Consider the following 57,671-nt stretch of genomic DNA (forward strand, 5'->3'; position numbering starts at 1 on the left):
CCAGATTTAGAAGCGCTAGCAGTAGACCCAAGAAACCCAAATGTGTTGTACACAGTGACGGAAGACGCCACACGTACAGGGACTTTTTCCAGTCGATGTGAGAAAAAGTATGAAGACACAGGGTCCACCGATTACCCTACCTTGTTAGTTAGACTTGAGCGAGACGATAGCGGTAAAGTAGAAATGACCCATGTACGCCCATTGCAATATGCCTTATCAATGGAAGTGGGTAATTTCCCCAACGATGGTATTGAAGGCATGGCAATGGATGATAGCGGTACCTTGTATCTGGCGTTAGAAAAAGACAAGGCAGGTCAACCACGCATTTTTAGCCTTGTTATTGATGATGAGTTTTGGACGCACACTGGCTTTGCCGCACTAGAAGAGCCCAGCCTGACCTTACCTAGTTTTGCATCAGGCGCTCATCCGATTAATGGCTTAACTCTTTATACTCCGCCTCAAAGCACTGACACATTTTTGTTAGCGGCAGCGAGAAATGATGATGAACTGTGGATTATCGATACCGACAATAATATTGACACTAAACGGGTGCCGCTTTCATTTGTGGTAGACACCACAAATGCCTGTGAACCCTACACCATGGACAACGCATCTATTGAAGGCCTTGCGGTAATAGATAATACCCTATGGCTTGTTAACGACCCGTGGAAAAAGAACTACTTGAAGAATATTACTTGTGATGGAGAAAGTGCGGCTTATCAGGCTTATGCGCCTTTATTATTTTCTTTGCCTTTAAAAGACGCGTGGTTTCATTAATGAGTTGTCAGGCTGCTTACCTAAAGGGTAATGCAGCCTGCAGCACAGCGCGCTAGGTATGGGACAGTTAGTCTTTACGTAGACGGCTTGCAAACGTCTTTTTAAACTTGGCGAGCTTAGGTGCAACCACCATTGAGCAGTATTGGTTTTGCGGATTATTTTTAAAATAATCTTGATGGTAAGTTTCAGCTTCGTAGTAGTTATTAATTTCCGTTACCTTAGTAACCACGGGGTTTGGCCAAATCTCTTCGTTAACGATTTCATCAATAATGGCCAAGGCTTCTGCTTTTTGCGCCTCGTCATGATAAAACACTTCGCTACGGTATTGGGTGCCAATATCGTTACCTTGGCGGTTTAACTGCGTAGGGTCATGCAGTGCAAAAAATATTTCTAATATTTCTCTGTAACTGATGATGTCAGCATCAAAAGTCACCTGTACCACTTCCGCGTGCCCAGTATTTCCTGAACAAACCTCTTCGTAAGTAGGATCATTTTTTTCGCCACCGGCATAACCCGATAAAGCCTTTACTACACCTTCAACGGTATTAAATGCAGATTCTATACACCAGAAACAACCGCCCGCAAGGGTAGCGACTTGTAAATTTGCCATTAGGGAAACCTCATATTATTTATAGCCTTCAGTGTGGGTGTGGAAAGTGAGGATCTCAAGTCATCCAAGCAAGTTTTTTTCACGTATAACCCTTTTAAACACCTAAAAGCCGTTACCCACGCTGCTTTATTAAGAACAACACATCTCACCAGAGGTTGACGCAGTTGATAATTTTTTACGATGGATATTGCCCATTATGTCACGCTGAAATGCGTCATTTACGTAAACGTGATAAGCACAACAAACTGACCTTAGTCGACATTCAATCTCCGTCTTTTGCGCAGACTTACCCACACTTAGACTGGCACGCACTGAATGCAAGGATTCATGGGCAACTTCCTGATGGACGAATCATTACCGGTCTTGATGTTACACATCAGGCTTGGAAGGCTGTTGGCATGGGGTGGGTGTATGCACCGCTGCGTTGGCCTGGTGTCAAAGTGATTGCGGATTGGTGTTATATCAAGTTCGCGAAACATCGCTATACCATTTCTTATCTTCTAACCGGCAAAAAGCGACAGTGTGCTAGATGTATTCCCGGAGAGCCAAATGAAAAATAGTCTATTGGTTGTTGGTGCATCCGGCGGCATTGGCGGTGCGTTAGTGTCTGCGCTGTCACAGGCCGGAGAACATGTGATTGCCGTCTCTCGGCAAACCATTGACTCACCCCCATGGGGGAGCTCAGTGGAGGTGCATACCCTTGCGGAATATTCTGAAGCGCAGATATCTTCTTTTGTAAACACTTTGAACGCTCGTGGTGTGACCATCAAAATGGCTATTGTTGCTACTGGCGTTTTACATGATGAATCGAACAACCTACATCCTGAAAAGCGATTAGAAGATGTCTCTCATGAGGCGTTAGGTCAGTATTTTACGGTGAACAGTATTATTCCTGCCTTGTGGTTAAAATACCTTGTGAATGTGCTGGCTAAAGAACAACCTAGCGTTGTCGCGCTTAGCGCTCGAGTAGGCAGCATTGCCGATAATCAGCTCGGAGGCTGGTATGGTTACCGGGCATCTAAAGCGGCCCTTAATATGTTGCTTAAAACCGCATCGGTAGAATATGCTCGGCGGCTAAAACAACCTCTACTTGTGAGTTATCATCCAGGCACAGTCGACACGGCACTGTCACAGCCTTTCCAACGAAACGTTAAAGCGAATAAACTTTTTACTGCAGAATTCACAGCGCGCCAGTTGCTGCTGCACCTATCGCGTTTAGACAGAACCCAACCTTGTCACTTTATCGCTTGGGACGGCACGCCTGTACCTTGGTAGTGACGGGTTTAGTGCCTTCAATTCCTCTCAGACTCAAGACTTTTTGTGACACTGCTGTTACCATGCGCTAATGGGAATGGTGTTGAGCTTTCAAGTGACTGCAAAACGTTAAGCCGTCATTAAGCCGTGTAGTCAACGCCACAAACGTAGACATGTTTAAATCGCCATCCCGGTAATATAACAATAACTCAACAAGAGGAAGGGATATGAGCGGGGCCAGAGAACAGTTCGGATCGCGCATAGGTTTTATTTTAGCCGCAGCAGGCTCTGCTGTGGGTATTGGTAATTTAGTGGGTTTCCCAGTAGGTGCAGCAAAAAATGGGGGGGGCGCATTTTTACTTATGTATGCCATCTTTGTTTTTGCTATTTGCTTACCCGTTATGCTTGCCGAAATGTCGGTCGGGCGGCACGCGAAAAAAGACCCTTTAGGTGCATACAGTGCCATTAGTCAACAATCATCAAAATGGAAAGTCGCTGGGTGGTTAGCCATTGCCACGCCTTTCATGATAGCTGTGTTCTATATGGTTATTACGGTGTGGATTTTCGGTTATTTGTTTGAAACAGTGACCGGTAATTTAGCAACACTTGCCAACCCCGATACCTTTGGACTATTCATTAATTCTGAAGCTATATTTGCCTATATGGCAGTGGTCGTTGGGGTGGTGTATCTCATTTTGCAAGGCGGCGTGAAAGAAGGCATTGAAAAAGCGGCTAAGCTATTGATGCCCGCGTTATTCGTTATGCTGCTAGGGTTGGTGGTTTTTGTGCTTACCCGTGAGAATGCCATGGCGGGGGTCGAGTTTTATATTGTACCTGACTTTTCTAAGCTTACTGCGTCTGTGGTGAATGGTGCTTTGTCACAAGCCTTCTTCTCACTATCGCTGGGCATGGGTATCTTAATTACCTATGGAAGCTATATTGATAAACGAGCGGATGTACCTACTTCGGCTAAATTGGTTGCGCTTACCGATACGGCCGTGGCGTTTACCGCAGGGTTAATGATTCTTCCTGCTATTTTCTCGTTTAACCCAGAAACTAACCCAGAAGAATTAAGTGAGTCTTCTGTAGGTATGATTTTCACTTATCTACCTAATATCTTTTTGGCGTTACAAGAATCTGTCGGCTACGTAGGCGCATCTATTGTTGCTAGCTTGTTCTTTTTACTTGTATTTTTCGCGGCTATAACGTCGTTGGTTTCCATTTTTGAAGTGCCTGTTGCTGCCTTAATGGACGAAAAAGGCGTCAGTAGAAAATGGGCATTGGCGTCTTTAGGTAGCATTATGATTGCTTTAGCTGTGCTAGCTTCCTTGTCGTTTGGCAAGGTAGACGCGTTAACCGCTTTTACCCATTATGCTGGCGCAGATAAGTCGTTTTTTGATGTCATCATTGATGTATTCTACGAAACCATACTGCCGTTAAATGGCTTACTGATTTGTATTTTTGTTATCTATCGTTGGAAAAGTGCAAACTTCAATGCCTCTCTGGCAGAGGGCAGCAATGGCTATAAAGGGGGCTGGTTTGAGAAGTACGTGGATATTTCCTTAAAAACCTTTATCCCCGCTATTCTGTTGGTTATTTTCATCAATACGGTAGCAGTAAAATATTTTGACGTGAGTCTATTTGGATAACGCTTAACCTTATCCAGTAGTGAAACAACGCCCTCAGGTGTCTCACCTGAGGGCGTTTTTGTTTAAATCATTTGATTTGGATGGGCGTATTCAGGTGTTATGCCCAGGGCTTGCCAGCTTTGACTTGCATCAATTTGTTTGCCGTGCAACGGAAGCTCAGTGTCAGAAAACTCGGGTGCCTCCACATTACGCTGGTGAGCCGCGTGAGTATAATATTCCCCACGTTTTGGATGAGAGAGGCTACATAAATGAAACACCTTTTGCGTGGGGACTTGCGCAATCATGGAGGTAAGGGCGGCAACCACATCATGAACATGCACTAAGTTTACGGGCTTATTCCCTGCCTGTAAGGTTTTGCCACGTAAACTATTTATAGGATGACGATCTGGGCCAGTAAGGCCAGCCAACCTAACAATATTTACCTTACAGTGATTGTGGGTGGCGTGAAAGAGAAGATGTTGTTCAATGGCCACATGTGCTACAGCGGACGCTGTCTCTGGCTGGGGTGTGGAAGTTTCATCAATGACGCCATTATTGGCATCGCCGTACACTGACGTAGTACTGATAAAGACAATATGAGTAATTTGCGCTTTAACAGCCTTATCAATAAGGGCTTTCATCTGCTGCGTGAATTCTGATAGCTCTGGCTTTTTTCGCCCAGGCGGAATGTTGAGTACTAAGGTGGCGCGGTGAAAATGTGAGGCGAGGGCTGCACTGTCATCACCCAAGGTATACAACACTGGGGTTATCCCGTTGTCCTGTATGGTACGCGCTTTAGTTTTATCTCGCGTTGTTGCTATTAGCGACCTAGTTTCCAACGCATTAGCCAGATAGCCTCCAAGCCAACCATAACCACAAATTATCACCTTATTCGACATACTGTCCCCCTTTTCTACAAGGACAGTAACATAGCATTGATGTCGAATAAGGGATATGCGTTAGGACACTTTTCACATTTTCATAGAATGACTATCCATATCCAACAGGTTTAATTCGCTAAGCCCAGGTATAGATTTTTGCATTTTTGTCTCTGCATAGTCGGCTTCTTCAAGAACGTCACAAAGGGCATCTGCTTTTTCTTCAAGTGCATCCGCTTGTGCTTCCATACGATGCTCTAATGACTCGCCAAAGCGTTCCATTTTAGCTTCAAATTCACTCATATCGCCGCCGTCCCACAACATTTGCGTACCAATGGCGATGAGTAGGCGTCCCATCGATTCAGAGACCAACGATTCGATTTGCGATTCAAATTCTGCTTCCCAACTCTCATCAAACCAACCTGGCTCATCGAATTTAGTAGAGTCGATATAAATGGTGCCGTTCTCGTCGTAAAACGAGTGCGCTAGCTTTTCCTCTAGAGAGGTAAATAGCTCGCCAAAATCTTGCGTTAATCCATTATCTTCACCAAGTAATTCTCCAAACACTTCAGTAACGGCAACGTTAGCAAGGTCGAGACCTTCTGAAGCAATAGACAAGGTCATAGGGATGGCCATATCAATATTGTCGTAGTATTGGCCAACCCACTTTTGCTGTTCGCCATTCAAGGAGATTGGCTCATGGTTAATCGTGAGCGTATGTGCGGCATCAATGGTTAGGGTTCCGCCGTCTTCCATTTCCACGGTAAGAAAACCGGGTTGATATTGAATATGGCCACTTAATTCAATATCGCACTCGTTATTGTGGGCAAGCGCAGGGGACATAACCATCACGCTTAATAGAGAAAGAGAGGCTAGTGCAGAGGTTTTCATTTGAATTGTCCTTGTGTCATTTAAGCTGGTGGCGCCGTTAAAGCGCTTTACGGTTAGATAGCAACCTCAATGCCATTATTTAAAGTCATTAATTATCAGTAGCTTAGTTTTTGTTTTCAATTTCTCATTAAGGTGAAAATACAAACAGTTAGTGACAATGCGGAGTTTTTAGTTAATTTGACCACGATCAAAGTAAGCCCAAAACCTTTGTCTGATAGATAAAATATTCCTTGATGAAGCATGTTCAAGTTATTGGAATTCGTGCATAATAACGCCAGAAGAATTAAGGGGTAAAGTAATGACCGATTGGATTAACGCAGTGTTATTTGGTATTGCCGTTATGGCCTTCGCTCTGGGGCTTAGCAGTATCATCATGAGTTTTATGACAACTGAAACTGGCGCAAACGCGATGAAAGAAAAAATCGAATACGGTTTTTTCGGTGTTTCAGGTTTAATTGTGTGTTTAGTGATGGGTTACGCACTCGCGTAATGCCAGCCTAAAACGAAAAAAACCGGCATGATGCCGGTTTTTTTGTGCCGCTTATTCAGCGTCACTGGAGTTTGGTGCAGCGTTAGGGTTTGAGGAAGCAAGCGCGAGATGCGCAAGGTGTCCATCCCTTTGGTACGCTTTAAGATCGAAAATATCCAACATCGCCATCACGTGATCAAATATGTCGGCCTGAATTTTTTCATACTCCACCCACTCTTTGCGATTGCTAAAACAATACAATTCTAGGGGCAAACCTAATTCATTAGGGGGAAGCTGCCTTACCATAAGGGTGAGCTCTTGATTCACTCTTGGGTGCTTACGCAAGTAGGCTTCTAAATAGGCGCGAAACGTACCAATGTTTGTCAACCGGCGGCTGTTCAGTAAGTCAGACTCATCAATAGAGTAGTCTCGGTGGTAGGCGCGTAATTCATTGGTTTTGGTCTCAATATACTCACTGATATAGCGTACTTTAGAGAACCTATCTAGCATGTCGCTATCACACAATTTGATTGAGTGAATATCGATATACACTGCCCGCTTTATACGACGGCCGCCAGATTCCTGCATACCTCGCCAGTTTTTTACCGCTTCGGTGGTTAAACTGTAAGTAGGAAGCGTAGAGATTGTCTTATCCCAGTTTTGCACCTTGACGTTAGTTAGCCCTATTTCCTGAATTTCCCCATCGACTTCGTACTTTTGCATGGTGATCCAATCGCCGGTATTAAACATGCGGTTGGCGGCAATCTGAATGCCCGCTACAAAGCCCAAAATGGTGTCGCGAAAAATCAAGAGTAAAACAGCGGCAATGGCGGTTAATCCCGACACGAGCAATAGGGGGCTTCTGTCTACAATGAGTGAAATACTCAGCAAAATGGTGAGGATGGCAAACCCTAGTTTTGTAACTTGGATGAAACCAGTAATAGGGGCGCGTTTCGATAGGGCTGATGCGTTATATACATCTTCTACCGTGCTTAGCAGGGCAAATACTCCCAGCAAACCACTGTATAGCATGTAAAGCTGTGCACTTTTAATCATTAGCCCATGCAATACCGATTCGGAGTCTATCAGTACGGGCGTAATGAGGAATATAAAGAGTGCTGGAACCAAGTGCATAAGGCGGCGAAAGAAGCCGTGCTCTTGAAGCGCATTGTCCCAAAGGTTGTTGGTACGATACACCCAGTTAGCAATTTGCGGCCTCACGACTAATCGAGCCACAATATAAAGTAGAAGCGCAACCGTGAGTATCGCCCCTAGCGCAAGGGCATTATACAGCGGGTCTTGTGTCGTCAATGAGGGAAAGATATCTTTCACCAAATGGACGAATGCGTCGCGCAATGACGAACTAACTTCCATAACTATCGCTCCAGTAATGTGTTAATACGCGTGTCTTTTTCTTGCCAAAGGGTATTGAGCCAATGTTGAAAATAGCTTCTAAATTCAGCTTCACTGCGCGATGAGCTCTGTTGAAGTTCTGGAACAGGGGTCACTTTTACATCAATAATGATTTTAGTCATTTGACCGCTTAGCATGGCCATCATGGGGTGACGCCTGTTTTCTGGGTACAATAGTGATATGTCGAGCACATTGGTAAAAAGTTCACCCATTGCAGCAAGCGTAAAAGAAACACCGCCGGCCTTTGGGGGAAGCAAATGCTGATAAGGACTTTGCTTAAGCTTGTGCTTATCAGGGGTAAAGCGCGTACCCTCAACGAAATTGATCACGGTGGTTGGCATGGTACGAAACTTTTCACAGTACGCTTTGGTGGTGGCTAAGTCTTTACCCTTTCGTTCGGGATACTTAGCCAGATAAGCTTTGGTGTACCTATGCATAAATGGCATGTCCAACGCCCAAGCACCCAAGCCAACGAAAGGTAGCCAAATCAATTCTTTTTTAAGAAAAAACTTCGGGGCTGGAATGCGATAAGTGGCAAATTCAATCAATAAAATGATGTCGAGGTAGCTTAAGTGGTTCGCAATAATGAGATACCAGCTATTTTTGGCTAACTCACCATGTATTTGGTTTACAATCCGTACATTATTAAATAAACGAATCATCAACACGCTAATTCTGCCGAACGCAAACATACACGCATGCATGATCTTATTCCAAAACGTTTTTATCTTTCCGTTTGGCATGACAAGCTTAACCAAGCCCAAAATAATGATGAGCATTCCCCAAAAAGCGAGGTTGGTTATCTGTAGAAAGGTGTGAAAAACAAAAATAAAAGGAGCGAGAACTACACGTATCATAAGGGCTTCTGCGTTGCATTAAGAGATTCAAGTAAAGCATCTTTCTCTGACCACTTACCGTTTAACCAACCTTGGAATCGGCTTCTTACCTGAGGGTCATCGAAATAATCGGCATTAAAATAGCCACCTTCTAAAATATCTTTTATCGGTGTCACTTTAATATTCACTCGAATGTCGTTAACTTTTCCTGAAACAAAATCCCAAAATGAAGGCACGCCACCTGTGTAATCAATCGTCACATCAATCAGTTTGTGTAATTGATCGCCCATGGCAGATAACACAAAGGCGGCCCCGCCGGCTTTGGGCTTCAAAAGATGTTTAAATGGAGAGGCTTGTCTATCGTGCTTGGCTTGAGTAAAACGGGTGCCTTCGACGAAATTCATGATACTTACAGGCTTAGTACGAAACTTTTCACAGGCTTTTCGAGTGGTTTCCATGTCTTTTCCCTTCAGGTGAGGATTTTTAGCCAAGAATGATTTGGAGTATCGGCGCATGAATGGGAAATCCAATGCCCACCACGCTAGACCTAAAATAGGCACGTAAATGAGCTCTTTTTTAAGGAAAAACTTTAAAAACGGAATTCTACGGTTGAAAACACGCTGAAGAACCAAGATATCCACCCATGATTGATGATTGGCAATCACCAGGTACCAATCGTTCTTCGTGAGCTTTTCTAGCCCATCCACGCGCCATGTAGTGCGACTGCTGATCCGTTGATTAACGTTATTTACGCCTATCCAAGCCGTGGCGCAGGCGTCTAATAGGTATGAAATAAAGCGCCGCCAAAAACGAATAGGAATGAGCTTAAATACTGACAGTATTAATATTGGTGTGGCCCATAAAACAGTATTTAAAAAGTAAAAAATAACGGAAATTGTGCCAATTGTGTGATGCATCAGGCTTTTTAACATCGTACTTACCTCAATTATTAGGCGCTTAGTGTAAACGAACTTGATTTAAAATCCGATAGACCCTTTACTGTTTGAGCGGCTTTCGGTGAATTTTTCCCTATTTAATAGATTAAAGGAGCAAAAATGGAGCTAATTAGTGAAAATCGTGCATTTGGTGGACGTCATTTGCGCTACGAACATGAAGCAAGTACGACGCAATGCAAGATGACTTTTGCGGTATATCTCCCTCCGTTTGCATCAGCAGATAAGCCGGTGCCTGTATTGTATTGGCTATCTGGATTAACCTGTACCGATCAAAACTTCATGCAGAAAGCGGGAGCAATGAAATTGGCCTCAGAATTAGGTATGGCCATTGTCGCTCCTGATACCAGTCCACGGGGAGATAATATCCCTGACGACGACAATGGGGCGTATGACTTTGGCCTTGGCGCAGGCTTCTATGTTGATGCGACACAAGCCCCTTGGAATACTCACTACCAAATGTACAGTTATGTCACAGAAGAGCTACCACAGCTTGTGGAGGCCAATTTGCCGGTGACTAAAGAGCGAGCCATTAGTGGCCATTCAATGGGGGGGCATGGTGCGTTAGTGATTGGCCTACGAAACCCAAATCGCTATGTTTCTGTTTCTGCTTTTAGTCCTATTTCTAACCCAAGTGATTGTCCATGGGGACAAAAAGCGTTGGGGAATTATTTAGGCAGTGATGAATCTGAGTGGGAAAAGTACGACACTGCGAAATTATTAGCAGGGGCCACTCATTCGATACCATTGCTTGTAGAGCAGGGCAGTAAAGATGAGTTTCTCGCTGAGCAGCTAAAGCCGCAATCTCTTGTGCATGCCGCCCAGAAAACGAATACACAGCTAACGCTAAATATGCACGAAGGTTACGATCACAGCTATTTCTTTATCGCGTCATTCATTGATGAGCACCTAGCATTTCACGCTGGGCATTTAGGGCTTATTTAAGCGCTCAACGCCTCATAAGTATCAGCATAAGGTGTCACTAACCGATACCTTATGTTTTCGCGGCGTTTCATCGTGAGGTTATTTATTAATTTTATCGATGAAACTCTCAACTGATTGAGGGCGTTCAAAGAGGTAACCTTGTCCGAAGGCACAATTATGCGCCAGTAGGAAATTCTGCTGGGCCGCGTTTTCGATGCCTTCGGCAATAATATTAATATTTAGATTGTCAGCAAGGCCGAGTATTGCCTGAATAATGGCTTGGTCATCAGTATTGTTTTCAAGTTCACTCACAAAAGACCGATCGATTTTTAGCTCATCAATAGGAAGCTTTTTAAGGTATACCAAAGAGCAGAAACCCGTTCCGAAATCGTCAATGGAAATGGTAATTCCCATTGAGCGCAATTCATTCAGTAAAATAGAGACAGTATCCAAACTATCAATAAAAACGCTTTCGGTAAGTTCAATAGAAAGATTGTTAGGATCGATATATCTGTTTTTAAGGGCTGTTTGAATTTGCTTAAGTAACGCCAAATCGGCCACTTGCCTACCAGATATATTGATGGCTAAGCGAATATCGAGGCTAGCCGCTTTGAGTTTTTCAATGGCGCTACAAGCTTCGGCAATAAGCCATTCACCAAAGGGAAAGATTAAATCGGTTCTTTCTGCAAGAGGTATAAAGACTTCAGGGGACACAAAGCTTCCATCCGCTTTCTTCCATCTAGCCAGCGCTTCACATTTAACAATATCACCGGTTTTTAAATCAACAATAGGCTGTACATGCAGAGATAAATGGTTCTTTTCGATGGCTTCCCGAAATTGCTGCTCCATTTCGGACATGTCTTGATGCTGTTTGTGCAGTTCAGCGCTGTATACCAGCACCACATTTTTACCCTGATATTTCGCTATTTGCAGCGCAACATCTGCATGCTGCATGAGGGTTTCAGCGTTATCGCCATGGTCAGGGAAGTTCGCGATACCAATATTGACGCCCAAATTAGACTCTGCACCCTGCAGGGCAGTGTAGGTTTTCACTAGGATAGACTTTATGTGTTTGGCGTAATCCCTGGGGTTTATCCCTTTAAAGGTGTCATCCCTTTTCACCACGGCAAATTCATTACTGCCAATCCGTGCAATGAAGCCACTATTACCCACGGCGCTTTGCAGACGGCCAGCGAAGGCTCTGAGTATTTCATCGCCAGAGTGATAACCTAACTTTTCATTAATCTTTTTAAATTCACGAATGTCGAATAAAAACTGCGTGAAGCTCACATCTTCGCGCACGAGCTTTCGCACATAGCTATTAAAATAATTTCTGTTTGCAATTTTGGTGAGAGAATCCATCCCCGAGGCACTAAGAACACTTTCTTCTTTACTGTGTATATGGCTAATGTCAGTGAGCAAATACACCCAATGCGTCAGCGTTTGGTTATGAATAACAGGGTGAATGGTCACTTGAAGCCAAACTTGATAATCGTCTGAATACTTCCAATACAATTCGCCCTGCCACGCACTTCGCTTTTCCACCAAGGTTGGCAGGAAGCTATCTGGCACTTTTACGTCATCCATTAAGTGCGTCAGCCTTAGCGCGGTATTGTGTTGCGTATTGCATTGAAGAAGTTGACGCGCTGAACGGTTGTCTAACACAGTTTCACCGTGTTGATTAAGGATCACTACGCCGGTATCGAGATGATGTATCGTTTGTTTAATAGGTGGCACGAGCGCTTCGTATTCAGCGTTTTTGTGCAATTCACTGTCGAGACGCTGGCGAATGTATTCATGCCGCCCCACAATTTCATGGTGGCTTAATAAGAGTTCGCGAGCGGCTTGCAGCGTTTTTTGCTTCTCATCAAACTGCTCTGCTACATTCTTGACCACAAGATAATGTTTGCCAGCTCCGTTATTGATGGCCAGCGCTTCTAAACGTAAGGTTTCTCCGTCAATGTCTTCAGTCCAAAAGCCTGAAGACAATGTAAACACACTTTCGCCTTGCCAAATAGTGTCGGCATCTACAAGAAAATCATCGAGAAAAATAGAGTGACTAGAGGAAATATCAAATGCATTTTCTTCGGTAAGAGTGACGATATGGCGCATCCAGCTGACGTCAGGTGTAAGACATGTTAACTGGGATGACTGGCAGCGTTTAAAAATAGCGCAGTCTGTAATACCAAGTGCATTTAGTAAGTGGATATCCATGTGTTACTCCGACCAAAAGGCGATGGTGCTAAACAAATCTTCCACATTCTCACCGGTTTTTGCGCTGGTTTTTGTCATCGACTTAAACTTTGACGCATACGTTGCTACTTCTTCTTCGCTCCAATGCCAGCTTGAAGGTAAGTCTGCTTTATTGACGACAAAGAAGGCGGGAATATCAGGGTAATGTTCCTGCGCCATGGCAAGAATCTCCATACCCTCTAGCAATGATTGCGAGCGCGTTTGGTCAACCACCACAATGTAAGCCGTTGCGCCTCTTAAGTAGCGAGGATTAAATCCGCAGTATCTATCAATGCCCTCTAAATCCCAGATAAGAAGTTGTACGCCAAGCCCATCTTTATTGACTTGCTTTTTATCAATTTTAACGCCAATGGTGGTTTTGTACTTATCAGAAAAAATGCCTTCTACAAACTGCTTAACTAAGCTAGTTTTACCGACACCAGTAGGGCCTAAAATACATACTTTTTTCTGGATCACGGCGTCTCACCTTCATTAGATGAACGTTGGGATACCAATACGTTGATAAAAACAGTCCTTCCCATCGACGCCTCTTGTAAAGAAACTTGCCCTAAACCAATGGGGAAAAGGACATCTTCATTTATACCCATATTTATTAATGCTTCCGATACATTTTTAGCTCTCGCACGACTGAGCTCAAGGTTTCGCGTTGGCGTGCCAGAATTGTCGCTCGCGCCCATGACAAACACGGCAAAAGTTAGATTAAGTTGTTGTGCTACATCCTGCAACTGCTTTAACAAAAGGGTTAAGTCCTCTAATGTTTGCGTTTGTGAAGGAGCAAGTGCTTGTTGATTCGTTGCAAAATCAATCTTCACTGCAGATACTTGCGCCGCTAGCTCTGCCATTAGCGCTTCTTTAAGCGCTTTATTACTCATAGCTTGCCCAGCCGTAATACTTATTCCGCTCAAGTCAGGCTTTAGCTGCAATATGCCAGGGATAGCATTAAGTTCACGGGTAAATTGGGTTAGCGCGCCCAGCGGCAAATTGCCACTAAACTTAAGGTTGTTTTTCTCATCAGTACGAGATGTAACGGCAGGGTAGACTGAAAGAAGCCGGTTTAGCTTCTCTTCAACTACCGATGCTTGCAACGATACAAACGGCTCCTCATACAAGACAACGTCATTTAACGCGATACCCTCATTTTCTAACCACCGTGGCGCGGTTAAAATACTGGGGTCACGCAGCATGCGAACCTGCACTTTTCCGTTTTCAATCGCAGTGTCTGTAATAACAATGCCCGCAGGGGGAGTAAGTGAACGTATTGTATTTTGTAAAATAGAAAGTTCAATTCGCAAAAAGGCTAAGAACATCAATATTATCAGTACAGCACCCAGTACCAATGCGCCGACTAGGTGCTTTTTCTTGCCCCCTTCGCTCTCTTTCTTTTGACTGATTAAACAGTCATTTAGTAAGGTTTCACACCCTTCGAATGCGGAATTGTCGCCTTCATATTCCAGTAACGGCTTTTGATAGAATTGGTGAAATTCTTCTAAAGTTTGTTGTAACTTGCTGCGAATTTCAGGCGGCACACTTCCTACAACCGCGGCGACCAAAATGGCCTGAGGACCAATTTTTATCAGCAGTGTAAAATCACCGGTTTTAATTTCGCCCAATTCATTTTCGGCTTCATTCCCGGTAGGTTGAAAAGCATCGGCAACAAAGTCGTTAATCGCCACAAGCATAGAAGAAATAAGGTCTGCATCTTTGCTTCTGTCTGGGTCTGTAGACATTGTATGAAGCAATGTGCCGGTTTCCCGGTGGATAACAAACAGCTGTTGAACTTGGTATTGATAAACCTGAGACGCCACAAAGTCAGCATACTTAACGCCTGACTGCCATGCTTTAAACCGCCAGGACACACTTTTAGGGCTGAAGCTATTCTCGATAAGCGCATTTGTGCGCTCGACAAAGTCGACCAAGAATGATGAGACTGCTTTTCTGACCAGCGTTCCCACTAATGGGTAGAGGGTGCCGACAATTTTTTCACTGTTTGCTTCAATGGAACGGTGTAGGGACTTCTCGACTAGGGGCACGAGTACTTTGTTTACAGAGCCATCAGCGTTTTCCCGTTCATGCAGCGCTTCGGATACCACATCAGTCACAATGACCTTAGCGTCTCGACTCACTACGTCTTTCACGTATTTATCGTCGCGGCCAACAATTAACTGCCTGATTTTATCCAGAGAGTTGTCTTGAGCGTCTGGGTTTTGTTGCTGATTGCTCATTTAAAACTAATGATCACTGGTTAAATTTGTGGCCATTGTTGATAGCAAGTTAGCCAGCGTTTTTCTATCCGTCTTCGTTTCCGATAGCTCACTGGTTACCTGTTGCAAACGTTCTAGTAATTCTTTGTGACGCTGGCTGAACAAGGTATCTAATGCGTCTAGTTCTTTGACAACATGTGCTTCTAGTGCATCGTTGTCATTCTTAGCCGCGGTTTCCGCAATTTCTAATTCTGACTTCAGTTTGTCGGTCGTAGATTGCAATTGGCTTTGTACATTCGCGTGACCATCGTTTGCGCTATCTAGGCGGCTAGACAGTTCAGCGATCTGCGAATCAATAAGCTTCTTCATGTCATTGAATTGCTTGTCGAGTTGATTATTGAGCTTGCTAAAGTTGTCACTTACCTTGGCTTCTAAGTTGGCCAAGTCGGCACGAATTTCTCGGTTAGTCTGTCCAAAAATGATTTCTCGTAACTGGGAAAGTTCGTCCGTTGGGGAAGTGGTTTCTTGGGTATCCTTTGCGCCCTTAGCGGGAGTGTTTGCCATACAATTTCTCCATTTCGTGTACTTATGGCTTCGAAACTCAAAAGTGAGTAATGAGAAAGCGCTTTCTAGTTATTATTTATCGATGCACATTTCAGTATAACTATAACAATAGCCCTATTCGCGCGGTATGGGAATAAGCTATAAGGATAATTCTACGTACTTTTTTCATAACGTGGGCTTTTGGGCGAACTCGACTCATGGCCAGAAGGGCTTAAATGTTCTTGGTGCATGGCTGATCCTCTAGCGGTGTTACGCATTAGAAATGATAGCCCCTTAGGTTAGAGAACCCTCAATGGAATTGAATAGAACGCAACACTTGGCACTTATCGGTGCAGGACCTAGCACGTTATACCTACTGAATAGTTTTACTCAGATGGCGCGGTGCCCGGCACGTATCAGTATTTTTGAGGTAAAAAGTACCGTCGGCGTAGGTAACCCCTACGACACCTCCATGTGTGAACCTAATTTGTTGTCGAACATAGGTTATGACGAAATACCGCCGCTTATATTGGGCTTCGAGCAATGGTATGAAAGCAAATTTTATATGCCTTATCAGGTTCAAGGGCAGGTACTCACTCGCAAAATCATTGGAGAGTACTTTGCTGATGCGTTTGACTACATTCTTGGCGTTTTACGACAGCACGGCGTATTAGTGTACATGTATCGCAATACAGCGGTTACCGGCATTATCGAAGACACCCGTGATGATGACGTAAGAATGACTTTGGTCGGGAAAGGTAAACCTTATCAGGGATTTACACACATTGTTGTGAATGTGGGTTCAAGTTTTTGTGAGCGAAGGCCCTCAAACGGCTATGTAAAGCCGTATCCCATCAAGGCTTACGTAAAGCCGGAATATCAACGATTCGTGATAATGGGCATGTCTTTATCGGCTATTGATACTGCGGTGGGTATAGCACAGTACCGCGGGCATTTTGCGCGTTGCGCTAAAGGGTTAACTTACTCTTGTGAAGCGCCCGTTCAAATGACCATGATGTCAAGAACAGGTCATTTCCCATGGGTGTGGTACCCCTCAAAAAATACAACCTTGTTCTACAACTGGCTAACCTCTCATTCTATCAAAGGATTGCGGGACCTAGATGAATTCAACACGTTTTTGTTTTTACCCTTATTGGCGCGCTACTTCCCTGATATCTTCCATCAGGTGAACGCATTTAACTTTGAAGAGGTGCTGACATTTCTCGCTGGAAGAAGGGGGCAATGTGATGCTTTTGCAAAACTCACGCTAGAGTTATTAGCCAATACTCACAATAACGTGGACTCGCACTGGCCTGCGGCAGTGGTGGCAGCCATCCACGTTATTCAATCTACGCCTGCGCTAGCGCAAGATTATGCAAAGAAAAAGGGAACTTTACATGCACTTTTGGCCGCGTGCACCGCAGCCGTACCGAGAGAGAGTATTGAACGCATATTGGCACTGCATGAAGCCGGTGTGCTGACTGTGACCACCGAGTGTGAGAAACAGGCATCCAGCGCACAAAAAAGTGATCACCATTGTCTTATTGATGCAAGAGGGGCTGAACCGGCAGAAAAGGGAGTGGTACGCTTGGCTCAGTTACTCAAACGCACTTACAACGGCCTTGTGGTAGACACATCCGCTGAATCTCTCAGCGTATCCCCGCATCACAAGCTGTATATTAATGAAAAAGAGACCAACATTTATATCGGTTCTGCCTTTCTCACCCCTTGGTTTTTAAATATTCCGGGGCTAGACACTTGTGCTAAGTTTTCCCGCAATATCGCCAAGAAAATATCTCAAACGGTAGAACAGGAAAACGAGCCGAATGTTGCTGTATAGATGCATTGCCGGAATGCTATGGCGGATGCCGAGACGAAAAATGGTCAATTCTGTGTCGCCCGCAATCAGGTTTATCTCATCGGCTGATATCTGCGTTATCAGTCCACGTGCCCAGTTCAGTACCAATGAACGTGAAGTGAATGTTTTATCCTCCATTTAGCCTATCTTTTATAATCTCTATGAGACTGTCGGCTTCTTCATAACCTGCGACAGTATGCTTTGTTATATCAACCTTCAGGGGCTCTAAGACACCATCGTTGTTTAGCAAAGCCTGCTTTATGTAGGTTATTGTTTTCTGCTTAGCAATGGCCGCGACTTCGTCCGCCAACAACATTGCAGTGGCATTCATAATGTCGTAATCCTGCGCATCCATATAATCTTGTTCGTAAAGCGCATCTACAACCGCAGGAATTTTGCTGTAGTGTTTTATGACATAATAGATATCAATAGCGTCTTTTCCCTGATACTCGCGCCCTCGTTCAGTCCAGGCGATAAGTTTTAGCAATAAGATGCCTGCCGGAGATGCTACTTTTACACTAAGTTCAGGATTTTTTGTCAGGGTAACGTCCCAAGCGTTTTGATAAACTTCATCGAACCCTAGCACGCTCATGACAAAATCTTGTTTTGGCGGCCAAGCGATCTGGTCGTTATCGTCACTGACCCCACCAAACGGAATCAAGTCGATTTCCCAAGGCAAGCCGTCACTGTCAGTCGTGTCTAGTTGATGTGCCTTCTTAGAGTGCGGTGTAAACCCTGCTTCTATCAGTGCAGACCGTAACGCTTCATAGTGCTCCCAGCTCTGCACTTCAATACCAAAGTCCACATCTTTCGTACCGCGCTCGATAGCAGCGTTATAGCCGTGAACTAAGATAATATCCCGTGCAGTAGCCCCTACAATTAGCAACGGAACACTTAGCTCTGCGGCAATACCGTGGATTTGACTATATACCTCGACAAGCCCTTTGGGCAGTTTTTCGGATACATCAAGCGAGGTGGTCATGGTAGATCCTTTTGGCAGTTTCAAGGTTGCGAGGGTCATCGCTGTTGAGTAGTTCAGCATAGACTAGCAATGGCGCGATATAGCCAGGTAACTCACCCCTAATTTTATCGATTCCCACAGGCGGCTCTACAATTTTCAGTACATTAACGTCTGTCTCTTCAGCACGTAGTCGGCGTAGCCTGAAAGTTTTTAATAGGGCTTTATGTGCTTCAGTATCAGCATATATCTGGTATGTTTTGGGGGTAAGGTAATGAGTATAGGCATCAGCGGCGACCTCTCCGCCCCAGAGTGCTCCGTACTTATCTAGCGGTACGTTACGAAGCTGCTCAATATCCTGAGGAACATATAGCCTTTGCTCCAGTTTTGCTTCTATGTTGCGTGGATATGCGTCCAGCCATCGCGTTAGAAGCAGATCTTTTTCGTTGAGGACGAACCCCTTTTTCCCTTTGTCGAGAATAAATGTGAGTTGCTTAAGGTCATCTAAAACTTGTTTTACCGTGCCTAAAGCAATTTCAGCTTGCTCAGCAAGTACCCGCATTGGCTGATTAACAAGCTCAGGCTTCAATAACAGCATCATGACCAGTTTCATGCCTTTAGGTTGAAACGCCTTTCCTGTTAGCTTTCGCGCGTGTTGTACTTGATGCTCTTGAGGTGGCTTCTTGCCTCTAATATCAATATAAAAGGGAGGTATGTTAAGGTGCGCATTACCTGCCATATCGAGATAATCGATTTGCAACTCCCGACAAAGCTCGGCAATGTTTTCATTGATATAGGTGGTGACAATAAGTGTTTTTTTGTCGTTAAAAACTCTTTTTTCTAGTTGAAGCTTGTGTAGTCTGTGGCGAGTAATTCTCTCCTTTTCTTCCACACACCAAATATGTTTTTGGTTTCCATGAATGATCGTCAGTTGTCCGTCCGTTACCTGAGCATTTTGGCCATTGCGATGCGTATAAGTGACATTTAGCTTGGTATTCGCGGCTAACAGTTTCGCAGCTTCCTCTAGTAAGTTATTCATTTGTTCAATTATCTTCTATGTTCACTATTATTGAACGTTACTAAAAAATGAACAGATCTGCAAACATTGTTCATTATTTTTAAGTGTTCACTTTTTGTGAACGTGGCTTTTAATGAACAAGAAGGCATGCATGTCCAACATTGTTAAGGGAGAAAGGGGCCGCCAGAAAGTTTATTGAGGGTTTTCGCTCTTTTTAATCAAACATGTAGACAGCTTCAATGTAATTGAATGCGGCAATATCTTTCTCATCTTGCGTCCATACCGCTTTAAAAAGCGGAAAAGAAGATGTTCATTTTGGTTCATGTAAACCCTTGCAATCATCAATGAGCGTGAGTTCGCTGAGCGAACCATTGAAATTCTCATACTCGACAATCAGCGCACCAAAAGATACTTCTTTATAACTCGCGACTAAACTTGTCTCATCGGCTGATATCTGCGTTATCAGTCCGCGTGCCCAGTTCAGTGCCAATGAACGTGAAGTGAATGTTTCAGACGTGGAGAAACTATCTTGCCTTTGTTTTTCTGCTTTACAGAAGTAGAATATGCGGTTCGTTCTCCGCGAAGCCGCTTGTTGATTGAGTAAAACGCCATATTTTTTGTATTCCCATTGCGTTCCTGAAAAGGAAAAATCGCTGGAATACCACGGAAATGTCACTAATTTTGAAATCGGTAAAAATGCGATGAGATTTACTTTTTTACATATTAATCAAGGTTTTAATGTCTATGTCTGACATCTCTTTCAATAGAAAACTCTCTGTGGCACCTATGCTGGATTGGACAGATCGCCATTGTCGTTACTTCTTACGCTTGTTGTCCAAGCATACGCTTTTGTATACCGAAATGGTGACCACAGGGGCGATTATCTATGGGAAGGGTGATTATTTAGGCTTTAATACAGAAGAGCACCCCGTCGCAGTGCAGCTTGGGGGAAGCGATCCTTCTGATATGGCCAAGTGCGCAGAATTATCTCAAGAGCGCGGTTATGATGAAGTAAACATTAATGTGGGTTGCCCAAGCGACAGAGTTAAGAATGGCAGCTTTGGCGCCTGTTTAATGGCGCAGCCAGACGTGGTAGCAAGCTGCGTTAAAGCCATGCAGTCTGCTGTTGATATTCCTGTAACCGTAAAATGTCGAATTGGTATCGATGACATGGATGAAGATGAAGACTTTGCTCGCTTCATTGATATTGTTGCTGATGCAGGCTGTGATACGTTTATTGTGCATGCAAGAAAAGCGTGGCTTCAAGGGTTAAGCCCCAAGGAAAATCGTGAGGTACCGCCACTAAATTACCCCCGTGTTTATAATTTGAAAAAAACACGCCCCGACTTATCTATTAGCATTAATGGGGGAATTAAAACCCTAGATGATGTGAATACGCATTTATTGAACGTTGATGGTGTCATGATGGGACGTGAAGTTTATGCAAACCCCTATATTCTGGCAAATGTCGATAGCACAATAATGGGGGATGAAAGTGCACATGGCATTTCACGCCGAGAGGTTGTCATGCAGATGCAGCAATACATTGAAAGACAAGAAGATCCTTATTTTAAACCTTGGCATGCAGCGCGTCATATGCTTGGCTTATTCCAAGGCCAAGCGGGCGGGCGTATTTGGCGTCGATACTTAAGTCAGAACGGCACAGGTAAAAACCCAGATCCCAACTTGCTGATGAATGGGTTAGCAGAAGTTGAAAATGCCCAACGGGAGATTGATTTATACAACAAAGCAAAAGCCAATGCCTAGAGGTTGGTGAAAAACGCCAATTGGATGGTGAAATTGACTAAACTTTAATCTAGGCGATTATTTGAACACTTCGGTTTTTCAAATGATCTTTTATTATTTGTCTATTTTTCAATACCTTGCGATTTATTTTTGAAGTGGCACAGCTCTCGCAATAGTTAAATCAAAGCAATAGCAAAGTGCTGTTGCAGTGATTTAAATCGAGGGAAATTATGAAAACTTCACTAGTTACAGCTACTCTATTCGCCGCTACTTTGTTTACTTCAACAGCAAGTGCACAAGAGTCAGTCTTAGAATCGCTACTTACCAATTTGGTGGGACAAGCATTAAGTGCGTCAACCGTAGAAATTCAAAATGGCGTTAGTCAGTCCATTGCCAATGTGACCTATCATTTTGATTTGGATGATGAAGCAAGCACGGGTGGCGATGTTGAAATTATGGACATTGCCTCGGTGAGCCCTCAAGAAAGTAGCGCTCAAGAAAGTAGCGAAAAAGAAATAAACTAAACATACCCCATTGTTCAAGAAACGGCACCCTAAAAGGTGCCGTTTTTTTATGTCTGGTCTTATGGAACCTAGTTTTGCTGACGCTGCTAGCGCACCTTCAAGATTGGTCAAATTAACTAACGCTTTTGTCAAATTCGCCAAATCTGAGTTTTTTCCTAATTGTGCAAGGAGGATTAGACGACCACTTTTTATAAAGTTATTAAAATTCAAAGAGTTGAGGTTTTGGCATGTCTATTGATTGTACTTTATAAACAAGCGCACGTTTCAGTGCTCAAGATGAAAATGACAATCTCTACCATGGTCTTGCAGTGTTATTAGGGCCTAAGTGGACATCACTAACGTAACGGAGAATCACAATGGGTATGTTTTCACGCATAAACGACATCGTTCAAGCAAACTTAAATGCAATGCTAGATAAAGCGGAAGATCCTGAAAAAATTATTCGCATGATTATTCAGGAAATGGAAGAAACACTCGTGGAAGTGAGAAGTGATGCAGCGCGATTCATTGCTGAACAAAAAACCTTAAATCGTCAACTGCTTGCAGTGAACAAAGAGGTGAATAATTGGCAGCGTAAAGCACAACTTGCCATGGACAACGATAAAGAGTCGTTAGCGAAAGCCGCGCTTGTTGAAAAGCATAAATATGTCGATAAAGCGGCAGCGATAAACGAGCAGTTAACGCAGCTGTCAGAGAGTATTGAAAAGCTTCAAATAGATACGGCACGACTTAATGAAAAAATGCGTGAAGCGAAGCAGAAACAAAAAGCACTCATTACGCGCAAGCAAACCGTCTCTGCACGCTTAAAAGTAAAGACGTCGCAAAACAGCACGAAAATCGATGATGCAATGATGAGATTTGAGCACTATGAGCAGCGTATCGATTATTTAGAGGCGCAAGTTGAAGCCTATGACCTACCTGAAAAGACAGTGTCCTTGAACGAAGAGTTTGCCGATTTAGAGCGTGATGAAACAATTGAAAATGAGTTGGCTGAGTTGAAAAAAAGCAAAGTTGCCTAGTTATTAGCAAAAGGCAAAAGCATAACGGCTGCGTGGCAGCAGCCTATATAACCTAGGTAAAAATAGTGGAGAATATAATGAAAATGCCTACTGAAAAACGAATTTACAGAGATTTAGACGCTGCGGTGATATCCGGTGTTTGTGCTGGTGTCGCTCGCTATTTAGATGTAGATACATTATGGGTGCGAGTAGCGGCGGCTGCGGCGTTAATCTTCGTGCCTTTCATTGCGTTAGTTGCATACTTCGCTGCCGTGGTGCTTTTACCTAGGATAGCCTAATGAAAAACTTCTTAATTGCATTGGTTATAGCCATTGTCATTGTTAACTGCTTAGGAAGTGTGATGCATGATTTTCTTGGCATTCACTTAAATATGGCCAACGAGTCATTAGACATGTGGGAAGCAATGGCGTTACTGACAACCGTTGGTGTAGTCATTGTGGTAGTGGGGTTTGTAGTCGCTGTTAGTGTCATCGGCACCTTGTTTTTAACCATAGGCGCTGCGTTCTTAGCGTTACTTGCATTGGGCGTGGGCGCATTCTGGCCTATTATTGTTCTGGCGCTACTCATTTACGCCTTTAAAGACAAAAAACGGCCAAACTCAAGAATTAATCAACCTTTATAGTCACCATAAACTGTTTTAAGTTGTATTCATGAGTGAAAAAATGGTGTTATAGCACCCAGCGTCATAAAGATTTAGTATTTCTGTAGTAACGTAAATTTTAGCATAACGCCGGTTTTCACCGGCTTTATGCATTTTGAAAAGGAAGGTTGGCATAAGCATGAGACAATCAATAAACTCAAAATGGATTGCCCTAATTGTTGTGGCTGTGTTTTTGTTGTTCTGGTTAATTGGATGGTACTGGAGCTTTGCCCCTGCTACTTATGATGTTAATAAACGTGTAGCGCAACAAACATCGGTGGCCAACCCCGCAAATATTGCTGGATATACCCTTACATCAACAATGATTGAAGTGTCTGAAACACTGTTAGATAAACCCGGCGGTTACCTGTCTAACGATGTTATACCTCCCGGTGTGTTCTTAGACAATATGCCTTCGTTTGAGTTTGGTGTATTAGAAATGATCCGCGACCTTGCCCTTTCCATGCGAAAAGATTTCAGCCGCTCCCAATCTCAATCAATTGAAAACCCTTATTTAACGAAAGCCCACCCTAAATTCAATATGGATCACAGAAGTTGGATGTTTCCTTCTTCTGAATCCAGTTATCGCGATGGAATTACGCTTTTAAAACAATACCGCGATGCCTTAGCCGACCCACAAAACGGGGACAGCCAGTTCTATACTCGGGCCGATAACTTACGAGAATGGTTAAAACAAGTGGAAAAACGGTTAGGTAGCTATTCACAGCGCTTAAGTGCAAGCGTAGGTTCTGCTAGACTGAACACCGATTTGGCGGGTGAAGCGAAAGCTAAACAGTCTACCTACAATGGGCAGCAACGTGTGGTGAAAACAAGCTGGTGGAAATTAGACAATAATTTCTATGAAGCGCGCGGTGCCACGTGGGCTTTGCTACACTTTTTAAAAGCAGCTGAAATTGAGTTTGCTGACGTTCTTGAAGATAAGAATGCATTAGTCAGCCTTCAACAAATTATTCGCGAATTGGAAGTCACACAGCAAACCGTGTATAGCCCTATGATTCTAAATGGCAGTGGTTTTGGTATGTTAGCTAATCACTCGTTAGTAATGGCAAACTATATTTCTCGTGCAAATGCCGCTTTAATCGAACTTTCAGAACTATTAAATCAAGGATAATCCATGAAAAAGGGTCTTTTCGCAGCCGCTCTAGGCTGTGCGCTGTTCTCGGTCAATTCGCAAGCTGACACTATCGCGGGTGTTTACGCTGGTGCGCAGGCGTGGCAAACAGATACATCAGGTGGCTTTGCCGACAGTTCATCAACGGCCGACTTTAACTTTAGCGATGAAACAAATACGTCTTTGTATATTGCATTTGAACATCCTCTTCCCCTAGTCCCTAACATTAAAGTGGGCCACACGACTTTAGACAACAACGGTACTACAACATTAGATGCTAACTTCACCTTTGATGGTGAGCTGTATACGGCAAACAGTGAAGTAGATACAGTGATAGAGCTTGATGCCACGGATCTTATTCTTTACTACGAACTTTTCGACAATGACCTCATTAGCTTTGATGTAGGACTAAATGCGAAATACATTGATGGCGCTTTCTTTGTTGAAGATACCGATAGTGATACTCAAAGTTCGGGTGACTTTACGGGCGTAGTGCCTATGGTGTACTCGAAGGTTCAAGTAGGCTTGCCGTTTACTGGGCTAGCGGCGTACGCAGAAGGCAGCTATTTGTCGTTTGATGATCACGAGCTTAGCGATTATCAGGTAGCCGTCACCTATTCTTTTATTGAAAGTATTGCCATTGATATGACAGTGCAAGTGGGTTACCGAAACGTCACTGTGGATATTGAAGATTTAGATGATATCTATGCTGATATGGAGTTTGACGGCGTATTTGCTGGCCTAGAGCTGCATTTTTAGGGCGTCACCTTTCTAAATTTAAGCCTTTTTCTAAAGCACCTTTTGTTATTAAAAGGTGCTTTTTTATTTCTTAATCACTTTAGGTAATAAAAAAGTTTCATTTATTCTTTTCTCTTCTTGAATAAAGTCGTTAGCCTTATGCCATCAAATTAAGGCTAGTGAATTATGTCTCAGAAACCGAATCAACAATCTGTCCCTGGTGCCATCTTAAATGAGCAGCAGTGGAATGCGATAACCCAAGCAATAAGTGGTTTAAATCGCGATCAATTAACCTGGGTGAGTGGATATGCAGCTGGTATGGCTGCGGCGCAAGGTTCAGCCGTTGCGCCTGCGATCACTGCACCAGAAAGCGCTGCGCCAGCGGCGACGTTAACGATTTTGTATGGCTCTCAAACCGGAAATGCTAAAGGGTTAGCGCAGCAGTTTCAGGCGAAAGCTGAAGAAGCTGGCTATAACAGCAAGCTGGTTAGCATGGCAGACTACAAACCCCGCCAGTTGAAATCAGAAACTCACGTGGCGCTTTTTGTGAGCACGCATGGTGAAGGTGATGCGCCAGATGACGCCATCGAACTGCATGAGTTTGTCAGCGGCAAAAAAGCCCCCAAACTGTCTAACACCAAATATGCGGTTCTAGGCTTAGGTGATAGCAGCTACGAATTTTTCTGCCAAACAGGCAAAGATTTTGACGAACGCTTAGGCAAACTTGGTGCAAAGGCGCTGGTTGAACGAGCAGATCTTGACGTTGATTATGAAGCACAAGCCGAAGCTTGGATTTCTAAACTCATTGAAGCGTTAAAAGAGGATTTTACTGCCGCTCCTCCAGCGGCTGTTGCCGCCCAGACTGGCGCTGCCGTTCAAGGAGCTCCAGCACAAACATACTCGAAAAAAGCGCCTTACACAGCTACGCTTCTTGATTCGCAGAAAATAACAGGGCGAGACTCTGTTAAAGATATTCGACATATCGAAATTAGCCTTGAAGGTTCAGGCATTCAATATCAAGCCGGTGATGCACTGGGTGTATGGTTTAAGAATGCACCAAAACTGGTAGACGAATTCATTAGTGTGCTGTCTCTTGATAGTGACGCAGAGGTGACGGTGGGCGATGAAAAAATGCGCTTGCGAGAAGCGTTAACCCACAAGTTGGAATTAACACTGAGTTATCCTACTTTTGTAAAAGCGTACCAAGCGGCCACAGGATCAACGTCGTTAGCCACGTTAATGGAAGATAAAGCGCAGTTACGTACGTATATGGCGCAGCGCCAAATTATCGATATTGTGCGAGAGCACCCTGGAAAAATATCAGAACAAAGCTTAGTAGAGGCCTTACGCCCACTTACGCCAAGATTGTATTCTATTGCTTCTAGTCAAAGCGAAGTTGAAGAAGAGGTTCATCTTACCGTTGCCCATGTGGATTACGAAGCGTTTGGCCATCGCCATCAAGGCGGAGCGTCAGGCTTCTTGTGTGAATATTTAGAAGAAAACGGCGAAGTGGATGTGTTTATTGAACCCAACAATAACTTCCGCCTGCCTGAAGATCCTAATACACCTGTCATTATGGTGGGTCCAGGAACCGGTATTGCCCCTTTCCGTTCATTTATGCAAGAGCGTGATGCTCAAGGCGCGGAAGGTAAAAATTGGTTATTTTTTGGTAACCCCAACTTTACTCAAGACTTCCTGTATCAAGTAGAGTGGCAAGGTTACGTTAAAGACGGTTTGCTTGACAAAATCACCCTCGCATTTTCACGTGATCAAGAAGAAAAGATCTACGTACAGCACCGATTACTTGAGCAGGGTAAAGCGGTATATGAATGGCTTGAACAAGGCGCTCATTTTTATGTGTGTGGTGATGCAACGCATATGGCTAAAGATGTTGAAAATGCGCTTATTAGCATTGTACAAGAGCACGGCAATAAGTCAGAAGCTGACGCGAAAGCCTATATCGTCGAGTTACGCAAAGCAAAACGTTATCAGAAGGACGTCTATTAATGAGCAATGAAAAATCTCCCTTTATCGTTGAGGGCAAACTTGCTGACAACGAACGCTTAAAGCGCGAAAGTAACAATTTACGAGGCACTATTGAGGCAGATCTTAAAGACGATCTCACTGGTGGTTTTACGGCTGATAATTTCCAGCTAATTCGATTCCACGGTATGTATCAACAAGACGACCGCGATATTCGTGCAGAGCGTAGCAAGCAAAAATTAGAGCCACTGCACAATGTGATGCTTCGTGCTCGTTTGCCTGGCGGTATTATTTTGCCCGAGCAATGGCTTGCTATTGATAAATTTGCTGAAGAGCAAACCATTTATGGCAGTATTCGCTTAACTACCCGACAAACTTTTCAGTTTCACGGTGTGCTTAAGCCGAAAATTAAATTAATGCACCAAACACTCAACAAGGTGGGCATTGACTCGATAGCAACCGCCGGCGACGTTAACCGAAATGTGTTGTGTACGTCGAATCCCGTTGAGTCTGAACTGCATGTGGAAGCCTATGAATGGGCGAAAAAAATCAGTGAACATTTACTCCCTAAAACCCGTGCCTACGCAGAGATCTGGCTTGACGGTGAAAAAGTAGAGACCACTGAGAAGCCTGTAGAGCCGATATTGGGTGATAACTATCTACCTCGTAAGTTTAAAACGACGGTGGTTATTCCGCCACAAAACGACGTAGATGTGCATGCAAACGATCTGAACTTTGTGGCCATTGCAGAAGCGGGCAAGTTAATTGGTTTTAATGTATTAGTGGGTGGTGGCTTAGCGATGACCCACGGCGACCAATCTACCTTTCCTCGCAAAGCGTCAGATTTTGGGTTTATTTCACTAAAAGATACCCTTGCGGTAGCTGAAGCCGTAGTGACTACCCAACGAGATTGGGGTAACCGCGTAAACCGTAAGAATGCGAAGACCAAATATACGCTAGAACGTGTGGGCGTAGATAACTTTAAGGCTGAAGTTGAAAAGCGTGCAGGCGTGACGTTTGCTGAGAGCCGCCCTTACGAGTTTACCGAACGTGGAGATCGCTTTGGATGGGTTGAAGGTATTGACGGTAAATTCCATTTAACCGTCTTTATTGAAAATGGGCGTATTCTCGATTATCCAGGCAAGACCTTAAAAACAGGCTGTGCCGAGATTGCTAAAATACACAAAGGTGATTTTCGTTTAACGGCGAATCAAAACCTTATCATTGCTGGTGTCGCGCCAGAAAATAAAGCGCAAATTGAAGCCTTAGCGAAAGAGCACGGTTTAATTGCGCCGGAAATTTCGAATCAACGCCTAGATTCAATGGCTTGTGTTGCATTACCCACATGCCCATTGGCAATGGCCGAAGCTGAGCGCTATTTACCCGATGCGGTGACCGAGCTGGAAGGCATTCTGAATAAGCATGGTTTGGCGCAGGACAGTATCATCTTCAGGGTTACAGGGTGTCCTAACGGCTGTGGTCGCGCCATGTTGGCTGAAGTAGGGCTTGTCGGTAAAGGGCCGGGTAAATACAACTTCCATATTGGTGGAAACCGAGAAGGTACCCGTATTCCAAAAATGTACCGTGAGAATATCAGCGAGCAAGAAATCATGAATGAGCTTGACTCGTTAATTGGACAGTGGGCAAAAGAGCGCAATGAAAACGAGGCATTTGGTGATTTTGTTATTCGCAAAGACATCATCGCGCCTGTTGTAGATTCCGCACGAGACTTTTATGACTAATTCAACACTTAGCGACATTACGCCGTTGACCCTCGATATTAGTAAAGAAGCGCTTGCTGATATTAACGAAGCATTAGAAGCAATGGATGCCCAAGCTCGTGTAGCTTGGGCGCTGGAAAACCTACCGGCTAATCATATTGTTTCTTCCAGCTTTGGTGCACAGTCTGCTGTTATGTTGCATATGTTGACGCAAGCTCAACCCAATATACCTGTGGTGTTAACCGATACGGGCTATTTGTTTCCTGAAACCTATGGCTTTATTGATGAGCTTACCGAGAAATTAGACTTAAATTTACATGTGTACCGTGCCAAGCTATCTGCAGCTTGGCAGGAAGCTCGATTTGGTCGATTGTGGGAAAAAGGTATAGAGGGCATAGAGAAGTACAACCAGATGAACAAGGTTGAACCTATGCAGCGTGCGCTAGGCGAATTGAAAGCTGGAACCTGGTTCGCGGGGTTACGTCGAAGCCAATCCGACACACGAGGCAAGCTTCCGGTACTTCAAAAAGTGGGTAATCAGTTTAAGCTTTATCCCATCATTGATTGGAGTAATAAGGATTTACATTATTACTTAAAAGAGCACAACTTACCGTATCATCCACTTTGGGAACAAGGCTACGTGTCTATTGGCGATTGGCACACAACGCAGTCTTTACAAGAAGGCATGAATGAGCAAGATACCCGCTTTTTTGGATTAAAAAGAGAGTGTGGCTTACATGAATTTGGTGATGGAATTTAGCGGTTTCTTCGCCTTAGTAAGCATACGAGAGCGACGGTTTATTCGGTAACAATAAAGACGTTGCTCAGTCGCTCTTTAAGTGCCGGTAAGTAGGCAGAGTTTTCCTTTCTAGATACAAGCTTCGCAAGTTCACTGCCTACCGCAGTGAACTTATAATACACCAACGCTACCCCAGAACGATTGGCTTCTAAGGTAAAGCTTTCATTGCCACATCGCCAAAATATTTGCTGGCCTTGTTCATATTCCCCGCTTTCTATTTCGCTAGCATACAACAATTTCATATCTTGAAGCGCCAATAGGTCAGGGTAGGAAAGTCCCATTTTTGCGAGATTAATTTGTTGAGGGGCTGAGGGACCAAGAAACGACAATACGCCTCTACGTTTATGATAGCCAACTAAAATACGTGGAACATTGTCGTGCTGACGTCGGCAAGCCATACTCACGGCCTTACTGAATATTTGCGCGTCGCGATGGGTCAGCGATTTCAACAGTTGCAAACTGCGTAACGAAAAGCTTCCGGGCTTACTCACTTCCACGGCAAAAATTCTACCCCATAATTCTTGCATGGGCTGGCTATATATCTCTTCTGCCATAGAACTAAAAGCAAAAAACCAATCAGGGTCAAGACTATCGCTTTGAGATTCGGTAATCGCCACATTTAGTGCTATATTTAAAACGGCCTGTAAATTTGCTGCCTTTTGTATTTCTAATATTTGTTTTCTTCGTTCTAGCGCCTGTTTTTCACGCTTTGGATCGAGCGTAGACATAGATGGTGAAATACCTACGCGAGAGAACCAGGACAAAATTTTACGACGTACAGGGCTGACGTTGGCAGAGTGATGAGTCGGCTTAGCCGTTTTTTCTTTTTCACCCGTTGGCTCAGACGTTTTGCTATTTTCGGGTTTTGTAACCTGTGAGGCATAAGGATCTGGGGTAATTTTCATATTTTACAGTGATAAAGCCTAATAGCGAAAACTAAGGTAGACACTATTGCACCCTAGATATGATTAATCAATGGGTGTGATACAGCGCAGATTCCGCAAAATCGCAGCGGTATTTAATGGTAGTGAGGGTTAGAGCAGTTATGTCGGCAACGGATTACGATAACGACGAATTAATCTTTTTAGATGACGATGACGCCAGTGGCCTAGAGCCTCAGGTTTATAAACAATGGAATATATTGATAGTCGATGATGACGAAGAGATACATACCGTCACGCGGCTCGCATTATCAGATCTCATCGTCAATGATAGAAAGCTAAACTTTCTTCATGCTTATTCTGGTAACGAAGCCAAGCAGTTACTGCAAGACTATGGCAAAAGTATTGCTATTATCCTTCTTGACGTTGTCATGGAAACTGACGACGCCGGCTTTCATGTAGTGAAATACATAAGAGAGGAAATGGAGCTCTTTGAGCCGCGTATTATCTTACGTACCGGCCAGCCCGGGTATGCGCCCGAAGAAGAAGTCATTAAGCTTTACGACATTAACGATTATAAAACAAAAACCGAACTCACTCGCGGCAAGCTTCTCACTACCGTTATCTCATCGTTACGTTCTTACCAACAGATAATGACCATTAATCAAAATCGATTGGGGTTAGAGAAAATTATCTCTTCATCGTCTAACTTGTTTGAAGAGCATTCGGTGAAAGGATTCTGCGAAGGGGTAGTGACGCAAATTAGTTCGCTTATCGGTTTAGAAGCCGATGGCTTACTGTGTGCACGAGCCGGCGCCGTGCTTGATAAAGACGACAATGGCGTTTATGTGTTAGGGGCGGCCGGCGAATATGCGCCATTAATTAATGAACATATCGATAACGTAAAGAATAAAAATATTGTTGAGCAAATCAATCGCTGTTTGCGACTGAAACAGCATATTTTCGAAGCAGACTCATCGGTGCTCTACATCAACCGTGCCGGGTTTGAAGCCGCTGTTTATGTTCACATGGCGCGTCAAATTCATGAGTTAGATAAGAATCTATTAGAAGTGTTTCTATCGAGCATTTCTGTAGGGTATGAAAACGTAAACTTATTTCACGAACTTAGAAATGCGGCTTTTAGAGACTGGTTGACCCGCCTGCCTAACCGAAATGAATTTATTAACATGCTGGATAAACCGCATTTTTATGCCGGAACAGACTACGCCGTGGCGCTTGTTGATGTGAATCATTTTTCTGATATTAATGATGGCTTAGGGCAAGAAGCAGGGAATGATTTGCTAAGGGCCATTAGCGAGCGTTTTCAGGATAACTTTAGCGAAAAGGTGAGACGAGGGCGAATTGGGGCCGATGTGTTTGGGCTGATTGGGCCAGCTAAAGAGGTTAACCCAGACACAATCAAAACCTTGTTTCAATCTTCCTTCAAGGTGAGTGATCATACTTTACCCGTCAGCGTGACCATTGGTTTTTGTCAATTAGATGATAAACCGAATGTGGGCATCGAAATATTAAAACGCACCAATATTGCCCTTAACCGCGCTAAAAAGAACCTTTCTGACAACTACGAATACTACGCTAAAGATATTGAAGACCAAACCACTTGGCGATTAGACATGATTCGTCGCTTGCGTAGTGATTTTATGGAAAGAAAACTTGAGCTATGGTTCCAGCCTCAAGTTGACTTGCTCAGTGAAAAAGTCGTCGGTATGGAAGGTTTGTTGCGTTGGCCTGATGGCAATAATGGCTATATTTCACCTGCCGTCTTTATTCCCTTAGCAGAATATTCGGGTCTCATTGTCGATATTGGCCAGTGGGTACTGGAAGAGTCATGTCGACGATTGAAAAGTTTAAACGAGTCAGGGTTTGACAATTTGCGGGTAGCCGTAAATATCTCTATTCCGCAGTTTCGAGATAGATATTTTGTCGACAAAGTCAAAGATGCGCTAAAGGCATCAAATTGCGATCCTAGTTTCCTTGAACTAGAAATTACAGAAAGTGTCGTGATGGACGAACCGCAAATTGTTATTGATGCGCTTAGTACGCTGAAGGCGCACGGTGTAGCGATTGCCATCGATGATTTCGGTACGGGCTTTTCTTCTATGAGCTACCTGCAAAAGTTACCTTTAGACCGGCTTAAAGTAGATCGTTCGTTTGTGAAGGATATCCAGCCAGGACAAAGTGCTGTTTTGGCGGAGACGATTGTTACCTTAGGAAACAAGCTTGGGCTATTAACCATTGCTGAAGGCGTAGAAACCCGAGAACAGGCCAGCTATATGATTAAGCTGGGCTGTGATGAAGCACAAGGCTATCTGTACGCTAAACCTATGCCTTTTGGCGAGCTACTTGATTTCCTGCAACACGCCAAAAATTAATGCTTGAGCGCGTTGAGGTGCTTGACCACCTTGGGTAGATATTGGCTTTCAAACCACGCATTCTTTGCTAGCCAACGGTTGTTTCGCCCAGATGGGTGGGGGAGGGGAATAATCCCTTCTTCAAAATTAGCGTTATTTAATGCGTCTGTAAGGGTTTTAAATTGAGGGAGATAGTATTGCTGAGCATACCTTCCCACCAACAAAATTGTGCTAGGTTGAATCTCTTCTAATAGGGTTTTGTGCCAGGTAGGAGCACACTCTGGACGAGGAGGGGCATCGGCTCCATTCTTGTATCCTGGAAAGCAAAACCCCATGGGCATAATGGATATCACACTGGGGTTGTAAAATTCTTCTTCTGACATGTTTAACCAGCCTCTTAAACGCTTGCCGCTATTATCGTTAAAGGCTTGGTGAGTATTGTGTGCCATTAGGCCAGGCGCTTGACCAATCAACACAAGCTTGGAGTGTCCTAACGAAAAGATGGGACGTGGCGGGTGAGGCAAATAGGGCTTGCATAAAGTACAGTTTGCTGCTTGCTGAACAAGAGAATCTAAATTTTTTTGAGTCACGTTGAAAAATTACTCCGCTGTCATACTTTTGTCATATTACTATGATCCACATTGACTAATTTATGTATATACATTATAGTAACAATTAACAGTGATGAACTGTAACACAGGAGAAAAACCATGCGTAAAGTAGTACTAGGATTAGCCTTATTATCCACTTTTGGTATTGCGCATGCGGGATCTGATGACAATCAGCTTTTCGATTGTATGGACGCTAAATCGTTCGAAATGAATAACCAATGTATGGCTGACAAAATTAGCAGCAACATTCGTTTCCGTGATGCACAACAAAAAATGGTAAATGTAGCAAGCGAAAGTCTTGGAGACTATGCTATTGCCACTATGACATTTGACCAAGAGAAGATGCACATCGATATCGTAGCTCATAGAGAAGCGCTTTCAGCGCAAAATACATTAGCAGCGAACCGAAACTAATCTCAATAAAAAACCGACACCTAGTGTCGGTTTTTTTCCTCTAAAATTTCTCTTTTTAGAATATCCGATTTAATCCGTTAATCGCAGCCACTCGATATGCTTCAGCCATTGTAGGGTAGTTGAAAGTGGTATTCACAAAGTAATCAATGGTATTTCCTTCCCCGGTTTGTTGCATAATCGCCTGTCCGATATGAACAATTTCGGAAGCACGCTCTCCGAAGCAGTGGATACCCAGCACTTCCTTCGTCTCTCTATGGAAGAGAATTTTTAAACTGCCTACTTGCGTTGAGGCAATTTGCGCTCTTGCCAAGTGCTTAAATTGAGCGCGGCCTACTTCATATGGAATTTTAGCGGCAGTGAGCTCTTGTTCCGTTTTTCCCACAGAACTGATTTCGGGGATGGTATAAATACCGGTAGGGATGTCAGCCACAAGCTCGGCGTGAGTTTTGCCTTCTAACATGGCTTCTGCTGCAAAGCGACCTTGATTATAGGCGGCGGAAGCCAAGCTTGGATAGCCAATGACATCACCAACTGCATACACATTGTCTACTTCAGTTTGGTAGTTTTCATTAACTCTGAGCTGACCACGCCCATCGGCTTTTAAACCTATATTTTGTAATCCCAACGTGTCGGTGTTACCGGTTCTTCCGTTTGCAAACAATAAGCAATCGGCTCGCATACGTTTACCGGATTCTAAATTTAATATTACTGAATCGTCAGTAGCTTCAACCGACTTGTACGTTTCATTGTGACGGATAAGCACACCGTTGTTCCACAAGTGGTAGCTTAGGGCATCAGATATCTCTGTATCAAGGAAAGAAAGTAAGCGATCACGCATGTTCACCAAATCAACCTTCACACCCAGACCTCTAAAAATACTGGCATACTCAGAACCAATGACCCCTGCACCATAAATGATGATGGACTTAGGATCGTGATCTAAGGATAAGATGGTGTCTGAGTTGTATATTCTAGGGTGTGTAAAGTCAATATCGCTAGGCGTATAAGGGCGAGAGCCTGTGGCAATGGCGATCTGCGCCGCTGTAACGGTATCTTTTGAGCCATCTTGACGCGTTATTTCAAGGGTATGAGCATCAACGAAACTTGCTTCACCATGAAATAAGGTTACCCTGTTTCTATCGTAAAACGAGGCGCGCAGTCGAGTCTGACTTTTTACTACACCGCTGGCGTGATGCATGATTTCTGAAAAGGTAAGACTACGGCTAAGGTGGTTGTCAGCAAATAAAGGAGAGCTATTGTATTCGATGAGCCGGCTGACGGAATGACGTAACGCTTTAGAAGGAATAGTACCCCAATGTGTGCACCCGCCGCCAACGGCTTCGTATCGTTCAACCACGGCAACCTTTTTGCCGGCTTTTGCTAGCTGCATTGCTACGCCTTCACCGCCAGGACCTGTTCCTATTACAATGGCATCGTAATGAAATGAAGAGGGGGTTGTCGCCTTTTTCTGCTTTGCCGCCATAGCTGCTTCCTATTCTTAAAATCGTCTAACTAACTGTAAATAAACACTACCTAGTGTGGACTACGTTACCCGCTTTGTAATTTCAACTCTAGTCGCAAATGCCAAATAAACAAAAAAGCCCATATAAAGTGATTTACATGGGCTCCTTAAAAGACGAAGTAATAGAATGATGGGGAAAATAGCTACACGGGTTGCAACGAAAGGCTTTGCAGGTGCAGCCATTTCTGTTTCTGCAACGCGAACGCATGCTTAAGCTCTTTATATTTATAGGTAAGTTCGAGCCCCTCAATACTGCGTTTAATGGTTTTCTGCTTAAGCCGCATTAAACGTTTTTTAGTTGCATAATAGTCTGACATTTTTTGCATCAACAAATCATATTCAGCTTGAATTGTATGCATTACCTCTTCAGCATTTGGTAATAGAGAGGCTTTTTCACTGGCTCGTTGCAATTGCATTGCAGCCCGTGCTTTTTCTATTCTTTCTTCAGGCACCTTACGTAAATTATGGGTAAGCCCTAAGTAAGAAAGTCCTCTAATTAACCACTTTGTAGGATCGAATTGATACCAACGAATACCGTTTCGGTAATCGTACTCAAAAATGTGATGATAGTTGTGATAACCCTCACCAAAGGTGAAGAACGCTAAAACGCCGTTATCACGGGCTGAATTTTTATCCGTATACGGCTGACTTCCCCAGAAATGCGCAAGGGAGTTGATAAAGAAAGTCACGTGATGCACTAATACTAATCGAAGTACACCTGCAATAAGTACCATGCCCAATACATCACCGTTTAACCAACCTAATAAGGCGGTTATGCCGAAGTTTGCGGCTAATACAATAGGCAAATAATAATTGTGCTGCCACATCACGACTTTGTCTTTTTGCAAGTCTTTACAGTTACCATAATCGTCGTAACGTTTGGCTTGATATTCGCGAAGCATCCAACCTATATGTGCAAACCATAGGCCTTTTTTCGCTGAATAAGGGTCATTATCATTGTCATCCACATGACGATGATGCACGCGGTGATCGGAAGACCAATGCAAGATACTATTTTCAAGCGCCATAGCGCCCCCGATTGCTAATATTATTCTAACAACAATATTTGCATCATAGGTTTTGTGAGACCAAAGGCGGTGATATCCCGCGGTAATCGACATTCCTGTGAAATAGAACAAGAAAATAGCAGTACCAATTTCTGCCCAATCAATTCCGTGGTGTGCAATCCATACAGGTACACCAATGCACGCAATTGCACCGGTAATGAGAAATACCAATACATTGGTTAAGATAAGGGGTGGTTTATTCATGATTAACAACTCAGCTTACAACTGTGCGCCAATTTATCGTTTTATTCAATGTCAGGCAAGTAAAACCCTAATAAGTTCTGCTGACATCTGTAAACTCTAAGTGTAGTTTACGCGAAGCGTTAATGGGGCTTAATTTGAGCAAATGCTCATCAGTAGCCTGTTAGATAAGGAAATTTCGCCAATTTAATCGCCTAATTTCGGCTCTACTTAGGCGTTAAGTTGCGTTAAACTATGTCTCTCTAATTAATTGGGGCTTCCGTGAGTCGTCAAGAACAAAAGTTAAAAACTCGCCAAAACATTATTCACGCCGCATTTTCGCTGTTGGATGAAAATCGCAGTTTATCCGCCATTAGTTTGCGTGAAGTGGCGAGAGAAGCAGGTATTGCACCTACCTCATTTTATCGTCATTTTAAGGATATGGATGAGCTGGGTTTAACGCTGGTTGACGAAGCGGGTTTAGCTTTGCGTCAGCTTATGCGTCAGGCTAGGCGACGCATTGCGTCGGGTGGAGGCGTCATTAACACGTCAGTTGAAACCTTTATGGAATTCATTGCCGCTAACAAAAATGTTTTTCGTTTGTTGTTGAGGGAGCATACCGGTACGTCAAGCGCTTATCGGCTGGCGGTGTTTAGAGAGATTCAACATTTCGTGGAAGAGCTCACCGATTATATTATTGAGCGGCAGGGTGTCGAATACCGTATTGCACAATTACAAGCTGACGCCATGGTTAGGCTGGTATTTAGTGCAGGTGCCGAAGCGCTAGAGGCCGACACAAAACTACGATTAGAAATTGGTGAAAGAGTTAAGGCCCAGTTGCGTTTTGTACAAATGGGCGCAACAACTCAGTCGTTTAAATAAAGCGTATTGCTAGTCTATTAGCACCATCAGCGCTATTCACCCCTTCCTGGTTAATAACACGCCAGCCTCAATATGATGCGTAAAAGGAAACTGGTCGAATAACGCTGATTCCGCGATATCGTGTGTTTCGCAAAGGTGGGTTAAATTTTCGGCCAAGGTTTCAGGGTTGCAGGAGATGTAGATAATATTTTCGTAATCTTGGATCATTTTAAGAGAATCTAGATCTAAGCCTGCTCTTGGAGGGTCGACCAACACGGTGGTGAAGTTGTAGGCAGATAGGTCAATCCCTTCAAGGCGGCTAAACGTACGCTCACCTTTCATCGCTTCAGTAAATTCTTCCGCAGCAAGCCTGACTATTTTAACGTTGTCCAAGTTGTTTTTTTCAATGTTGTACTGTGCAGCTTGTACCGAAGGCTTGGCAATTTCTGTTCCAATGACATTATCAAAGTGAAGCGCGAGAGGGATTGAGAAGTTTCCCGCACCACAATACATTTCCAATAAGTCACCTTTCAGAGGAGCCACACAGTTTAATGCCCATTCAATCATTTTACAGTTCACATCTGCATTTGGTTGCGTGAAGCTGTTCTCTATATGCTTAAAGACAAAGGTATGACTATTCACAGGTAAACGTTCTATTACGAAATCGCCGCCTATTACCCTTTTCTGTTTACGGGCACGGCCAATAATATTGACTGCGGGAAATTGTAACTGCAACGCTTCCCGTAGCTTAGTGGCTTCGGCTTCCCACGCATCGTCTAGCTGTCGGTGATACAAAAGACTGATGACTAATTCACCAGAAAGAGCGGAAAGGTAATCTATTTGAAAAAGCTTTTTGCGCAAAACGTCAGACGGCTTTACTTTTTCGAGTAGCGCTATCATGGCGTCGTTGATTGTTTTAGATGCGGGAGCAAATTGGTCAACGCGGTATTTTTCTTTGGTCTCTTGATTAAACATGATGTGATAGAGATCGTCACCTTCATGCCATACGCGAAACTCTGCTCGCATTCTATAATGAACAGGAGCTGATGCGAACACGCTAGGAGCGGGAGCACTAAAAGGAGAAAGCAACTGCGTTAGTCTTGATACCTTTTCATCCAGTTGTGTTTGATATTCTTGATGGCCAGGTACTGTCATTGGGCTCTCCATTTAGTGATTAGCAGATAAAACAAAGTGGGCGAATTGTAGTGACTTCTATTATATGTGCAACGAGTAAAGCACGTGTGAGGAAAGTTTTTTAGTACTAAAATTAAACAAAGTGCATTTGCTGCCGATAACCACTAATGAGGATAGTGAGGATCTAATTATGAACGTCAGTCAAGTTAAGGCTTTTATGGGCGACCAAAAAGCCGATGAAAAGGCAGCTGTTCACCCCAATGATGCTATTAAGCAGCAGCTTCAGAAAGAGGGGTTACAACAAGCCGCTGAATTTGCAAAGCAACAGGCAGCCACAGTGACGGTGAATAGCTCTCAGACCACCATTGGTTTAAAGGTCGTTAGCGGCGCTTTGAACCAAAATGTGAGCATTGATGGAAAGCGCCCACAGGACAGTCAATCGTCAGAAGAGAGTGGGAAAACGAGCCTATTCGATTTTGAAAAAGTGGCAAAGAATGTACTTAATTTTGTTGGTGGTGTTATTCGTGGTGCAGCTGAGGGTGGCGCGAATGATGAAAAGCTTAACAACCTATTTTCGCAAGCGCGAGAAGGGGTGAGTAAAGGCTTTGCGATGGCAGAAAAAGATCTTGCCGGTTTTATGAACGATGAAATTGAAGAAGGCATTACACGCAGCAGAGATCTGATCGATACCGGTATAAATGAGTTAGAGACAGATATCTTTAATCCCGGTGTGAATGCGAGCGAGCTAAATGCATTAAATATGGCCGACGCCAAATCGGGAAGTTTGTTAATTCGCACAAAAGATGGTGACGAAGTTCAACTACGTTTTGAATCCGTAAAGCAATTTAGTGCGTCGTCATTATACAGTGCGAGTGAGAATAACCAGGATGCCGACACCAGCAACGAAGATAACCAAGGTTCATCTTCGCAGCAGGTAGAGCGTTATCAGTACTTCGAAAGTAATGGAATTAGCTTTTCTTTAAAAGGGGAGCTAGACGAAGAAGAGCTTACCGCCATTGCTGACTTGGTGGAGCAAACACAGGATCTCGCTGATACTTTTTACAATGGTGATGTAGACAAAGCATTTGAACAAGCCCTAACCTTGGGGTTCGATGATAAGGAACTCGTCGGTTACGCATTGCAACTTAACCGAACCACACAGGCTGAAGTGGTTAAGGCCTACGAGAATATTCAGCACTACAGTGAAAACGGTGAAGTAGAAAATCAGTACGGAAGCATTGTTAGCCCCATTTCTCAATATCTTGAGAAAATGATGAGTGCATTTGAAAACGCCACAAATACGTTAGAATCAGGCGAAGACTATAATTCATTGATCGCTGGGATCATTAACTAAATGGAAGATGTGCAAGTACCTGATTTAGTGACAGCGATTAACCGGTTCCACTCGTTTAATCAGCAGTTACTTAACGCAGTACCGCAACAAACAGAAGAATAAAAAAACCTGGGCTAGCCCAGGTTTTTTATTTTACGCATGTTCAACTTTATCTTTCGCCGGTCGTACCTTAAGAGTACGTTCCTGAAAAATAGAATCATTGGTTTTATTGATTACTGTCTCAATGTCATCAGTCAGAACCTCAATGAACCCATACCCTTTTCTTTTCCCTGTTTTGCGATCCTTCATTAAACGCACAGATTGAACATCGGTAAAACTTCCGAAGTATTCTTTTACTGCAGATTCATTGGCACGATAGGGTAAGTTACCCACATATAACGTTTCAGTGATTGCACTATTAGAAGATTCCGATGAAGAAGAGGGCGTAGAGTTAAGAAGCGACGCCAGCCAAGGAGTAAGTATTCCACTGAGTAACAGAGAGCCTGACACCGTAAGTGGAATGTGAGTATTAAAACTAGCAGAAGAAAATAACAAATAACCTGCTATTGCAAAAATTGCACTAATTACAGTGCATTGAATAAAGCCTACTTTCATATACCTACCTTTCTAGTGTTTATTATCATATTGGAGGCTGGTCATAGTTTACTCATTTGTAACAATTTGAACAACAGAATGTGAAAAAAGTAGTCTAAAGGCGTATGGAAAGGTAAGGAATGCTGTAAAAATAGACGTTTGAGTGCGTAAATGATCTAAAAAGCAAAAAAATCTCATTTAAGTATTGATCTTTATGTCTAGCTATCTATAATGCGCTCCACGTTCTGAGGGGGCTTCAAGCAAAACGAAGCAATCGAAGAATCAAGTGCGAAACCAAGTTTTCAAGCAATTAAAAAGTTTAAAAACAAGGTTGACATCGAAAATAAGCGATGTAAAATGCGCACCTCACTCGAACAGGGTGAGCCACTAAGAAGCAATAGCTTCTAGTGAATTGCGACGAAGTCGCAACGTTCTTTAACAATTTAGACAAGACAATCTGTGTGGGCACTCGTTAAGAGTGTCACAACGACGATTCATATTTCGATATATTTAATTGAAGAGTTTGATCATGGCTCAGATTGAACGCTGGCGGCAGGCCTAACACATGCAAGTCGAACGGTAACATTTCTAGCTTGCTAGAAGATGACGAGTGGCGGACGGGTGAGTAATGCTTGGGAACTTGCCTTTGCGAGGGGGATAACAGTTGGAAACGACTGCTAATACCGCATAATGTCTACGGACCAAACGGGGCTTTTAGCTCCGGCGCAAAGAGAGGCCCAAGTGAGATTAGCTAGTTGGTAAGGTAATGGCTTACCAAGGCAACGATCTCTAGCTGTTCTGAGAGGAAGATCAGCCACACTGGAACTGAGACACGGTCCAGACTCCTACGGGAGGCAGCAGTGGGGAATATTGCACAATGGGGGAAACCCTGATGCAGCCATGCCGCGTGTGTGAAGAAGGCCTTCGGGTTGTAAAGCACTTTCAGTTGTGAGGAAAAGTTAGTAGTTAATACCTGCTAGCCGTGACGTTAACAACAGAAGAAGCACCGGCTAACTCCGTGCCAGCAGCCGCGGTAATACGGAGGGTGCGAGCGTTAATCGGAATTACTGGGCGTAAAGCGCACGCAGGCGGTTTGTTAAGCTAGATGTGAAAGCCCCGGGCTCAACCTGGGATAGTCATTTAGAACTGGCAGACTAGAGTCTTGGAGAGGGGAGTGGAATTCCAGGTGTAGCGGTGAAATGCGTAGATATCTGGAGGAACATCAGTGGCGAAGGCGACTCCCTGGCCAAAGACTGACGCTCATGTGCGAAAGTGTGGGTAGCGAACAGGATTAGATACCCTGGTAGTCCACACCGTAAACGCTGTCTACTAGCTGTTTGTGACTTTAAGTCGTGAGTAGCGAAGCTAACGCGCTAAGTAGACCGCCTGGGGAGTACGGCCGCAAGGTTAAAACTCAAATGAATTGACGGGGGCCCGCACAAGCGGTGGAGCATGTGGTTTAATTCGATGCAACGCGAAGAACCTTACCTACACTTGACATGCTGAGAACTTTCTAGAGATAGATTGGTGCCTTTGGGAACTCAGACACAGGTGCTGCATGGCTGTCGTCAGCTCGTGTCGTGAGATGTTGGGTTAAGTCCCGCAACGAGCGCAACCCTTGTCCTTAGTTGCCAGCCTTAAGTTGGGCACTCTAAGGAGACTGCCGGTGACAAACCGGAGGAAGGTGGGGACGACGTCAAGTCATCATGGCCCTTACGTGTAGGGCTACACACGTGCTACAATGGCATTTACAGAGGGAAGCGAGACAGTGATGTGGAGCGGACCCCTTAAAGAATGTCGTAGTCCGGATTGGAGTCTGCAACTCGACTCCATGAAGTCGGAATCGCTAGTAATCGCAGGTCAGAATACTGCGGTGAATACGTTCCCGGGCCTTGTACACACCGCCCGTCACACCATGGGAGTGGGATGCAAAAGAAGTAGTTAGTCTAACCTTCGGGAGGACGATTACCACTTTGTGTTTCATGACTGGGGTGAAGTCGTAACAAGGTAACCCTAGGGGAACCTGGGGTTGGATCACCTCCTTACCATTACGTCGAAAGACACACTTGATGCAGTGCCTACACAGATAGTCTTGTTTAAAAAAATAAAGAACGACATAAGCTTATGGGGCTATAGCTCAGCTGGGAGAGCGCCTGCCTTGCACGCAGGAGGTCAGCAGTTCGATCCTGCTTAGCTCCACCATCTGCTTGTTTTGCCCTAGGCTTGTAGCTTGGATGGTTGCAGCCCTGCCCTCGAATAAGAGCGGTGAGGTCACAACGCCGACTGGCTAAGAAAATAGGCTTGTAGCTCAGCTGGTTAGAGCGCACCCCTGATAAGGGTGAGGTCGGCAGTTCAAGTCTGCCCAAGCCTACCAATTCTACTTGCTTGCGTTATTTTGAACGCTGCGATGCTCAGGTGCTAAAGCACATTGCGCTTCTCGCATTCAAACTAACTTTACCAAGCGAATTGGTTGTAGTTTTACGTCACTTGCTTTGCAAGTGGTCGTGAAAAAGCCGCTTAACCGGAAGCAGAGCTTCCTGACGGTTTTTCTACTCGCTAAAGTTGGCGGTAGTGAAAGGCTAAGGTAGAAAGCTGATATTTGTGTCACGTTGGACCCGAAATCCTAATGAATATTTACTGTTTCAGTAAGCATTGATTAGGGTTTTTTACCCTGAGGGAGCATTTACGATACTTTAAAGAGTAATGTAGGTCCTCCTTGCGCAAAAGTCATGACAAAAAGCGTCATGATTTTGCACGATAGTTCTTTAACAATTTGGAAAGCTGATATTAATAGTAATCAATCAAAATTGAGTAACTGAGAAGTCGAAAGACGTACTTTTTACTCTACTTGACTTGAATTGCTTGTTATCAATTTATTGATAGCAAGGCAATTCTTCCGATTAGCTTGTCATGCATACAACATTACCCTTGTCCGAATTCAAAAGGCGGACATGAGGCCGATACTCAAGGCTTTTTAGGGTTGTATGGTTAAGTGACGAAGCGTATACGGTGGATGCCTTGGCAGTTAGAGGCGATGAAGGACGTGTAAGTCTGCGAAAAGCTGTGGTGAGCCGACAAAATGCATTTGAGCCACAGATGTCCGAATGGGGAAACCCACCTGTTTACAGGTATCGTTACATGAATACATAGTGTAACGAGGCGAACGAGGGGAACTGAAACATCTAAGTACCCTTAGGAAAAGAAATCAAACGAGATTCCCCTAGTAGCGGCGAGCGAACGGGGAACAGCCCTTAAGCTGTTTAGTGTGTAGTGGAATCCTTTGGGAAGAGGAGCGATACAGGGTGATAGCCCCGTACACAAAGCGTGCTTTACAGTGAAATCGAGTAGGTCGGGACACGTGTTATCTTGACTGAATATGGGGGGACCATCCTCCAAGGCTAAATACTCCTAACTGACCGATAGTGAACCAGTACCGTGAGGGAAAGGCGAAAAGAACCCCTGTGAGGGGAGTGAAATAGAACCTGAAACCGTATACGTACAAGCAGTGGGAGCCCTTCGGGGTGACTGCGTACCTTTTGTATAATGGGTCAGCGACTTATATTTAGTAGCAAGGTTAAGCGAATAGCGGAGCCGTAGCGAAAGCGAGTGTTAACTGCGCGTTGAGTTGCTAGGTATAGACCCGAAACCCGGTGATCTAGCCATGAGCAGGTTGAAGGTTGAGTAACATCAACTGGAGGACCGAACCCACTAACGTTGAAAAGTTAGGGGATGACTTGTGGCTGGGGGTGAAAGGCCAATCAAACCGGGAGATAGCTGGTTCTCCCCGAAATCTATTTAGGTAGAGCCTCGGACGAATTCCATTGGGGGTAGAGCACTGTTAAGGCTAGGGGGTCATCCCGACTTACCAACCCTTTGCAAACTCCGAATACCAATGAGAACTATCCGGGAGACACACGGCGGGTGCTAACGTCCGTCGTGGAGAGGGAAACAACCCAGACCGCCAGCTAAGGTCCCAAAATATTGCTAAGTGGGAAACGATGTGGGAAGGCACAGACAGCTAGGAGGTTGGCTTAGAAGCAGCCACCCTTTAAAGAAAGCGTAATAGCTCACTAGTCGAGTCGGCCTGCGCGGAAGATGTAACGGGGCTAAGCAATATACCGAAGCTGCGGCAGCACAGTTTACTGTGCTGGGTAGGGGAGCGTTGTGTAAGTGGATGAAGGTGAGTTGTAAAGCTTGCTGGACATATCACAAGTGCGAATGCTGACATGAGTAACGATAATGGGAGTGAAAAACTCCCACGCCGGAAGACCAAGGTTTCCTGTCCCATGCTAATCAGGGCAGGGTAAGTCGGCCCCTAAGGCGAGGCAGAAATGCGTAGTCGATGGGAAACGGATTAATATTTCCGTACTTATATAATCAGTGATGGAGGGACGGAGAAGGCTAGGCAAGCTTGGCGTTGGTTGTCCAAGTGAAAGTGCGTAGACCGAGAACTTAGGTAAATCCGGGTTCTTAAAGTCGAGACACGAGACGAGCCACCAAGGTGGTGAAGTTGTTGATGCCCTGCTTCCAGGAAAAGCTTCTAAACTTATGATTATATGAACCGTACCCCAAACCGACACAGGTGGTCAGGTAGAGAATACTAAGGCGCTTGAGAGAACTCGGGTGAAGGAACTCGGCAAAATTGTACCGTAACTTCGGGAGAAGGTACGCCTCTGTGTGTGAAGACTTCGCGTCGTAAGCACATGGAGGCCGCAGTGACCAGGTGGCTGGGACTGTTTATTAAAAACACAGCACTCTGCAAACTCGTAAGAGGACGTATAGGGTGTGACACCTGCCCGGTGCCGGAAGGTTAATTGATGGGGTTAGTTTTCGGACGAAGCTCTTGATCGAAGCCCCGGTAAACGGCGGCCGTAACTATAACGGTCCTAAGGTAGCGAAATTCCTTGTCGGGTAAGTTCCGACCTGCACGAATGGTGTAACCATGGCCACGCTGTCTCCACCCGAGACTCAGTGAAATTGAAATCGCAGTGAAGATGCTGTGTACCCGCACCTAGACGGAAAGACCCCGTGAACCTTTACTACAGCTTGGCACTGAACATTGAACCTACATGTGTAGGATAGGTGGGAGGCTTTGAAGCATTGTCGCTAGATGATGTGGAGCCGTCCTTGAAATACCACCCTTGTATGTTTGATGTTCTAACATAGTTCCCTTATCGGGAATGTGGACAGTGTCTGGTGGGTAGTTTGACTGGGGCGGTCTCCTCCCAAATAGTAACGGAGGAGCACGAAGGTTAGCTAATCACGGTCGGACATCGTGAGGTTAGTGCAATGGCATAAGCTAGCTTAACTGCGAGACAGACACGTCGAGCAGGTACGAAAGTAGGTCATAGTGATCCGGTGGTTCTGTATGGAAGGGCCATCGCTCAACGGATAAAAGGTACTCCGGGGATAACAGGCTGATACCGCCCAAGAGTTCATATCGACGGCGGTGTTTGGCACCTCGATGTCGGCTCATCACATCCTGGGGCTGAAGTCGGTCCCAAGGGTATGGCTGTTCGCCATTTAAAGTGGTACGCGAGCTGGGTTTAGAACGTCGTGAGACAGTTCGGTCCCTATCTGGTGTGGGCGTTGGATGATTGATGGGAGCTGCTCCTAGTACGAGAGGACCGGAGTGGACGAACCGCTGGTGTTCGGGTTGTCATGCCAATGGCATTGCCCGGTAGCTACGTTCGGAACGGATAACCGCTGAAAGCATCTAAGCGGGAAGCCGGCCCAAAGATGAGTCATCCCTGACCTTTAAGGTCTGGAAGGGTTGTTATAGACGATGACGTTGATAGGCAGGGTGTGGAAGCGTTGTAAGGCGTTAAGCTAACCTGTACTAATTGCCCGAGAGGCTTAACCATACAACGCCTAAAAGGCTTCGATGAGAAGTTGGCGTTGTAAGCAAAGACAAGCTAAAAGCAAGATAGAGTAAAAAGTAGTTACTCACTGATTGAATTAATATCAAACTTTCCCAAATTGTTACCAAATTTCTTGGCAGCCATAGCGATACGGTACCACCTGATCCCATTCCGAACTCAGAAGTGAAACGTATTAGCGCCGATGGTAGTGTGGGGTTTCCCCATGTGAGAGTAGGACACTGCCAAGTCCCTATTAGAAAAACCCGCCTTACGGCGGGTTTTTTGCTTTCTGGCGTTTATAAAAAGAAAAAATAATGGGGTCAGAGTACTTTTACGATATTCGAAATTTACTCTGACCCCATTATCTTAGACAGTTCAGGGGTAAAAAGGTATGGTATAAAAAATACTCAACAATCAGGAGGTGGGTATGTCATCTTTGCCATTCAATAATAACCCAGCGTACTTTCGTGGGAACTTTCAACTGGAACCCATTACGGCTGTATTTAAACAGCATTTAGAGCTTATATGCTTTTTGCTAGTTGCATTCATTTTCTTGGGTAACGCGCTAATAGAAAATAATGAGAAGCAAAGAGTTTTGGCAGATCCACAGAAAAATGACTTCTTCTATGTAGATTATAGGGCTATTGACCCTTCTTCTGATGCTCGTTTTCGCTATGTTCCAATGAAGGTGCTCAACATTACTGATGACATTTTTACATTTAAAGTAGGGAACATCGCTCATACCACACCAGTCTCGCCAAATCAGCACGCGAAATTCGATAAGGCGCTATTACTACGTAACTATTATCGTGTAGACAATCTTGTCCTTAATAAAAGTCAGGTAGATGAGTTGGTTTCAACAGGCGCCATTTACGATGCTAGACGACCTCGCAATATTTATATCAACGGCTGGATGGTACTTCATATCAAAGAATTGGCTACTGAGTAGCTAGATCGTTTCCAATAAAACTGCATTCTTTATATATCACTGAAGCCCGCGCTGGAGCACCCTATGAGGCGGTGTAGGGATAAGTAGAGTATCTAATGCCCTTAGAAGAATTAAAGGTTAGTCACGGGGCCTTTTGATGTGTGCTCTGGTCAGGGAAATTCCCATGAAAAAGGCCAGAAATACGAAGCCCGTTGGGGCTGAGACAATACCTAAAATACGGCCATCCGAAAGCTGAACAACATAGCCGATGTCGGCAAATGAGGCTAAGCTGATGTCGCTGACATAAGGATTGGGGTCTAAATAGCCAGTGAGTAATTCACTAGGATCATTGATAAAGCCTTCGTCCCAGTGCGAATTTGCGGTACCAGAGCCGCCGTCTAACTCTATAGGCACAAAGGTGGCACTTGAGTCATATATCTCTTGATACAAAGCTAAGGCGTACTCACCCGTATATTCACCGGAACCATTTTCATAAACATCTTGAAAGCCAGATATGCGAAAACGGTCTGAGTTCCACAAGGTACCAAAACCAATGACGTGCGCCATCTCATGCAGAATTATGTTGTAAATGGAGGTTTGATTCATCCCCCTAATATCAGTAATGTCGAACCGCATGGAGCCCAATGTAGCGTAAAGATATAGGCCATTATCAATTAGGTACGAGGCGCTACTATTAGAGGCTGAGCCAAGCACATTGCCAATACCGTCAATAGTGGGCGTGGAGGCATCAATGACTAAATTGATATCAATGTCTTCTTGTGTGCCAAGCAGTGAAGACTCCCAGAAGTCTACGGCTGATAAAAAAAGGCTCTCAGTGGTAGCGTCTATGGTTGCACTAGCGTTGATGGTAATAGAAAACGAACCGGCGTAAATATTGCCCTGTACGCTAACACAAGCGAGTAATAGAGAAACGACCATCCACGGGTTTTTAGGCATGCTAACAACTTTATTTTACAACAAGCAAAATACACAGTAGTACATATCTTAGTCATTTTCAAAGGTTTTACATTAATACGTGTTTAACCTATAAATTAGACTCAACCCACAGCCCTATCTATCGGCTTGGTTTTAAGCGTTAATAAAAGCAATAAAAAAGGCCTCAGTGAAGAGTAATGCCAGTCAGTTAAGCTGACTGGCATTTTTTCTTTTTGAGAGGATATTTCTTGGGTTTTGGCTTAACCCATCTTGGATAACACCTGTCCTCGCGCCTCGGCGGAAGTAAGCAGTATCCCATCTGAGTAAGTAAAGCATTGTATATTTTTGGTATGTTCCCCGGGCTACTCAGAGATACAGTAACGAAGAAGTGCGTAATGGCCATAGCGCAACTTGTAAAGCTGAGTTGATTCGGTAATACACCGCCTAGTTTATTCGCCGCCGCAGTCATACCTTGTCTGATTAAGTTGTAACATAATAGAACGCCCCATAACTCTTGCCTTATCATGTCTGGGCGTTTACTTCTCAGCGTATACTCATTGTTCAGTAGTGACTGCTTCATCTCGCGATAACCCAGTTCAATCTCCCAGCGATATCGATACAACTCTACCATCTCGTCGCTAGGAAAACGCAATGGGTCCACCATTGATGACAACATCCTATACGTTTTTCCTTTAATAGTTTTGGTTACTAATCTAGCTTCTATAAATTCAGGTAAATCTTCGAACTTCTTTCTTGCCTGAGGCGTGCACGCTAGGCGTATATGCTTGTCTTGCTTACTAAAGCTGCTTATCACTTCGTATCGAAGGTCTTTTCTAGCAGGTATCATCCAATGCCTTTGCTCACCAGCTTGGTGCCAACGGTTTAGTAAGCCAAGCGAGTAGTACCCTTTATCGAATAGTGTTAAAGAATGGTCAGGGGTTGTTTCTACTAGCTCCTCTGCCAACTTCATTTCATTGGTACGATAGCCTGCAAAAGCGCTATTTATAAGCTGATGGCTAGTAATCTCCATATGACAGACCATACGGATTTGGGGGTAAATATTTTCACTATGCTGATTACTTTGCGTTTCAAACACCTTATGATTTTCTGGTGTATCGGCGGTTCGCCAAACGACACCATCCACAGCAAGTAAATTGAGTCCCGCCCAACGCTCAAACCGCGTAGACTCATAGCTATTTTTTGCCATCAAACGAAACACTTCTCGCACTGCATCTTCTCCTAATCGTTGCCTAGCTTGAACCATTGCGCTTGGTGCAACTAAAGCCTTTTTATCTGGCAGCATGATGTCCATCTGCGTCGCGATATTCCAGACAGATTCTTGCCGATACAGTGCCATGCCAACAATTGACCAGAGTACTGTTTCTAAAGGCAGCCTTCGTTTACGAATAGTAGCGACACCTGCTTGTTCGAAGCCTTGCTTAATAAGCTCTGGAGAAAGAAGCTCCGCATATTTTTCAAAGGTGTGAAAATTGTCTGAAGACTTAAAAACATTCGCTAATTCGCTTTCAAAACGCATAAAAAATCCGATATCAGAACCTGATATCGGATTTTGAACCGTTAAAAAGATCGGTCAACCGATCGTTAAATTATTTCTTAACTGATCGGCATTACTCAGTGAAGAGGCCTTAGGTACTTGGTTTGTTGCAGGTAATATTATTGATCAATCGAATCAAAATATTTGCGGTACTCCATACGCGTAATGAGGTTATTTTCGTCCATGTCCATTTTGTCGAAATTACCCTTAACGTCGGATTTCGTTAACTCATTGAGGGTAAGTTCACCATCATTGTTTTTATCCACTTTATCGAACTTCACATCCGCAGTAGCATGCATTTCGGTACGTAACTCGCGATTCTTCTCACTGATCACTTCACCGTCAGTTCGGCTGACTACTTTTTTGCTTACTGATTTCGTCAGCATCGCATCTGTGGTTCCTTTTGTTTTTACCGAAGCCACAATGTCATCGCTAAACTTTCGAGGGTGCTCATCTACAAACCCGTCAAATTCTCCACGGGTAATAGTGTGATCGCCATCGCTGTCGACTTTAGATAGCATGTCCTTTAATTGACTATCTTTCAGTTCTTCTTTATCTAGTACGCCGTTGCCATCAGAATCTAATGCGCTAAATTGCGTAGAAATTTTATGGTCATGATCTCCCGCCATTGCCGGTAGAGACATAGCACTCGCGATCAGTACAGATAATGTAAGCTTTTTCATAATAAACTCCTTCTTTATTGAATGATTTCGCTAAATCAATGAGCGAAACTTTTCGTCACCATGACTGATACATGCTTTATGCCAAGATATTAAAATATTAATAAACAGTATGTTACGATTTTAGTTGAAAAAGTTTTTGTTCAAGGAGGGTTAGATTTTTGTTAAATCGATACGAAGCAATGAAATATCTTCATACCATGGGGCAGGGATCGTCACGCACAGGTATGTTACGTGAGGTTATGAAAATAGCGGTAATTGGTCGGCAGTGATGTTATCGAAGCTAAGGTTGATTAAAGGTAAAATGCTGTCTGCGATAGGCCTAATCTGCTTATCGATATAGTGTTGGTAATCGTATTGCGCACTCACATGCTCCAAGGTTTGTGGCCCTGCGAGGGTAATAACATAGGATACACTGGTATTGTTTTGATACCGTAGGGGCAATCCTTGTTGCTTATTAAGATTGTCGGCATGTTTTGCCGCTTTAACATGAGGCGGCATAGCTTTCACGTACTCACTTAATGGCTTTCGAAGGCGTTTCGAGTAAACTAAATGTTCATCCATTTTCCCTTCACGAACTTGCTGTATCAGCGTTTTTATATAACCAATAACCGGTTCATCGTTGAAAACGCGGCTATATAACTCATACTGAAATTGCTTAGCAAGTTCTGTCCAATCAGAACGGACGTTTTCAAGGCCCTTAAATACAATTTCCTTCGATGAGCTGTTTACTTTTATCCCCGCGTAGCGTTTTTTACTGCCCAGTACGGAACCGCGAATAGTGGGCATAAAAAATTTTGAAAAATGCGTTTCAAACTCAATTTCCAGAAAGCACGTGATATTCATTTCTTTCTTCAGCTTCTCACGCCACCGCTGGTTTATTTCCTTGGCTAGTGCTTCGCCGGTTTGCTGAGGAGTACCTAAATCAGTATTACCCTCTATGTGTACAAAGGTGGAGTCAGTATCGCCGTATATCACCACATAGCCTAGCTCTTCTATCCACTTCGCCGTGGTTTGCATTATCTCATGGCCTCTTAGCGTGATAGAACTGGCTAGTCGTGGATCGTAGAAGGGACAGCCCCCACTGCCTAATACGCCATAAAACGAGTTCATTAATATTTTGATGGCTTGGGAGCGAGGCGCGTCCTTCGCTTTTTTAGCTTCGTCTCTTTGCTTCCACAAATTATCAATAATAGCAGGGAGAAAGTGTGATTCTTTGCTGAACATGGCGCCTTTAAAACCGGGAATAGCGGTTTCTGGATGCTTTAACCCTTCAGCTAACCCTAAGGGATCGATTTTAAAGGTTCTGATAATAGAGGGGTATAGGCTCTTGTAGTCTAGCACCAGCACATCATCATAAAGACCAGGCTGAGACGTCATAACATAGCCGCCAGGACTCGCGAGCCCTCCGTTTTCTGGACGAACGCCGCTAACGTAGCCCTTACGATGGAGTTTGGGTAGGTAGACGTTTAGGAATGCTGCAACAGAGCCGCCTGGCCTCCCAATATCTAAACCAGTTAACGTTCCCCTAAGAATTAAAAAATCAATGTATTTTGTTTGAGAGGCAATGTTGTTGACCAACACGCAGTCTTCATGATTGTATTTGGCTAACGCGATAGGATCTTCTTTGTATAGCCTTTTTATTTCAGCTAGCTTATCTTCGGATTGTATAAGCTTTTGTTTGCCAAGAAGTTGCCGTGATACATTATCCAAAGAAAAAGAATCGAAGTGATAAGTCATTGTTTTTAAAGCTTCAATCCCATCTATAACGGCTCTGCCCGGTAAATCAACCCATGTCTGCCCTTCCCACTGGCGAATAGATAAGGCGCTATTATTACGTCCAATAGTGAACGTTAGCTTAGCTTTTTGCGCACGTCGAAACAGAACTGCCATATCAAACTGCTTGATATTCCAGCCCATAATAATATCGGGGTCGATAGCATTAATTGTCGCCATGGTTTTCGTCAGCAAGGCTGATTCTGAATGAACCTCCTCTATCTGAAAGGGCAAGTTGTCAGTGATGTAGCGTGCTGGATGCGCAGGATCTCTCACAACAATGACTTGGTTACACTGTGAAGATGCGATAGCAATACTGTATAAGTTTTCATGCTCATCACATTCAATATCTAAACTGATTGAGGTGAGTGACGGCGTGTAATGACCCGCACGCACTTTGGCCTGTTTAATTGTGTTTGGTATACCCTTATGGCTATGTTCTATGTTGCTAGGACAGAAAAATTCAAGTGCGCCATAAATAAACCTTTCCATTAAAAAACGATCGGCAAGTCGAATATCTGCTTCAAACAAGGTTATTCCGTGATCCTTAGCTAATCCCCTAAGTTGATGCATGGTGGACTCATTGGCAGTTTTCACGGTAATGACGGGGGTTTGTTCTAAGGTTCGAAAGTCATCATCGCTATAGCGAATATCTAGGTTATTTGGGCTAGCCAATGTGGTCAGCTTGGCTTTTTCAGAAGCAGCAATAAAACAACTTGGATACTGAGGGTCGCTATGTAAGCAAACTGCGCCTTCTTCGGTGGCCACCCACAGTTCAACGTAGCTTTGATTGCCAATGCTTATAGTAGAGCGACTTAGTATGTAACCTTGTTTTATCACGATGCCATCAATAGCGGTAGTTGGTTAACTGGCGTGAATTATATTCATTTATGCCTAATATTGAAGATGGAGAATAGCGCCCCTGAAGAAACACAAGCGCCCGCGAAAGGGGAAAACTGTCCTCAGCGCCTTAAACTTCCTGCAAAGCACAATATTATACCTTAGGCAGAATAATCCCTATAGAAAGTTGCATTTCAAGCAAAGGAATAGCGTCGAGAGGTTTTATGTTAACGGTTAAGTCTCATCAATAAGGTCAGGCTGAGATTTAGGCAAGCAAATGTCAATGACAGTCCCTTTGTCTTGTTTACTGCTTACCGTGATTTTTCCTTTATGTTTTTCAATGGCAGTGTACGCGACTGACAGCCCTAACCCTTGGCCTTGGCCTTCAGGCTTAGTGGTAAAGAAGGGCTCAAAAATACGTTTGTGTAATTGGGGAGGAATGCCTTTTCCACTATCAAGCACTTTTACTGTTACGGTATCTTCCTGCTCTAAGAGGCTTATTTTAACGAAGCCCTTTTCTTCGATGGCTTGCGCCGCGTTTAGCACAATATTCATTAATGCCTGTTTTATCATACTGGGATCCCCAGTAACCTGGAGACGTTCTGCATCACACTGCAATTTGTATTGAGGTTTACCGTATTGCGTTGATATGAGTTTAATGAGCTGTTCTAGCAGCCCCTTTAATTCGATGACCTGCATTCCTTCTTTGTTGTCTAAAGAAAATTGTTTAAGGTTCTCTACAATATCTCTTACTCGCGTTAAGCCGTCTTGAGATTCAACGAGTAATTCATGAATGTCGTCTTTAAGCAAGGCATAGCGATTACTGTTATACAGTGCTTTGATTTGCTCTTTTAGTTCGCCTTCCATCTCGAAAAGGTGGGTTTCAACGCCGTCACATATAGCCACAAGGTGAGACGCATATTGGCTAAGCGTATCCAAATTGGCATTAACGAAGCCAATAGGGTTATTAATTTCATGGGCAATGCCTGCGGCCAGTTGCCCTGTAGACGCCATTTTTTCAGCCTGGATAAGATGGCTTTGTGCTGAGTCGAGTTTTTTAATTAATTTTCGTTGTGCCTCGTGCTCTTGCTTTAACGCATGAGAGAGTTTTTGTTGGGCTCGAAAGTAACTGGCTTGTGCAGTGACGTCTTGTAGAAAGATACACGCATAGGTATGGCCAGACTCCTTGTCTTTGATAGGCAGAATTTCCATATTCTGGTACATCTGTGTTTCTTCCCCCGTTATAGGGCGGCTACTTTTAAAAGGAAAAATATGGGGGCGCTGCTCCCAATAACTGAAGCTAGGATGGCGCAGCACAAATACCGATTTGAGCCGGCGTTTTAAAAACTTCCCCTGTTCAGTAAAAATGTCGGTAACGGGCGTTTTTTTATAGGTGTTTCGCCATTCGTGGGGCAACCTATCGAGAAAAAAATCGTTAAGGTAAATCACCTGGAATTGCGCATCGACCACGGCGATCCCAACAGGTAATTTACCCACGAGTTGTTCAAACATTAGGCAAGCAGTTCGTCGAGAGTCGCTTTCATTCGAGTGAGTGACTCATCGTCTAAGCAAAAGACAACGCGCATGGAGAAAGAGGAAATGGCAATAGCGAACTGTACCTCCATAACAAGGCTGTGCTGCCATTGTAGCTCATCGAAATTTGCCTTTTGCGGCGAGAATAGGGTTGGCATATTCAAGTTTGTGGACAGCTCTAATTGCTCGGAAAGGCCCGCTAGACATGCCCCGGCTAAGATATTTGAGAGCTCCAGAATAATTTCCTGGATATCCTCTTTGCTCAATGGTGCATCATACTCCATTAAACTAGCCACCTCATTTAACCCCGATTGCGATAGTACTGACATTACTTCGCCATGAACGTCGCCTAAAAACGATTGCCGAGTGTAAAAAGCATTTTGCGTTTCAAAAAGTAAAGTGTAAAGCTGTGTTGGCGTGACCGATGTGATTTTGGGGATAGAAATGTCTATTTTCGTTTCAATTAATTGCGCCAGTGAATTCGCCGCTTGACCCATAGAGATATTCAGTAGCTCTTGCAAGGCATCGCGCTGTTCTTCGTCAAGTGGTAATACAATGCTCATAAGTACCCCAATTCAAACATAGTCATGGCAAGCTCTTCTTTATCGAGGGGTTTGCGGATAAAACGCTTTGCGCCGAGTGACAGAACTATGCGTTGTTTTTCGGGTTGAAAATCTGCACTAATAACAATGACATTAGTTTTAATTTCCTGCGCTGAAAGGTACTCCAAAACGCCGACGCCATCGACTTCAGGCATGGTTAAATCGAGCAGGATGAGGTCAAAGGTTTGTTGCGCTAGTAACGCGATCGCCTCTTTACCATTCGTCGCTTCTGATATGTCGTACTCTAATTCTGGAGGAAGCGAGCGTATAACACTGCGCCTAGACAACTTTGAGTCATCTGCTACTAATACAGGTATCGCCATATAAAGCCTCCTCAATGGGCGTTACGGATAGCACTTTTAATAGAGTATGTGCAATAAATCCATTCACGCAAGCTAAGTGCTTTCAAACTCGCTAAAAGACTCACCTACGGTTAGATTGTATTTCAATGACTAGAGTATATGACAAAGGTGACTTTTATACGTATTAGACTTTTTGGGAAAGAGGGTGAAATAAAAGAAGTAGCGCCAGAGTGGAAGTATGGCGCTACCTATGTGTTAACTGTTTTGTTTTTTGTACATAGCCTCTAAGCTAGAAGGAATGGCATCGATATAACGCTTAACATCTGGAATTTTACCCATGCTTACCCGTGACCAATTGGTATACGAGCGATAGGTGCCGCGAATCAATACCGCTTTTTCCGCCATCGCAGCTTGGAAAAGATCAGCGTCGCCTTTTCCTAAATCGACAAAAATGAAGTTGGTGCTTGAGGGAAGTGCAGAGAGGCCATTGGCTTTAAGCGCATCCATCACTAAGCCTTTTGCTTCAACAATTTTTTCCTTTGAAAAGGTAATAAAAGCATCGTCGTTGTAACTGGCGATGGCCGCCGCTAGGCCTGTTTGGTTTAACGTGTAGCCAGCCATGCCATAGCTATTGATCCACGCCGTATTCTCTTCAGAGGCGATCAAGTATCCCACACGAAGCCCGGCTAACCCGTATATTTTAGAAAACGTACGAGCAACAATGACGTTATGGCCAGCCTTAACCAGAGGGATCATAGAATGCTTAGGGGGATCGTCAATAATTTCGTTATAGGCTTCATCCACTAACACTAGGGTTTTCTTAGAGGCTTTTATACAAAACGCTCTAAGCTTGTCAGGATCTAAAATTTTTCCTGTAGGGTTATTAGGGTTACAAATATGAACCATGGATATGGAGTCATCAATGGCGGCATACATCGCATCAAGGTCAATGCTCAAGTCGGCTGTATTGGGAATGCGAACAATCTCTGGGGCTCCCTGTTTTTCAGGCGCTTTTGATGTGGTATCCCAGAACAGATCTGGCCCTAAAATTCGTCCCTTTTTGCTTGCGGCTATTGCAGCGTAAGACAATATGGGACTCGATCCTGCGCTCATGGAAATGTTCTTTCGGGTAATTCCATGACGCTCGGCAATCATGTCCAGCAAGGTCATCGCTGCGGGGTAGGCATAGTAAGCTCCACCTTGTGCGGCGGCTTCTGAAATGGCCTTTAAGGCAGCAGGACTCGGGCCAAAGGGGTTTTCATTAGCATTTAGCTTTGCCACTCCAGCTTTGGGGCCAAAGTTTACCTTTGGCATGGTAGACGCCGCACTCACGCCACTGGATGTAATAATACCGCTTGCGCCTACAGCAGTAGCAGCAGCGGTACCACCTAAAAATAAACGTCTCGAACGACTATAAGACATGTCGATTCTTCCTTATTGTTTGTGTTTAAAACACTACATTGCTTTATAAAACATGGCGCTAGATACAATGACCAAATAAATGCCAAACAGGCGTTTTAGTTTCTTTTCACTAAAATTATGAGCCATTTTTGCACCAATTGGGGCGGTAAAAATTGAACCGATACTGATTGCTATAAGCGCAGGAATGTTAATGTAACCAATAGTGCCCACAGGTAGGGTGGCTGTTTCTGAGTGGCTCATGAATAAAAAGCCAATCGCACCTGGTAAACCTATTAGAAAGCCAACGCCGGCCGCAGTTGCGACGGCCTGTTGAATAGTGCGCTGGCACATCACCATAGTGATCACAGTGGGTGTTCCTCCACCAATACCCAATAGGGCAGAAAAACCACCGAGCACAAATGCCAAAATTGCTTTTCCTATACCTTTGGGCATAGAGAACACTAAACCTGGTCTAACAACAAGCTCTGGAAATAGAAAGTAAACCGAGTAAAGAAGTACGCC

At 44.0% G+C, this 57,671-nt stretch carries 49 protein-coding genes, 2 tRNA genes and 3 rRNA genes (2 of these 54 cut by a window edge); 27 read left to right on the forward strand and 27 right to left on the reverse strand.

Features of this window, described 5'->3' with window-relative positions:
* On the forward strand, nt 1-777 hold the 3' portion of the coding sequence (locus IUA53_RS03230; RefSeq protein ID WP_196898367.1) for a hypothetical protein. Its footprint begins 345 nt before the window's first position; only the last 777 of its 1,122 coding nucleotides appear in the window; its start codon lies beyond the left edge, outside the window; its stop codon occupies nt 775-777.
* A gap of 67 nt (nt 778-844) precedes the next feature.
* On the opposite strand, the gene msrA is transcribed toward IUA53_RS03230, so the two are convergent.
* A complete protein-coding gene (gene msrA / locus IUA53_RS03235; protein ID WP_196898369.1) occupies nt 845-1,387 on the reverse strand; it encodes a peptide-methionine (S)-S-oxide reductase MsrA in 543 nt (180 codons plus the stop codon).
* Between the two features lie 164 nt (nt 1,388-1,551).
* On the opposite strand from msrA, the gene IUA53_RS03240 reads away from it, so the two are divergent.
* The 3 genes from IUA53_RS03240 to IUA53_RS03250 all read left to right on the forward strand — a co-directional run bounded on the left by IUA53_RS03240 (nt 1,552) and on the right by IUA53_RS03250 (nt 4,290).
* The gene (locus IUA53_RS03240) at nt 1,552-1,947 is read left to right on the forward strand and encodes a thiol-disulfide oxidoreductase DCC family protein (RefSeq protein WP_044059064.1); all 396 of its coding nucleotides are present in this window, start codon (nt 1,552-1,554) and stop codon (nt 1,945-1,947) included.
* Nucleotides 1,937-2,662 (forward strand): SDR family NAD(P)-dependent oxidoreductase, encoded by a 726-nt coding sequence (locus tag IUA53_RS03245; protein WP_044058111.1) that lies wholly within the window; start codon nt 1,937-1,939, stop codon nt 2,660-2,662. The genes IUA53_RS03240 and IUA53_RS03245 overlap by 11 nt, the downstream gene beginning before the upstream one ends.
* A 206-nt stretch (nt 2,663-2,868) precedes the next feature.
* Complete coding sequence (locus tag IUA53_RS03250) at nt 2,869-4,290, forward strand: sodium-dependent transporter (RefSeq protein WP_044058110.1); 1,422 nt, start codon at nt 2,869-2,871, stop codon at nt 4,288-4,290.
* A gap of 62 nt (nt 4,291-4,352) precedes the next feature.
* Here IUA53_RS03250 and IUA53_RS03255 read toward each other — a convergent pair whose 3' ends face one another.
* Nucleotides 4,353-5,168 carry an NAD-dependent epimerase/dehydratase family protein gene (locus IUA53_RS03255; protein ID WP_196898371.1) on the reverse strand — a complete coding sequence of 272 codons (816 nt, stop codon included), beginning with the start codon at nt 5,166-5,168 and terminating at the stop codon, nt 4,353-4,355.
* A gap of 72 nt (nt 5,169-5,240) precedes the next feature.
* A complete protein-coding gene (locus tag IUA53_RS03260) occupies nt 5,241-6,038 on the reverse strand; it encodes a DUF2884 family protein (RefSeq protein WP_044448642.1) in 798 nt (265 codons plus the stop codon).
* Between the two features lie 298 nt (nt 6,039-6,336).
* Between IUA53_RS03260 and IUA53_RS03265 the strand changes: the two genes are divergently transcribed.
* Nucleotides 6,337-6,528: a hypothetical protein gene (locus tag IUA53_RS03265; RefSeq protein ID WP_044058107.1), complete on the forward strand. Its 192-nt coding sequence runs from the start codon at nt 6,337-6,339 to the stop codon at nt 6,526-6,528.
* A gap of 51 nt (nt 6,529-6,579) precedes the next feature.
* On the opposite strand, the gene IUA53_RS03270 is transcribed toward IUA53_RS03265, so the two are convergent.
* Genes IUA53_RS03270 through IUA53_RS03280 form a run of 3 tightly spaced genes read right to left on the reverse strand, consistent with a single transcriptional unit; the run spans nt 6,580 to nt 9,688 of the window.
* Nucleotides 6,580-7,881, reverse strand: coding sequence for a mechanosensitive ion channel family protein (locus tag IUA53_RS03270; RefSeq protein ID WP_044058106.1), 1,302 nt, complete (start codon nt 7,879-7,881; stop codon nt 6,580-6,582).
* 2 nt (nt 7,882-7,883) lie between these two features.
* Nucleotides 7,884-8,777, reverse strand: a complete 894-nt coding sequence (locus IUA53_RS03275; RefSeq protein WP_044448639.1) for an acyltransferase — start codon at nt 8,775-8,777, stop codon at nt 7,884-7,886.
* Complete coding sequence (locus IUA53_RS03280) at nt 8,774-9,688, reverse strand: acyltransferase (protein ID WP_044448637.1); 915 nt, start codon at nt 9,686-9,688, stop codon at nt 8,774-8,776. Before IUA53_RS03280 ends, IUA53_RS03275 begins: the two co-directional genes overlap by 4 nt.
* A 123-nt stretch (nt 9,689-9,811) precedes the next feature.
* On the opposite strand from IUA53_RS03280, the gene fghA reads away from it, so the two are divergent.
* The gene (gene fghA, locus IUA53_RS03285; RefSeq protein WP_044058103.1) at nt 9,812-10,654 is read left to right on the forward strand and encodes an S-formylglutathione hydrolase; all 843 of its coding nucleotides are present in this window, start codon (nt 9,812-9,814) and stop codon (nt 10,652-10,654) included.
* A gap of 78 nt (nt 10,655-10,732) precedes the next feature.
* Here fghA and IUA53_RS03290 read toward each other — a convergent pair whose 3' ends face one another.
* From IUA53_RS03290 to IUA53_RS03305, 4 genes are read right to left on the reverse strand one after another with little or no spacing between them, the layout of a single operon-like run.
* A complete protein-coding gene (locus IUA53_RS03290) occupies nt 10,733-12,847 on the reverse strand; it encodes a putative bifunctional diguanylate cyclase/phosphodiesterase (RefSeq protein WP_196898373.1) in 2,115 nt (704 codons plus the stop codon).
* Nucleotides 12,848-12,850: 3 nt separating this feature from the next.
* Nucleotides 12,851-13,342: a Rab family GTPase gene (locus IUA53_RS03295; RefSeq protein ID WP_044058101.1), complete on the reverse strand. Its 492-nt coding sequence runs from the start codon at nt 13,340-13,342 to the stop codon at nt 12,851-12,853.
* Nucleotides 13,339-15,108 (reverse strand): OmpA family protein, encoded by a 1,770-nt coding sequence (locus tag IUA53_RS03300; RefSeq protein WP_044448636.1) that lies wholly within the window; start codon nt 15,106-15,108, stop codon nt 13,339-13,341. The genes IUA53_RS03295 and IUA53_RS03300 overlap by 4 nt, the downstream gene beginning before the upstream one ends.
* Before the next feature lie 6 nt (nt 15,109-15,114).
* Nucleotides 15,115-15,651 carry a hypothetical protein gene (locus IUA53_RS03305; RefSeq protein ID WP_044058099.1) on the reverse strand — a complete coding sequence of 179 codons (537 nt, stop codon included), beginning with the start codon at nt 15,649-15,651 and terminating at the stop codon, nt 15,115-15,117.
* 292 nt (nt 15,652-15,943) lie between these two features.
* On the opposite strand from IUA53_RS03305, the gene IUA53_RS03310 reads away from it, so the two are divergent.
* Nucleotides 15,944-17,470: an FAD/NAD(P)-binding protein gene (locus tag IUA53_RS03310; RefSeq protein ID WP_044448634.1), complete on the forward strand. Its 1,527-nt coding sequence runs from the start codon at nt 15,944-15,946 to the stop codon at nt 17,468-17,470.
* 145 nt (nt 17,471-17,615) lie between these two features.
* Here the strand turns inward: IUA53_RS03310 and IUA53_RS03315 are convergent, their stop codons facing one another.
* A complete protein-coding gene (locus IUA53_RS03315; protein WP_052806720.1) occupies nt 17,616-18,470 on the reverse strand; it encodes a nucleotidyl transferase AbiEii/AbiGii toxin family protein in 855 nt (284 codons plus the stop codon).
* The gene (locus IUA53_RS03320; RefSeq protein ID WP_196898375.1) at nt 18,454-19,485 is read right to left on the reverse strand and encodes a type IV toxin-antitoxin system AbiEi family antitoxin; all 1,032 of its coding nucleotides are present in this window, start codon (nt 19,483-19,485) and stop codon (nt 18,454-18,456) included. Before IUA53_RS03320 ends, IUA53_RS03315 begins: the two co-directional genes overlap by 17 nt.
* Before the next feature lie 717 nt (nt 19,486-20,202).
* Between IUA53_RS03320 and dusA the strand changes: the two genes are divergently transcribed.
* The 10 genes from dusA to IUA53_RS03370 all read left to right on the forward strand — a co-directional run bounded on the left by dusA (nt 20,203) and on the right by IUA53_RS03370 (nt 29,727).
* Nucleotides 20,203-21,231, forward strand: a complete 1,029-nt coding sequence (gene dusA / locus IUA53_RS03325; protein ID WP_414631390.1) for a tRNA dihydrouridine(20/20a) synthase DusA — start codon at nt 20,203-20,205, stop codon at nt 21,229-21,231.
* A 209-nt stretch (nt 21,232-21,440) separates the two neighbouring features.
* A complete protein-coding gene (locus IUA53_RS03330) occupies nt 21,441-21,734 on the forward strand; it encodes a hypothetical protein (RefSeq protein WP_044058096.1) in 294 nt (97 codons plus the stop codon).
* Nucleotides 21,735-22,090: 356 nt separating this feature from the next.
* Nucleotides 22,091-22,753 carry a phage shock protein PspA gene (gene pspA, locus IUA53_RS03335; protein WP_196898379.1) on the forward strand — a complete coding sequence of 221 codons (663 nt, stop codon included), beginning with the start codon at nt 22,091-22,093 and terminating at the stop codon, nt 22,751-22,753.
* A 77-nt stretch (nt 22,754-22,830) separates the two neighbouring features.
* Nucleotides 22,831-23,031 (forward strand): PspC domain-containing protein, encoded by a 201-nt coding sequence (locus IUA53_RS03340; RefSeq protein WP_081869521.1) that lies wholly within the window; start codon nt 22,831-22,833, stop codon nt 23,029-23,031.
* Entirely contained in the window at nt 23,031-23,375 is a 345-nt protein-coding gene (locus IUA53_RS03345) for a hypothetical protein (protein ID WP_044058092.1), read from the forward strand. The genes IUA53_RS03340 and IUA53_RS03345 overlap by 1 nt, the downstream gene beginning before the upstream one ends.
* Nucleotides 23,376-23,532: 157 nt before the next feature.
* On the forward strand, nt 23,533-24,525 hold the full coding sequence (locus IUA53_RS03350) for a DUF2333 family protein (protein WP_196898381.1): 993 nt from the start codon (nt 23,533-23,535) through the stop codon (nt 24,523-24,525).
* A gap of 3 nt (nt 24,526-24,528) precedes the next feature.
* Nucleotides 24,529-25,284 carry a TIGR04219 family outer membrane beta-barrel protein gene (locus IUA53_RS03355; RefSeq protein ID WP_044058090.1) on the forward strand — a complete coding sequence of 252 codons (756 nt, stop codon included), beginning with the start codon at nt 24,529-24,531 and terminating at the stop codon, nt 25,282-25,284.
* A 165-nt stretch (nt 25,285-25,449) separates the two neighbouring features.
* Nucleotides 25,450-27,270, forward strand: a complete 1,821-nt coding sequence (locus tag IUA53_RS03360) for an assimilatory sulfite reductase (NADPH) flavoprotein subunit (protein WP_196898383.1) — start codon at nt 25,450-25,452, stop codon at nt 27,268-27,270.
* Nucleotides 27,270-28,988 (forward strand): assimilatory sulfite reductase (NADPH) hemoprotein subunit, encoded by a 1,719-nt coding sequence (cysI, locus tag IUA53_RS03365; RefSeq protein WP_044058088.1) that lies wholly within the window; start codon nt 27,270-27,272, stop codon nt 28,986-28,988. Before IUA53_RS03360 ends, cysI begins: the two co-directional genes overlap by 1 nt.
* Nucleotides 28,981-29,727: a phosphoadenylyl-sulfate reductase gene (locus tag IUA53_RS03370; protein WP_044448621.1), complete on the forward strand. Its 747-nt coding sequence runs from the start codon at nt 28,981-28,983 to the stop codon at nt 29,725-29,727. Before cysI ends, IUA53_RS03370 begins: the two co-directional genes overlap by 8 nt.
* Nucleotides 29,728-29,765: 38 nt before the next feature.
* On the opposite strand, the gene IUA53_RS03375 is transcribed toward IUA53_RS03370, so the two are convergent.
* Nucleotides 29,766-30,671, reverse strand: coding sequence for a TIGR03899 family protein (locus IUA53_RS03375; protein WP_044058086.1), 906 nt, complete (start codon nt 30,669-30,671; stop codon nt 29,766-29,768).
* 140 nt (nt 30,672-30,811) lie between these two features.
* On the opposite strand from IUA53_RS03375, the gene IUA53_RS03380 reads away from it, so the two are divergent.
* Nucleotides 30,812-33,040, forward strand: a complete 2,229-nt coding sequence (locus IUA53_RS03380; protein WP_196898385.1) for a bifunctional diguanylate cyclase/phosphodiesterase — start codon at nt 30,812-30,814, stop codon at nt 33,038-33,040.
* Here IUA53_RS03380 and IUA53_RS03385 read toward each other — a convergent pair.
* Nucleotides 33,037-33,609 carry a uracil-DNA glycosylase family protein gene (locus IUA53_RS03385; protein ID WP_044448617.1) on the reverse strand — a complete coding sequence of 191 codons (573 nt, stop codon included), beginning with the start codon at nt 33,607-33,609 and terminating at the stop codon, nt 33,037-33,039. The two genes, IUA53_RS03380 and IUA53_RS03385, sit on opposite strands and share 4 nt — an antisense overlap.
* A gap of 120 nt (nt 33,610-33,729) precedes the next feature.
* Between IUA53_RS03385 and IUA53_RS03390 the strand changes: the two genes are divergently transcribed.
* Complete coding sequence (locus tag IUA53_RS03390; protein ID WP_044058083.1) at nt 33,730-34,044, forward strand: hypothetical protein; 315 nt, start codon at nt 33,730-33,732, stop codon at nt 34,042-34,044.
* 55 nt (nt 34,045-34,099) lie between these two features.
* On the opposite strand, the gene sthA is transcribed toward IUA53_RS03390, so the two are convergent.
* Together sthA and IUA53_RS03400 are read right to left on the reverse strand one after the other, a co-directional pair.
* The gene (sthA, locus tag IUA53_RS03395; RefSeq protein WP_044058082.1) at nt 34,100-35,527 is read right to left on the reverse strand and encodes a Si-specific NAD(P)(+) transhydrogenase; all 1,428 of its coding nucleotides are present in this window, start codon (nt 35,525-35,527) and stop codon (nt 34,100-34,102) included.
* A gap of 182 nt (nt 35,528-35,709) precedes the next feature.
* Nucleotides 35,710-36,837, reverse strand: coding sequence for an acyl-CoA desaturase (locus tag IUA53_RS03400; protein ID WP_196898388.1), 1,128 nt, complete (start codon nt 36,835-36,837; stop codon nt 35,710-35,712).
* 258 nt (nt 36,838-37,095) lie between these two features.
* Here IUA53_RS03400 and fabR point away from each other — a divergent pair, with 258 nt between their 5' ends.
* The gene (gene fabR, locus IUA53_RS03405) at nt 37,096-37,695 is read left to right on the forward strand and encodes an HTH-type transcriptional repressor FabR (RefSeq protein WP_044058080.1); all 600 of its coding nucleotides are present in this window, start codon (nt 37,096-37,098) and stop codon (nt 37,693-37,695) included.
* A gap of 36 nt (nt 37,696-37,731) precedes the next feature.
* Here fabR and trmA read toward each other — a convergent pair whose 3' ends face one another.
* Entirely contained in the window at nt 37,732-38,829 is a 1,098-nt protein-coding gene (gene trmA, locus IUA53_RS03410; RefSeq protein ID WP_156141797.1) for a tRNA (uridine(54)-C5)-methyltransferase TrmA, read from the reverse strand.
* A 169-nt stretch (nt 38,830-38,998) separates the two neighbouring features.
* Between trmA and IUA53_RS03415 the strand changes: the two genes are divergently transcribed.
* On the forward strand, nt 38,999-40,162 hold the full coding sequence (locus IUA53_RS03415; protein WP_231401249.1) for a DUF5610 domain-containing protein: 1,164 nt from the start codon (nt 38,999-39,001) through the stop codon (nt 40,160-40,162).
* A gap of 132 nt (nt 40,163-40,294) precedes the next feature.
* On the opposite strand, the gene IUA53_RS03420 is transcribed toward IUA53_RS03415, so the two are convergent.
* Nucleotides 40,295-40,756: an RNA recognition motif domain-containing protein gene (locus tag IUA53_RS03420; protein WP_044058077.1), complete on the reverse strand. Its 462-nt coding sequence runs from the start codon at nt 40,754-40,756 to the stop codon at nt 40,295-40,297.
* 490 nt (nt 40,757-41,246) lie between these two features.
* Here IUA53_RS03420 and IUA53_RS03425 point away from each other — a divergent pair.
* The 6 genes from IUA53_RS03425 to IUA53_RS03450 all read left to right on the forward strand — a co-directional run bounded on the left by IUA53_RS03425 (nt 41,247) and on the right by IUA53_RS03450 (nt 47,545).
* Nucleotides 41,247-42,780: ribosomal RNA gene (locus IUA53_RS03425) — 16S ribosomal RNA — on the forward strand.
* 81 nt (nt 42,781-42,861) lie between these two features.
* A tRNA-Ala gene (locus IUA53_RS03430) sits at nt 42,862-42,937 on the forward strand.
* Nucleotides 42,938-43,032: 95 nt separating this feature from the next.
* Nucleotides 43,033-43,109, forward strand: a tRNA-Ile gene (locus tag IUA53_RS03435).
* Between the two features lie 612 nt (nt 43,110-43,721).
* Nucleotides 43,722-46,599: ribosomal RNA gene (locus tag IUA53_RS03440) — 23S ribosomal RNA — on the forward strand.
* Between the two features lie 129 nt (nt 46,600-46,728).
* Nucleotides 46,729-46,844 (forward strand): 5S ribosomal RNA (rrf, locus tag IUA53_RS03445).
* Together the 16S, 23S and 5S rRNA genes with 2 tRNA genes alongside form the textbook arrangement of a ribosomal RNA operon.
* A 179-nt stretch (nt 46,845-47,023) precedes the next feature.
* Nucleotides 47,024-47,545 (forward strand): hypothetical protein, encoded by a 522-nt coding sequence (locus IUA53_RS03450; protein ID WP_196898390.1) that lies wholly within the window; start codon nt 47,024-47,026, stop codon nt 47,543-47,545.
* A gap of 117 nt (nt 47,546-47,662) precedes the next feature.
* Here the strand turns inward: IUA53_RS03450 and IUA53_RS03455 are convergent, their stop codons facing one another.
* The 9 genes from IUA53_RS03455 to IUA53_RS03495 form a co-directional block, all read right to left on the reverse strand.
* On the reverse strand, nt 47,663-48,481 hold the full coding sequence (locus IUA53_RS03455; protein WP_196898392.1) for a leishmanolysin-related zinc metalloendopeptidase: 819 nt from the start codon (nt 48,479-48,481) through the stop codon (nt 47,663-47,665).
* A 187-nt stretch (nt 48,482-48,668) separates the two neighbouring features.
* Complete coding sequence (locus IUA53_RS03460) at nt 48,669-49,997, reverse strand: IS4 family transposase (RefSeq protein ID WP_196897847.1); 1,329 nt, start codon at nt 49,995-49,997, stop codon at nt 48,669-48,671.
* A 137-nt stretch (nt 49,998-50,134) separates the two neighbouring features.
* Entirely contained in the window at nt 50,135-50,698 is a 564-nt protein-coding gene (locus tag IUA53_RS03465) for a hypothetical protein (RefSeq protein WP_044058074.1), read from the reverse strand.
* A gap of 237 nt (nt 50,699-50,935) precedes the next feature.
* The gene (locus IUA53_RS03470; RefSeq protein ID WP_044448613.1) at nt 50,936-53,311 is read right to left on the reverse strand and encodes a DNA polymerase II; all 2,376 of its coding nucleotides are present in this window, start codon (nt 53,309-53,311) and stop codon (nt 50,936-50,938) included.
* A 234-nt stretch (nt 53,312-53,545) separates the two neighbouring features.
* A complete protein-coding gene (locus IUA53_RS03475) occupies nt 53,546-54,823 on the reverse strand; it encodes a sensor histidine kinase (protein ID WP_196898394.1) in 1,278 nt (425 codons plus the stop codon).
* The gene (locus IUA53_RS03480; protein WP_044058071.1) at nt 54,823-55,407 is read right to left on the reverse strand and encodes a chemotaxis protein CheX; all 585 of its coding nucleotides are present in this window, start codon (nt 55,405-55,407) and stop codon (nt 54,823-54,825) included. The genes IUA53_RS03475 and IUA53_RS03480 overlap by 1 nt, the downstream gene beginning before the upstream one ends.
* The gene (locus IUA53_RS03485) at nt 55,404-55,769 is read right to left on the reverse strand and encodes a response regulator (protein ID WP_044058070.1); all 366 of its coding nucleotides are present in this window, start codon (nt 55,767-55,769) and stop codon (nt 55,404-55,406) included. Before IUA53_RS03485 ends, IUA53_RS03480 begins: the two co-directional genes overlap by 4 nt.
* Nucleotides 55,770-56,003: 234 nt before the next feature.
* Nucleotides 56,004-57,170 (reverse strand): pyridoxal phosphate-dependent aminotransferase, encoded by a 1,167-nt coding sequence (locus tag IUA53_RS03490; protein ID WP_044448611.1) that lies wholly within the window; start codon nt 57,168-57,170, stop codon nt 56,004-56,006.
* A gap of 33 nt (nt 57,171-57,203) precedes the next feature.
* On the reverse strand, nt 57,204-57,671 hold the 3' portion of the coding sequence (locus tag IUA53_RS03495) for a sulfite exporter TauE/SafE family protein (protein WP_044058068.1). The gene runs 354 nt beyond the window's last position; the window shows 468 of its 822 coding nt (coding positions 355-822); the start codon falls outside the window, past its right edge — the gene reads right to left on this strand; its stop codon occupies nt 57,204-57,206.

The organism is Alteromonas sp. B31-7, assembly GCF_015767655.1.
Classification (GTDB): domain Bacteria; phylum Pseudomonadota; class Gammaproteobacteria; order Enterobacterales; family Alteromonadaceae; genus Alteromonas; species Alteromonas australica.

What these genes read in the sequence shown, in the direction of transcription:
- msrA (WP_196898369.1), bottom strand. Translation starts at nt 1,387, where the DNA reads ATGGCAAATTTACAAGTCGCTACCCTTGCGGGCGGTTGTTTCTGGTGT.
- IUA53_RS03245 (WP_044058111.1), top strand. Translation starts at nt 1,937, where the DNA reads ATGAAAAATAGTCTATTGGTTGTTGGTGCATCCGGCGGCATTGGCGGT.
- IUA53_RS03250 (WP_044058110.1), top strand. Translation starts at nt 2,869, where the DNA reads ATGAGCGGGGCCAGAGAACAGTTCGGATCGCGCATAGGTTTTATTTTA.
- IUA53_RS03255 (WP_196898371.1), bottom strand. Translation starts at nt 5,168, where the DNA reads ATGTCGAATAAGGTGATAATTTGTGGTTATGGTTGGCTTGGAGGCTAT.
- IUA53_RS03260 (WP_044448642.1), bottom strand. Translation starts at nt 6,038, where the DNA reads ATGAAAACCTCTGCACTAGCCTCTCTTTCTCTATTAAGCGTGATGGTT.
- IUA53_RS03265 (WP_044058107.1), top strand. Translation starts at nt 6,337, where the DNA reads ATGACCGATTGGATTAACGCAGTGTTATTTGGTATTGCCGTTATGGCC.
- IUA53_RS03270 (WP_044058106.1), bottom strand. Translation starts at nt 7,881, where the DNA reads ATGGAAGTTAGTTCGTCATTGCGCGACGCATTCGTCCATTTGGTGAAA.
- IUA53_RS03275 (WP_044448639.1), bottom strand. Translation starts at nt 8,777, where the DNA reads ATGATACGTGTAGTTCTCGCTCCTTTTATTTTTGTTTTTCACACCTTT.
- IUA53_RS03280 (WP_044448637.1), bottom strand. Translation starts at nt 9,688, where the DNA reads ATGTTAAAAAGCCTGATGCATCACACAATTGGCACAATTTCCGTTATT.
- fghA (WP_044058103.1), top strand. Translation starts at nt 9,812, where the DNA reads ATGGAGCTAATTAGTGAAAATCGTGCATTTGGTGGACGTCATTTGCGC.
- IUA53_RS03290 (WP_196898373.1), bottom strand. Translation starts at nt 12,847, where the DNA reads ATGGATATCCACTTACTAAATGCACTTGGTATTACAGACTGCGCTATT.
- IUA53_RS03300 (WP_044448636.1), bottom strand. Translation starts at nt 15,108, where the DNA reads ATGAGCAATCAGCAACAAAACCCAGACGCTCAAGACAACTCTCTGGAT.
- IUA53_RS03305 (WP_044058099.1), bottom strand. Translation starts at nt 15,651, where the DNA reads ATGGCAAACACTCCCGCTAAGGGCGCAAAGGATACCCAAGAAACCACT.
- IUA53_RS03310 (WP_044448634.1), top strand. Translation starts at nt 15,944, where the DNA reads ATGGAATTGAATAGAACGCAACACTTGGCACTTATCGGTGCAGGACCT.
- IUA53_RS03315 (WP_052806720.1), bottom strand. Translation starts at nt 18,470, where the DNA reads ATGACCACCTCGCTTGATGTATCCGAAAAACTGCCCAAAGGGCTTGTC.
- IUA53_RS03320 (WP_196898375.1), bottom strand. Translation starts at nt 19,485, where the DNA reads ATGAATAACTTACTAGAGGAAGCTGCGAAACTGTTAGCCGCGAATACC.
- dusA (WP_414631390.1), top strand. Translation starts at nt 20,203, where the DNA reads ATGTCTATGTCTGACATCTCTTTCAATAGAAAACTCTCTGTGGCACCT.
- IUA53_RS03330 (WP_044058096.1), top strand. Translation starts at nt 21,441, where the DNA reads ATGAAAACTTCACTAGTTACAGCTACTCTATTCGCCGCTACTTTGTTT.
- pspA (WP_196898379.1), top strand. Translation starts at nt 22,091, where the DNA reads ATGGGTATGTTTTCACGCATAAACGACATCGTTCAAGCAAACTTAAAT.
- IUA53_RS03340 (WP_081869521.1), top strand. Translation starts at nt 22,831, where the DNA reads ATGAAAATGCCTACTGAAAAACGAATTTACAGAGATTTAGACGCTGCG.
- IUA53_RS03345 (WP_044058092.1), top strand. Translation starts at nt 23,031, where the DNA reads ATGAAAAACTTCTTAATTGCATTGGTTATAGCCATTGTCATTGTTAAC.
- IUA53_RS03350 (WP_196898381.1), top strand. Translation starts at nt 23,533, where the DNA reads ATGAGACAATCAATAAACTCAAAATGGATTGCCCTAATTGTTGTGGCT.
- IUA53_RS03355 (WP_044058090.1), top strand. Translation starts at nt 24,529, where the DNA reads ATGAAAAAGGGTCTTTTCGCAGCCGCTCTAGGCTGTGCGCTGTTCTCG.
- IUA53_RS03360 (WP_196898383.1), top strand. Translation starts at nt 25,450, where the DNA reads ATGTCTCAGAAACCGAATCAACAATCTGTCCCTGGTGCCATCTTAAAT.
- cysI (WP_044058088.1), top strand. Translation starts at nt 27,270, where the DNA reads ATGAGCAATGAAAAATCTCCCTTTATCGTTGAGGGCAAACTTGCTGAC.
- IUA53_RS03370 (WP_044448621.1), top strand. Translation starts at nt 28,981, where the DNA reads ATGACTAATTCAACACTTAGCGACATTACGCCGTTGACCCTCGATATT.
- IUA53_RS03375 (WP_044058086.1), bottom strand. Translation starts at nt 30,671, where the DNA reads ATGAAAATTACCCCAGATCCTTATGCCTCACAGGTTACAAAACCCGAA.
- IUA53_RS03380 (WP_196898385.1), top strand. Translation starts at nt 30,812, where the DNA reads ATGTCGGCAACGGATTACGATAACGACGAATTAATCTTTTTAGATGAC.
- IUA53_RS03390 (WP_044058083.1), top strand. Translation starts at nt 33,730, where the DNA reads ATGCGTAAAGTAGTACTAGGATTAGCCTTATTATCCACTTTTGGTATT.
- sthA (WP_044058082.1), bottom strand. Translation starts at nt 35,527, where the DNA reads ATGGCGGCAAAGCAGAAAAAGGCGACAACCCCCTCTTCATTTCATTAC.
- IUA53_RS03400 (WP_196898388.1), bottom strand. Translation starts at nt 36,837, where the DNA reads ATGAATAAACCACCCCTTATCTTAACCAATGTATTGGTATTTCTCATT.
- trmA (WP_156141797.1), bottom strand. Translation starts at nt 38,829, where the DNA reads ATGACAGTACCTGGCCATCAAGAATATCAAACACAACTGGATGAAAAG.
- IUA53_RS03415 (WP_231401249.1), top strand. Translation starts at nt 38,999, where the DNA reads ATGAACGTCAGTCAAGTTAAGGCTTTTATGGGCGACCAAAAAGCCGAT.
- IUA53_RS03420 (WP_044058077.1), bottom strand. Translation starts at nt 40,756, where the DNA reads ATGAAAGTAGGCTTTATTCAATGCACTGTAATTAGTGCAATTTTTGCA.
- IUA53_RS03450 (WP_196898390.1), top strand. Translation starts at nt 47,024, where the DNA reads ATGTCATCTTTGCCATTCAATAATAACCCAGCGTACTTTCGTGGGAAC.
- IUA53_RS03455 (WP_196898392.1), bottom strand. Translation starts at nt 48,481, where the DNA reads ATGCCTAAAAACCCGTGGATGGTCGTTTCTCTATTACTCGCTTGTGTT.
- IUA53_RS03460 (WP_196897847.1), bottom strand. Translation starts at nt 49,997, where the DNA reads ATGCGTTTTGAAAGCGAATTAGCGAATGTTTTTAAGTCTTCAGACAAT.
- IUA53_RS03465 (WP_044058074.1), bottom strand. Translation starts at nt 50,698, where the DNA reads ATGAAAAAGCTTACATTATCTGTACTGATCGCGAGTGCTATGTCTCTA.
- IUA53_RS03475 (WP_196898394.1), bottom strand. Translation starts at nt 54,823, where the DNA reads ATGTTTGAACAACTCGTGGGTAAATTACCTGTTGGGATCGCCGTGGTC.
- IUA53_RS03480 (WP_044058071.1), bottom strand. Translation starts at nt 55,407, where the DNA reads ATGAGCATTGTATTACCACTTGACGAAGAACAGCGCGATGCCTTGCAA.
- IUA53_RS03485 (WP_044058070.1), bottom strand. Translation starts at nt 55,769, where the DNA reads ATGGCGATACCTGTATTAGTAGCAGATGACTCAAAGTTGTCTAGGCGC.
- IUA53_RS03490 (WP_044448611.1), bottom strand. Translation starts at nt 57,170, where the DNA reads ATGTCTTATAGTCGTTCGAGACGTTTATTTTTAGGTGGTACCGCTGCT.